This window comes from Rhodosalinus sp. (genome assembly GCF_046542825.1).
Classification (GTDB): domain Bacteria; phylum Pseudomonadota; class Alphaproteobacteria; order Rhodobacterales; family Rhodobacteraceae; genus Rhodosalinus.
In genome coordinates, this window is record NZ_JBKHAQ010000003.1 from 1 (window position 1) to 56,198 (window position 56,198).

Sequence of the window (56,198 nt, forward strand, 5' to 3'; positions counted from 1 at the left end):
GCCGCGCCGCTAGAGGCCCCTTCCGCTCGGGCGCGAATGGGCGTAGCGGGCGGGACAGGAGGTGCGGCGCATGACGGAGAATTTCAGGGGCATCCTCCTGATGGTGGGCGCGATGGCGGCCTTTGCCATCGAGGACATGTTCATCAAGTGGATGGGCGCGACGGTCCCGCCGGGGCAGATCCTGATGATGCTGGGCCTGGGGGGCGCTGTGGGCTTCGCCCTGATCGCGCGGATCAGGGGCGAGACGCTGATTTCGCGCGTGTTCTTCTCGCGCGCCGTGGTGATCCGCAACATCGGCGAGTTGACCGGCACCTTCGGCTTCATCACCGCCATCGTGCTGACGCCGCTGTCCTCGGCCTCGGCGATCCTGCAGGCGATGCCGCTTGCCGTGACCCTTGGCGCGGCGCTCTTCTTCCGCGAGCCGGTGGGCTGGCGTCGGTGGAGCGCGATCGGCGCGGGCTTTCTGGGTGTGCTCATGGTGATCCGGCCGGGCGGCGCGGGGTTCGAGCCCGCATCGCTCTTCGCGCTTCTGGGGGTCGCGGGGCTTGCCACGCGCGATCTGGCCACGCGGGCGGTGCCGCACAGCACCTCGTCGGTGGTGCTCTCGGCCTGGGGCTTCTCGATGCTGATCCCGACGGGCGGCGCGCTCTTGCTGCTGACGGGGGGCGCGACAATGCCGCCGGCGGGTGTGTTCGGCCTGCTGGCGGGCGCGGTCGTCCTTGGAATCGCGGGCTATTACGCGATCACGCAGGCGATGCGCATGGGCGAGGTCGCGGTCATCACGCCCTTTCGTTACACGCGGATCGTCTTTGCCCTGATCATCGGGGTGACGGTCTTCGGTGAGCGGCCCGATGGCTGGACGCTTGGCGGCGCCGCGCTGATCATCGCCTCGGGGCTCTACACGCTCTGGCGCGAGGCGCGGCTGGGCCGGCGGCGTGCCGCACTGGCCGCAGGCCCGGTCAGCCCCGGACAGGTGCCGCCGCTGCGGGCAGAGGACAGCGCCTCCCGCATCCCGTGAGCGCAAACATCGCAACCGGCCCTTCCTGTCCCGGCAGCGCGCGGCTATGAGGCGCGCGACAACGGCCAGGGGGCACGGGATACCGCCATGACCACCATCATCGACATCCACGCGCGAGAGATCCTCGACAGCCGCGGCAACCCCACCGTCGAGGTGGACGTGACGCTGGAGGACGGCACGCTGGGCCGCGCCGCGGTGCCCTCGGGCGCCTCGACCGGCGCACACGAGGCGGTGGAGCGGCGCGACGGCGACGCGGGCCGCTACCTGGGCCGCGGCGTGCTGGAGGCGGTCGCGGCCGTCAACGGCGAGATCGCGGAGGAGCTGATCGGCCTCGACGCCACCGAACAGGTCGAGATCGACGAGGCGATGATCGAACTCGACGGCACGCCCAACAAGGCGCGCCTCGGCGCCAACGCGATCCTGGGCGTCAGCCTTGCCGTCGCGAAGGCGGCGGCAGAGGCCTCGGCCCTGCCGCTCTTCCGCTATGTGGGCGGCGCGCAGGCGCGTGTCCTGCCGGTGCCGATGATGAACATCGTCAACGGCGGCGAACACGCCGACAACCCGATCGACGTGCAGGAATTCATGATCATGCCCGTCGCGGCCGAGACGCTGCGCGAGGGCGTGCGCATGGGCGCCGAGGTCTTCCACACGCTGAAGAAGGAGCTGTCTGCCGCCGGCCTCGCCACGGGCGTGGGCGACGAGGGCGGCTTCGCGCCCGACCTCAGCTCCACCAGACACGCACTTGATTTCATTCTGAAATCCATCGAGACGGCCGGATACCGCCCGGGCGAGGACATCTGGCTGGCGCTTGACTGCGCCTCGACGGAATACTTCAGGAACGGTGCCTACGTCCTTGAAGGTGAAGGAAAGACCCTGTCACCTGCCGAGAATGTCGAGTGGCTCTCGGGCCTTTGCGCCGACTACCCGATCCTGTCGATCGAGGACGGCTGCGCCGAGGACGACTGGGAGGGCTGGAGGCTGCTGACCGAGGCGCTGGGGGCAACGGTCCAGCTTGTGGGAGACGATCTTTTCGTGACCAACCCTGCCCGGCTGGCCATGGGGATCGAGCGCGGCTGCGGCAACTCGATGCTGGTGAAGGTCAACCAGATCGGCACGCTGACCGAAACGCTGGCGGCGGTCGAGATGGCGCATCGCGCCGGCCTGACCAACGTGATGTCGCACCGCTCGGGCGAGACCGAGGACGCCACCATCGCCGATCTCGCCGTGGCCACGAACTGCGGGCAGATCAAGACCGGCTCGCTTGCCCGCTCCGACCGGCTGGCGAAATACAACCAGCTGATCCGCATAGAGGAAATGCTGGGCACCGCCGCCCGCTACGCCGGGCGGGACGTGCTGCGGGGCCGGGGGACGGCGTGACACCGGCCCCGCCTGATCGAAAAAGACCCCCGCGAACATCGCGCGGGGGTCTTCATGTCCTGGCCTTCCCGCGCCGCCCTTACGGGCAGGGCGCGCGGTAATAGGTGCCGTCGCCGCGGGCGTAGGCACACATGCCGGTATCCTGGTTCTGAGCCACGACAGTGCCGGCTGCCGCGCCGGCGAGCCCCGAAATCAGGCGCCAGTCGTCATCCGCTTCCAGGATATCGGCCGCGATCAGGCCGGCCGCCGCGCCGCCGGCGGCCCCCGCCACCGTGCGCTGCTGTGTGGTCAGGTTCTCGCAGGCGCCAAGCAGCATCACCAGCGCACCGAGCATCGCCATGATCCGAAGTCGCATTCGGAAATCTCCTCGTTCCGGGAACTGGCCCACGTCTTATACCCGACGTGAACCTTGCGCGATGATTGAACGCATGGCAAGGGGCCGCGTTCCGCCACGTCCTCCCGCCGCGCCCCCGCGATCGGCAAGGATCCGCGCGACCTGCACGTCGCCGCCTGTGCGTCCGGCGCCTCGATCAGCGCACCGCCCCCGGCCGGTCGGGCGGCCCGCGTGTCGCGCCATCCGCGGCGGTCGTCGCCGCGGCGCCGGGCACGGGCGGCGAGGCGTGCCGCGATGCAGTCGGTCCCCGCAGGCCTTGCCAAGCTGGTCCGCCGTGACCGGATCGACTAACCTGCGTCGCAACCCGGCCCCTGTCAGCCAGTGGTGAGGCCCCGCATGACGCCCGACACAGACCCGGACCGCCTCGTCGCGCTGCTGGACCTTTCCCCGCACCCGGAGGGCGGCTGGTATCGCCAGACGTGGGAAGCCGAGGCAAAGGATGGCGGGCGACCCGCCGGGACCTGCATCTGGTTCCTGCTCAAGCCGGGCGAGCGCAGCCACTGGCATCGCGTGGACGCGGCCGAGATCTGGCATTTCTACGCCGGCACGCCGGTTACCCTGTCCATCGCCCCTGATGCAGACGGGCCGGCGACCGACCATCGCCTGGGCCCCGATCTGCTGGCAGGCGAACGCCCGCAGTTGCTGGTGCCCGCGGGGCACTGGCAGGCCGCGGTCGCCGGGGACGGCTGGGCGCTGATGGGCTGCACCGTCTCGCCCGGCTTCCGCTTCGAGGGGTTCGAACTGGCCGCGCCGGGCTTCGACATCCCGCGGGGGTGAGGGTCAGGCGCGGCCCAGTCCCTCGAGCACGGCCCGCGCGGCGCGCAGGCCCGGCGGTGGCCCGTCCCGTCCCAGCCGCTCCATCGTCAGAGCCATCGCCGCGCGCTGCGGCGCGGGGTCGTCCAGCACCGCGCCGAGCGCTGTGGCGATCGGGCCGGGACGGCAGGCCTTGCCGATGAACTCCGGCACGACGCGCGTTTCAGAGACAAGGTTGACCAGTGTCACCGTGTCCACCCGCAGCATCCGCCCGATGATCTGGTGCGAGAGCCACCCCATGTCGTAGCCGATCACCATCGGCGTGTCCGCGGCGGCGAGTTCGAGCGAGACGGTGCCGGAGGCGGCGAGCGCCGCGTCGGCGGCGGCGAAGGCTGCGCGCTTCTGCGCCGGATGATCCGCCGCCCGAGGGTCGAGGAACACCGGATCGCCCGGCCAGTCGCGTATCGCGCCGGCGACCGTCTCTGCCACCGCACCGGCAGCCGGCACGACCACCCGCAGGCCGGGACGCGCCTGCGCGAGCTTTGCCAGTGCCGCGCCGAACACCGGCGCGAGGCGCGCGACCTCGCTGCCGCGTGAGCCCGGCAGTGCAAGCACCAGGGGCCCTTGCCCGACCTCATGCGCCGACCGGAACGCCTCCGCCTCCGCAGCGCTGGCAACGGGCTGGCTCACGACCGGGTGGCCCACGAAGTCGCAGCGCATGCCGGCCGCCTCCATGAAGGGCGGCTCGAAGGGCAGCAGCGCCAGCACCTGGTCGACATGCGCGGCCATCCTCTCGGCGCGCTTGGGCCGCCACGCCCAGACCGTCGGCGCCACGTAATGAACCACGCGGATGTCCGACCGCGCCTTGACCAGCTTCGCTACCCTCAGGCTGAACTCCGGCAGGTCGATGGTGACCAGCACGTCGGGCTTGGCGGCGATCACGGCCTCTGCCGTCTCGGCGATCCTGCGCTTGAGCGGCCGGTAGCGCGACAGGATCTCGACGATTCCCATGATCGAGATCTCCTCGATCGGGAAGAGGCTTTGGAGTCCCGCGGCCGTCATCTCGGGTCCGCCGAGTCCCGCGAAGCGCACGCCCGGCGCGAGTTCGCGCAGCCCGGCCATCAGCGCCGCGCCCAGCCGGTCGCCCGAGGGCTCACCCGCGGTGACGAAGACCTGCATCAGTCGCGGATCCAGAGGAAGAGACCCGCCCGGTCGAGCGCCGCGACGGTCTTCGCCCGCTCCAGCACCATCACGCCCCCCGCTTCGATCACGATGCCGGCAAGCCCCGCGCGCGCCACGCTTTCCACCGTGCCGGGGCCGATCGCGGGAAGATCCGCGCGCTGGTCCTGTCCGGGCTTCGGCGCCTTGTACAAGATGCCGGCGCGCGGGCGGTCCGGGCTGCCATCCTGCCCCGACAGCCAGTCCGCCGCACCGCCCAGAACATCGCCCATCATGTCGGCCGCCCAGCCGAAGGGCTCGCCTGCCGGGCGCAGCGGCGCGGTCCCGCGCGGGGGGGCGAGGCGGGCGAGCATCGCGTCGGTGCCGTCCGGCCCCTCGCGCGCCAGAACGCTGTCGCCCCGGATCGCGCAGGCCTGTCCAAGGTCCGCTGCGCCCAGTTCGGCGACCACGCGCGCGCCCAGATCCGCCTCTGCCGCGGTCTCGGGGCCGGGGCGGGCCATCGTGGGCAGGCCCGCAGGCGGCAGGAGGTCGGTCGCGGCCTGATGCGCGCCCACGACCTCGAACCCTTCTTCCTCGAGCAGGGCGATAAGGACGCGCAGCGCGCCGTCGTCGCCCTTCTGCAGCGCCTCGCGCATCCGCGGCACCAGCGGCATGGTCGCGTCGTCCAGCGCCGCAAGATCGATCTGCGGCCTGCGCACCGCACCGCAGATGCAGACCTGCGTGACGCCCCGCGCGTGCAGCGTGGTAAAGAGCCCGCCCAGCGTTTCCAGCCGAAAGGTGATTTCGGGCTCCAGCCCCGCCGGCGGATGCCCGCGCACCGCGCAGACCAGGGGCTTGCGCGGCTGCGCCGCGGCCACGGCGGCCGGCAGGCTTCCCTCTCCTGCGATGAGCGCCAGCATCGCGCTCAGCCCGGCGTCAGGAAGGACCGGTCGCTGCCGGCCAGGACGAAATCCGCGATCTCGCGGACGTAAGGGCTCTGCGTCTCCTCGCGCAGCCGGCGGGCGCGGTCCTGAAAGGCGCCCTCGCCCTGCGCCAGCATCTGGAAGGCGGCGCGCAGCGCGGTGATGTCCTCGCGCGGAACGCCGCGCCGCTTGAGCCCCACAAGGTTCAGTCCGTCGAGCACGCCGCGCGGCGCCTGCACGAGGCCATAGGGGATCACGTCGTTCGTGACCATCGTCACCGCGCCAATGATCGCGCCGCGCCCGATGCGCACCCACTGGTGCACACCCGACAGGCCGCCCACGATCACGTCGTCCTCGATGATGCAGTGCCCGGCGAGGGCCGCGTTGTTCACAAGGATCACGCGGTCGCCGATCTGCACGTCATGCGCGACATGCGCCCCCGCCATGAAGAGACCGTCGTCGCCCACCCGCGTCACGCCGCCGCCCCCTTCGGTCCCGCAGTTCATGGTCACATGCTCGCGGATGCGGTTGCGCGCGCCGATCTCGAGCCGGGTCTTCTCGCCCCGATATTTCAGGTCCTGGGGAATCTCGCCGATCACGGCGAAGGGAAAGATCTCGGTCCCCTCGCCGATCCGCGTGCTGCCGGTGACGACCACATGGCTTCTGAGCAAGACGCCGGCGCCCAGTTCGACCTCTGCCCCGACATGGCAGAAGGGACCGATCACGCAGCCCTCGCCCAGATGCGCGCCCTCTTCGACCAGGGCGGTGGGATGGACGCTTGCGCTCACGCAGCGGGCTCCGCGGACAGGTCCATCATCGCGCTGAACTCCGTCTCGGCCGCGATCTCGCCGCCGACGGCCGCGGTCCCGGCGAACTTCCATACCTTGCCGCCGGGCTTGCCGCGCAGCGTCTCCAGCCGCATCTCGAGCACGTCGCCCGGCACGACCTTGCGGCGGAACCTGGCCTTGTCGATGCCCATGAAGTAGATCAGCATGCCGCGGTCCTCGAGTTCCATGGCCGTGCCGACCATCACCGCCGCGGTCTGCGCCATGGCCTCGACGATTGTGACGCCCGGCATGATCGGATGGCCCGGGAAATGCCCCTGGAAATGCGGCTCGTTCATCGTGACGTTCTTGATGCCCGTCGCGCTGCGGGTGCCGTCGATCTCCACCACCCTGTCCACCAGCAGAAAGGGGTAGCGGTGCGGCAGGATGCGCTGGATGCGCTGGATGTCGGCGGCAAGAAGCTTGGTCATGCGGGCGCTCCGGCGATGGTCGCGCCGTGCTAGCAAGCCGCGCCCGACGGGGCAAGCCGGTCAGCGCATCCCGCCGTCCGGCGCCATGCCCGGTGCCGCGGGCAACTCGGGCGCTCGTGGCGTGGGCATGTTCGGCACCGCGTCTTCCGCGGGCGGCACGTCTTCGGGCTCCGGTATCTCCGGCGCGATGGTGGCATCGAGCCGCTCGATCGCGATGTCGGTGATGTCGATCACCTCGAGGCTCATGAAGACGCTGCGCTGCTCGACGATCACCGCCGCGCCCGCCTCGACCATGACCCTTTGAAGCACTGGCTGCGCCGCCTCGAAAAACGTCCGCCGGGCCGCTTCGCCACGCCGACCCAGGGCGCGCGCCTTCGCGTCCTGTTCGCGCCGGATGCGCATCACGCGCTCGTCGAAGGCATCCGCCGCCGCCCGGAAGGCCTCGGGGTCCATCTCGGCGCGGCGCTCCGTGAGTGCGCGCTCTTCCTCGACGAGTTCGGCCTCGATGCGGCGGTTCTCGGCGGCAAGCTCGGCCCCATCGGCGTCGATCTCCCGCGCCACTCTCTGCCCGTAGGCGGAGTCCGCAAAGAGCCGCTCGGAGTCGACCGTCAGGACCGGCGACTGAAGCATGCCGGTGACGAATGGCCCCTCTCCGGTCGCCGGCTGCGCGTGCGCCGGACCGGCCAGCGCAGCGGCAGACACGACGATGGGGGCAAGCCAGCGGGCGATGAGACCGCGGAACGCCACGCCGTCGCTCAGAACCGGGTCGACAGGGTCAGATCGAAGGCCTGCGTCTCGTCATGCCGGCGTTTCGCGATCGGCTCGGAGAAGTTGAACCGCAAGGGCCCGACCGGCGTGTCCCAGAAGATCGAGAGCCCCACCGTCTGACGCACGGAGAAGTCATCGTAGATCACGTCGTCATTGGTCTGGTCGAGATCCCAAACCGAGCCGATGTCGTAGAAGACGCCGCCACGGATGTTGTATTCCTCGGGCAGGCCCAGCGGAAATTCCGCCTCGAACCGCGCCACCGCATACATGTTCCCGCCCAGAGCCTCGTCGACCCCGGTTGCCGGGTCGCGTTCGCGCGGTCCGATCCCGTCGAGCGTGAAGCCACGCATCCGGGCGGGTCCGAGGAAATAACGGTCCGTGACGCGGCTGCCGCCCGTGGTGTAGTTCAGCATTCCGCCCTCGAACTCGGCGCGCAGGATCACCTCTTCGTTCAGGACGCGCGTCCGGGCGAGCGCGCGGGTCGTGGTTTCGATGAAGGTGTTGTCCCCGCCGACGCCGCCGAAGTTCTGGCCGAACTCCAGCAGGACACCGGCATTGGGATCGAGACCCGTGCGGCGCGTGTCGTAACTGAAGGTGTAGCCCACCGAACTGTCCCACAGCTCCCCGCGCGCCGCTTCGTCCTCGATGATGGCGCCCGCGTCGTCGGCCAGGTCCGACAGGTCGCTGATCTCTGCAGTGTAGCGCAGGCTCAGGCGGCTGTTGTCGGTGACCGGGAAGTTGATCGAGGGCCGGAAACGGCCAATCGCCGTGTCGTAGCTGGCGAGGAAGCGCTCGGTTTCCCGGAACGACAGCGCAAGATCGAAGGTCAGGTCGCGATCCAGCAGAGCGGGCTCGGTGAAGCGCAGGCTGTAGACCCGGTTGTCCAGCCCGCTGGACACCTCGAGCCCCAGACGCTGACCGCGGCCAAGAAAGTTGCGCTCCTCGAACCGGATCAGCGCACCGAACCCGCCGGAAGTCGAATAGGTGCCGCCGAAGGTCAGGCTGCCGGTGGGCTGCTCCTCGACATCGACGTCGACGATCACCTGCTCGGGGCTCGAGCCTTCGCGCGCCTCGACCTCGGCATCCGCGAACAGGCCCAGTGCGCGGATACGTTCGGCGCTTTCGCGGATTTCGCGCGGGTTGAACGGGTCACCCTCCGCGATGCGGAACTGCCGCCGGATGACGCGGTCAAGCGTGGAGGTGTTGCCCTCGATGTCGATTCGCTCGACGAAGATGCGCGGTCCGCGCACCAGCCGATACTCGATGTCGAGTGTCAGCTCGCGGTCGTTCCGGGTGACCTCTGGCTCGACACGGACGAAATCGAGGCCCTGCTCGATCGCCAGCCGCTCGAGCCGCGCAATGTCGTTGTCGATGCGCGAGGGCGAATATGTCTGCCCCGGCCGCGTGCGGATCGCGTTCCGGAAGAGCGGCAGGTTCACCTCGGGCAGGTCGCTGTCAACGCTCAGCCGGCCGAAGGCAAAGCGCTGGCCCTCCTGCACGTTGAAGGTGACGAAATAGCCGTCGCGTTCCTGCGCCAGTTCGGCGTTGACCGAGGTCGTGCGGAAATCCACGTAGCCGCGGGACAGGTAGAAGTCGCGCAGAAGCTGCTTGTCGAACTCGATGCGGTCGGCGACCAGCGTGTCGGACTGGATGAAGGCGCGCAGGATGCCCGCCTGCTTCGTTTCCAGCACGCGGCGCAGCCGACGGTCCGAGAAGGCCTTGTTGCCGACGAAACCGATGCGCTCGATCTCGACGAGATCGCCCTCGAAGATCTCGAACACAAGGTCCACGCGATTGTCGCTGCGCTCGATCACGCGCGGCGTGACGCGGGCCGCGAGACGCCCCTGCGCCTCGTAGGCTTCCACGATTGTCGCAACGTCCGCTTCGGCCTGTGAGGGATTGAAGATGCGTCGCGGCTGCGACCCCACCAGTTCGGCCAGCGCCTCGTCGTCGATGCGCCTGTTGCCCTCGAAGGCGATGCGGTTGACCGTGGGGTATTCCGCCACCCGGATCACCAGCCGCGATCCCTGCGGCACGATCTCCACCGTCTCGAAGAGCCCGCTGTCGAGGATCCGGCCATAGGCCGCGTTCAGCTCTCCGGCGCTGACGGTCTCGCCGCGTGCGATCCCCGCATAGCTCAGGATGGTGCCCGGCTGAACGCGCTCCGCGCCTTCGACGGAGACCGAGGTGAAGCGATAGCTCTGCGCGTCGGCAGCTGCGGTCCAGAGGACCGACAGGATCGCCACCACGATCGCAATCGTTCCGACGGACCGAGACCCGATCCGTCCATGCCCCGGCGCGAGGCCGTCCCCCGATCCCTTGTGCATTGCAGCAACCCGTTCCGACATCCCTCGGAAATCGTGGTATCGGGTGGCGGTATGCTTGTCAAAGCCGTGCGTCGCATGTGCGACGCGGTCCGCGATCCTAAAGCAGGGCCAGGAAGGCTCCGAGGCTCAGGCCCAGAAGGATGGCAGCAGGGTAGATCAGCCAGTCCCAGTTCGGCAGGACGACCAGCCAAAGGCCTGGCTTGCTCGGAACGGTCTGGGTGCCTTGCATGACGTCACGCGGTCCTTCGCCCGGTCGATAGATGACCGTACCGAAGGATTGCGGCAGGATTTTGGCGTTCAGCGCAACATCAGAGGTCCCCGGTCAGGGGCAGAAGAGGTCGTTGGTCAGCGCGAAGACCATGAGGCCCAGGATCAAGGCAAGCCCCGCGCCCATCAGGACCTGAAGCGCGCGGTCCGATGGCGGCCGCCCGGATACCGCCTCGTAGGCATGGAACACCAGGTGCCCGCCATCGAGAATCGGGATCGGGAACAGGTTGAGCAGCCCCACCGCCGTCGACAGCACCGCGATGAACCAGATGAAGCTCATCGCGCCCTGGCTCGCCATCGCGCCCGATGTCTCGGCGATACCGATGGGACCCGACAGGTTGCAGGAGCTGATCGCGCCCGTGATCATGTGCCAGAGGCCCGAAAGCGAGCCCTGGATCACCGTGAAGACCTGAGCGACACCACCCCAGACGGCCTGGAACGGTCCCACCATCTGTGTCGCGGGCTCGAAGACCATCCCGCCGATGATGCCGATGCGCCAGTGGGTCTCGAACCCGCCCCCAGCCTGCGGCTCGTCCGTGCGCTTGGGCTGAAGGGTGAGATCCAGTGTCTCGCCGTCGCGCCACACCGAGAGCGCGAGGGCAGCCCCGTCGGAGGCTTCGACGAACTCCCGCAGCTCGTCGAAGGCCGCGATCTGCTGACCGTTGACGGAGGTGATGACATCGCCCCGCCGCAGGCCGGCGTCCAGCGCGGCGGACTGCGGCATCACCTGCGTCACGATCGGCGGATAGGGATAGGGGCCGGTCACCTCGACCCTGCGCCCGTCGCGCTCGACGAGATAGGGCAGTTCGGGCTGGCGCGGCAGCGCCTCGGAAAAACGCTCGAAGGCATCCGCCTGATCGAAGCCGGGCGGCGCGGTGCCGGCGATCTGCAGGATGCGGTCGCCCTCCTGCAACTCGTTGACGGCCGGGACAGGCCGCAGGTCGCCCACCGCCAGCGGCTCGGCCACTTCGCCGCGGGCGAAGATCACGGCGGCGAAGACCAGCACGGACAGAACGAAGTTGAACATCGGCCCGGCGGCCACCGTCAGCGACCGCGCCCAGAGCGGCGCGCCCGCCATGGTGTGCCGCCGCTCTTCGGGCGACATGTGCGCCAGCTGCTCCGGATCGGTGCTGCTGGCGGCATCGGCATCGCCCTTGAACTTGACGTAGCCGCCAAGCGGCAGTGCGGCGATCTGCCACTGCGTGCCGCGCCTGTCCATGCGCGACCAGATCACCGGGCCGAACCCCAGCGAGAACACGTCGGCCTCGATCCCGGTCCAGCGCCCGACGATGTAGTGGCCGTATTCGTGGATGGCCACGATCACCGACAGGGCCACGATGAAGGCGATAATGGTCCAGACGAACCCGCCAAACTGCGGGACAAGGCTCAGCGCGTCCAAGGTGGGCTCCTCAGGCTGCTCGTTCGGAAATGATGTTTCGCGCGGTCGCGCGGGCAAGGGCATCCAATGCCGAAACGTTATCTAGGGTGAAAGCGGCATCAATGCGACCCGGCTCTGACGAAAGCCGGGTGAGCGTCTCCTCGACCACCTCGGCCATCTTCAGGAATCCGATACGCCCGGCGATGAAGCCGTCGAGCGCCGTTTCCTTCGCGGCGTTGAAGGCGGCACCGCAGAGCCCGCCGCGCGCCATCACCTCGCGCGCAAGCCGAAGCGCGGGGTAACGGCGGTCGTCCGGCGCGCGGAAGGTCAGCTGCCCCACCTGCGCCAGGTCCAGCCGCTCGACCGGCAGCGCGCGCCGCTCCGGCCAGTTCAGCGCATAGCCGATCGCATGGCGCATGTCCGGCGGCCCGACATGCGCCATCAGCGCTCCGTCGGCGAATCCCACCAGCGCGTGGACGATGGATTCAGGGTGCACCAGCACCTCGATCCGCGCGGGGTCTATCCCGAAGAATTCACGGGTTTCGATGACTTCCAGCGCCTTGTTGAACATCGATGCGCTGTCGATCGTGATGCGCTGGCCCATCGCCCAGTTGGGATGGGTCGAGGCCTCGGCCAGCGTGGCCTGCGCCAGCCGCTCCAGCGGCCAGTCGCGGAAGGCGCCGCCGCTTGCGGTGATGACGATGCGTTCCACCGCCGCGCGGTCCTCGCCCACGAGGCCCTGAAAGATGGCGCTGTGCTCGCTGTCCACCGGCAGGACCGTGGCACCGTGCCTGCGCGCGGTCTCCATCACCAAGGGGCCGGCGCAGACCATGCTTTCCTTGTTGGCCAGCGCCAGCGTCGCGCCCTGTTCCAGCGCCGCGAGGCCCGGGGCAAGGCCCGCGGCGCCCACGATGGCCGACATCACCCAGTCCGCGGGGCGCGCGGCGGCCTCGATCAGCGCGCCCTGCCCGGCCGCTGCCTCCACGCCCGAGCCTTCGAGCGCGGCGCGCAGGTCGTCCAGGCACTCCTCATGCGCCGTCACGGCCACCTGCGCGCGGACCCGGCGCGCATCTGCGGCCAGCTGCGCCACGTTTCGCCCGCCGGTCAGCGCCACGACCTCGAAGTCATCTTCCCCAGCACGATGGATCAGATCGAGCGTGTTCTGCCCGATCGAGCCCGTGGCGCCCAGGATCGAGACCCGCTTCACGAGGGAACCCCCGGCGGAAAGGCCACGACCTGTTCCGCGATCAGCACGAAGACCGAGGCCCCAAGCATTCCGTCGAAGCGGTCCAGAAGCCCGCCGTGCCCGGGCAGCAGCGACGAACTGTCCTTCACCCCGACATGCCGCTTGATCGCGCTTTCGGCGATGTCGCCCATCTGCGCGGCCAGCGCCACCGCGATGGACACAGCGATCAGCCCGGTGCCGGCGCCGGTCAGGCCGGCAAAGCCGGTGCCCACGGCGGCGCCGCCCAGCCAGCCGGCCACCGTGCCGGACCACGTCTTCTTCGGGCTCACGCGCGGCCAGAACTTCGGCCCGCCGATCATCCGGCCGGCGAAATAGCCCATCACGTCACTCGCCACGACTACGGCCACCAGCCACAGCATCCAGGTCACGCCAAAATCGTCGCGCAGCGCCATCATGCCGAACCCGGCCAGCAGCACCAGGACCGTGTAGCCCATGTAGAGCGCACGCTCCCGCGCGATCAGCCCGAAGCCCAGGATCGCGGGCGCGATCAGCAGCGGCAGCGCAAGACCCGGCGGCAGGTAGATCGCCACCATCGCCGCCCCGCCCGTCAGAAGCCCGAGCCCGATCTGCCCGCGCCAGCCCGGCATCAGCATGCCGACCAGTTCCCAGACCATGAGGCCGCAGATCAACGCGACCAGCGCGTGAAAGACGTGCCCCCCCGCCCAGATGCCCCCGGCCCCGATCGCCACCAAGGCCGCGCCCGTGCCCAGCCGCACGGTCAGGTCGTCCCACCTGGCGCCTGTCGCCATGGGCCTACCGCGCGACCGCGCCGCCCGCCGCCGCCACCTTCACCCCGCCGAAGCGCCGGTCGCGCCGCGCGTAGCTTGCCAGCAGACGGCCGAACTCGGCACGGGTGAAATCGGGCCACAGCGTATCGACGAATTCATATTCCGCATAGGCCGACTGCCACAGCAGGAAATTGGAGATTCGGGCCTCGCCGCTGGTGCGGATCACGAGATCCGGGTCCGGCAGCACGCAGGTGTCGAGGTAACGCGGCAGCGTCTCCTCGTTCACGTCCTCGGGGCGCAGGTGCCCGCGCGCGACATCCTCGGCCAGCCGCCTGGTCGCCCGCGCCACCTCGTCCCGGCCCCCGTAGTTGAGCGCAACGGTAAGATGGGTGGTCTGGCACTGTTGCGTCAGCGCCTCGAGCTCGTCCATCAGTCCGACGAGCTTCGCGTCGAGGCGCACGCGGTCGCCGATGAACCGCACCCGCACGTCGTTGGCAAGCAGCGCCCGCGCCTCGCGCCGGATATAGCCGCGAAACAGGCTCATCAGGCCCGCGACCTCGGCCTGCGTCCGTTTCCAGTTCTCCGTCGAGAAGGCGAAAACGGTCAGATAGTCGACCCCGTAGTCCGGGCAGGCCTCGACGATCTCGCGCACGCGCCTGGCGCCCGCGTGATGCCCGAAGATTCGCGGGCGGCCACGCATCGTCGCCCAGCGGCCGTTGCCGTCCATGATGATCGCCACATGACGCGGGCCGCGCGTTGCGGCGCTCTGGGCGGGGGGAACCGGCATCCCCCTCACACCTGCATGATTTCGGACTGCTTGGATTCGAGCGCCTGATCCACAGCCTTGATGTAGCGGTCCGTAAGCTCCTGCACCTCGTCTTCGTAGAGCTTCTGCTCGTCCTCGGACATGCCCTGCGCCTTGGCCTTCTTGATCTGGTCCATGCCGTCGCGGCGCACGTTGCGGATCGCGACGCGCGCGCTTTCGGCATACTGCGCGGCGACCTTGCCCAGCTCGCGGCGCCGTTCCTCGTTCAGTTCCGGGATCGGCAGCATGATGATCGTGCCGTTGAGCTGGGGGTTTATCCCGAGCCCGCTTTCGCGGATCGCCTTCTCGACCTTGCCGACCAGGCTCTTGTCCCAGACGTTGATGGTGATCATCCGCGGCTCGGGCACGTTTACCGTGCCCACCTGGTTGATCGGTGTCTTCGTGCCGTATGCCTCGACCATGACCGGCTCGAGCATCGAGGCCGAGGCGCGGCCGGTGCGCAGGCTGTTCATCTCGGTCTTGAGCGATGCCATCGCGCCCTGCATGCGCCGCTCAAGGTCGTCGGTGTCGATCTCGATCTCGTCGTCCGCCATCGCTCTGCTCTTTTTCCTCGGGCGCTTTCGCCTTTGCGCCAGTCTATCGTCAGCCGTGCACCATTGTATAGGTGCCTTCCCCGGCAAGAATGCCCCGGAAGCCGCCCGGCTCGTCCAGCGAGAAGACGATGATCGGCAGGTTGTTGTCCCGCGCCAGCGCGATCGCCGAGGCGTCCATCACCTTCAGGTGGTCGGCCAGCACCTGGTCATAGGTGATCCGGTCGTAGCGCGTGGCCTCCGGATTCGTCATCGGGTCGGAATCGTAGACGCCATCCACTTTCGTTCCCTTGAAGATCGCCTCGCAGGCCATCTCGTTGGCGCGCAGCGTGGCCGCCGTGTCAGTGGTGAAATAGGGATTGCCGGTGCCTGCCGCGAAGATGCAGACGCGCTTCTTCTCCAGATGCCGCACAGCGCGGCGACGGATGTAGGGCTCGCAGATCTGGTCCATCGGGATCGCGCTGATGACGCGGGTGAAGACGCCCAGGCTTTCCAGCGCGGACTGCACGGCAAGCGCGTTCATCACCGTGGCCAGCATCCCCATGTAGTCGGCGGTGGTGCGCTCCATCCCCTGCGCCGCGCCCTGCAACCCGCGAAAGACGTTGCCGCCGCCGATCACCATGCAGATCTCCACGCCCAACTCGTGGACCGAGGCGACCTCGCGCGCGATGCGGGCCACGGTGGGCGGGTGCAGCCCGTAGGCCTGCGGTCCCATCAACGCCTCGCCCGAGAGCTTGAGCATCACGCGCCGGTAGGTGGTCTTGGGGGGCTGGGATGCCATGTTGCGCGCGCTCCGGGGCAGGTCTAGGGTCGCGCGCAAAATGTCCGAAAAGCCGGGCGGGTTCAATGCGCCCGCGCCGGACCGTTTGCGCCAGCCGAATGACCGCCCCCAAATCATTGGAACTGAACGATATCCCCCGTGACCTCCCGGTGCTGATCGCCGGCCCGACGGCAAGCGGCAAGTCGGCGCTGGCGCTCCGGATCGCCGAGGCGCAGGGCGGCGTGATCGTCAACGCCGACGCGGTGCAGGTCTACGGCTGCTGGCGCGCGCTCAGCGCGCGGCCCACTCCGGCAGAGGAAGCCCGCGCGCCTCACGCGCTCTACGGCTTTCTGCCGGCGGAAGAGGAGTATTCCGTGGGCCAATGGCTGCGCGACGTCGCGCCGCTGCTTGCAGACGGCCGGCGCCCGATCGTGACCGGGGGCACCGGGCTGTATTTTTCGGCGCTGACCGAGGGGCTTGCAGAAATTCCGCCGATCCCCAAGAGCGTGCGCGCGGAAGCGAACGCACGGCTCGCGGAGGGCGGGTTGCCCGCGCTGCTGGCCGAGCTGGACGCCGAGACCGCGGCGCGCATCGACCGCGCCAATCCCGCGCGGGTGAGCCGTGCCTGGGAAGTGTTGCGCGCGACCGGGCGCGGCCTTGCGCGATGGCAGGACGAGACCGGCCCGCCCCTGCTGCCGCTCGGCCGGACCCTGCCGATCGTCGTCGCCGCGCCGCGAGAGTGGCTGGCAGACCGGATCGAGGCCCGCTTCGATGCCATGCTCGGGCACGGCGCGCTTGACGAGGTGCGCGCGCTGCTGCCCCGCTGGCGCGCGGACCTGCCGGCCGCCAAGGCGATCGGCGCGCCGGAACTGGCGGCGCATCTGCGCGGAGAGCTGTCGCTCGAGGCGGCCCGCGCCGACGCGATCGCCGCGACCCGCCGTTTCGCGAAGCGTCAGCGCACATGGTTCCGCGCGAGAATGGGCGCATGGCACACGGTGGACGCGCGCACCGCCTGATCCGCCCGCGCCGCAGGCGACGGGCCGCCGAGCACGCGTTCCGACGCGCCGTTCTCCCCGGCCACGGGTTGGCAAACGGGGGGTCGAGGTGCGATGCAGACAGGGAGACTCGAAGGGAATCGTCCGCGCCATGAGCTTCATCCGATCGCTCACGGATCAGCGCGCCGCAGCGCGCTGCGTCACGCTATCGCAGCTTGCGCCGCAGGGTGCCTGGCAACTCTCGCTGCTGCACGACCGTCCGCAGCACCTGCTGATCTGGACCACCAGGGGACAGGGCCGGGTGACGATCGAGGGGCTGCGACGCGGCGTGTCGGTGCACAACGCGCTTTTCGTTCCGGCGGGTACCCTTTTCGCCTACGAGATCGGCGCGCAGGGCTTCGGGCTGGCGCTGGAAATTCCCACATGGCTGCCGCTTGGGCTTCCGGGTTCGCCCCATCACCTGCGCCTGCGCGACAACCGGGCGCAGGCCGAGATCACCGGAATCCTCGAGGCGATGCAACGCGAACAGAGCCGCGCGCAGCCGCTGATGGCCGAGGCTCAGGCGGCCCAGGCCGCGCTGGCCTCCGTCTGGCTCCGGCGCCAGATCCAGTTGCAGCCCGCCGAGGCGCGCCGGCAGACCGCGGCCGAGACGATGGTGCAGGACTTCTGCCGCCGCGTCGTCACGGGCTTCCGGTCCGGGCAGCTGCCGGGCGACTTTGCGGACGAGCTGGGCGTGCCGATGCGCGAGCTCGACCGTGTGTGCCGCGACTGCGCGGGGCGCAGCGCCGACGAGATCCTGACCGAACGCGTCGTCCACGAGGCGCGGATGATGCTCGCGCGGCCCGGGCTTGGCCCGGCCGACGCGGCCGAGCGGCTGGGCTTTGCCAGCACGGACTATTTCGAGCGCTACCTCGCCCACCACGGGGGAGGCGCGTCCGCGGCGCCAAGGCGCAGGGCGGCCGGCGCCTGAGCCCGACGGGTCTGGACAAAGCCGGACATGTCGTTTTTTCTCTCTGCCCATGTCGCTTTTGTAACGGCCTTCGCCGAAAGCAATCATTGACGGACGCAATCAAAGCGTGCCGAATGGTAAGGTATCGCCGTCCAGCGGCCACCGAACGTCTGCCGGCGCCGCCGGCGGAACGTCACGAACGTAACAAGGGGAGAGACCGATGACCCACCCGACGATCAACGGAAAGCCCGTGCATCCGGCCGCCCGGATGTATGCGCGCGAGTTCCGTGAGGGCAAGCTGAGCCGTCGCGAATTCCTCGCGCGCACGACGAGCCTCGGGGTGACGGCGGCGGGTGCCTACGCGCTTGGCGGCCTCGCGATGCCCGGCGCCGCAAAGGCACAGGAGGCGCGCGACGGCGGCACCCTGCGGTTCCAGATGGACGTGCGCGCGCTCAAGGATCCGCGCACGGCGGACTGGTCGGAGATCGCCAACGTCTATCGCTGCTGGCTCGACTATCTGGTGGAATACCAGGCGGACGGCTCGTTCCGGCCCATGCTGCTGGAAAGCTGGGAGATCAACGAGGACGCGACGGAATACGTCCTCAAGGTCCGCGAGGGCGTGACCTGGAACAACGGCGATGCCTTCACGGCCGAGGACGTGGCGCACAACATCCGCCGCTGGTGCGAGCGCGACGTCGAGGCCAACTCGATGGCCGCGCGCATGGCCTCGCTCATCGATGAAGAGACCGGGCAGGCCCGCGAAGACGCGATCGAGGTGACCGGCGAATACGAGATCGTCCTGCGCCCCTCGGTGCCCGACATCACGCTGATCGCGGGGTTCGCGGACTATCCGGGCGCGATCGTGCATCCCTCCTACAACGGCGAGGATCCGGCCGAGGTGCCGATCGGCACCGGCCCCTTCCTGCCCGAGAGCCACGAGGTCGGCATCCGCTCGGTGCTGGTGCGCAACCCCGATCACACGTGGTGGGGCACCGACGTCTACGGCGGCCCGTATCTCGACCGGCTGGAATTCGTCGACTTCGGAACCGACCCGGCCTCCTGGATCTCGGCGGCGGAAGCCGAAGAGGTGGACGTGCTCTACGAGTCGGTGGGCGAGTTCATCGAGATCCTCGACGCCATCGGCTGGACAAAGTCCGAGGCCGTGACCGCCAACACCATCACCATCCGCCCGAACCAGGAGGCGGAAGTGGATGGCGAGAAGCCCTACGCCGACGCCCGCGTGCGTCGTGCGCTGGCGATGGCGGTGGACAACGCCGTCTGTCTCGAACTGGGCTACGCAGGGCTCGGCACCGTCGCGGCCAACCATCATGTCTGCCCGATCCACCCCGAGTATGCCGACATCGGCCCGGCGCCGCACGATCCCGCGGGCGCGGTTGCGCTGATGGAAGAGGCCGGGATGGCCGATTTCGAGCACGAGCTGATCTCGATCGACGACGACTGGCGCAAGAACACCACCGATGCGGTGGCGGCCCAGCTGCGCGACGCGGGCATCAACGTGCGCCGGACGGTGCTGCCCGGCTCGACCTTCTGGAACGACTGGGCGCAGTATCCCTTCAGCTCGACGAACTGGAACATGCGCCCGCTGGGGGTGCAGGTGCTGGCGCTGGCCTATCGCACGGGCGAGGCCTGGAACGAGACGGCCTATGCCAACCCCGAGTTCGACTCGAAGCTGGCAGAGGCGCTGTCCATCGCCGATGCGGACAAGCGCCGCGAGGTGATGGCCGAGATCGAGCAGATGCTGCGCGACGACGGCGTGATCATCCAGCCCTACTGGCGCTCGATCTACCGCCACTACACCGACGAGGTGGTGGGCGCGGAGATGCACCCGACCTTCGAGGTCCACTCCTACCAGCTCGGCTTCAAGGCCTGAGAGGCGGACGGGGCGCGGTCCGGCCGCGCCCCGTCCCGATGCAAGAATAACCGGAAGCGGACGGGGCGCGACAAGAGCCCGTCGCCGACTGACCGACAGGGGCGCGCATGGGATTGTTCTTTCTGAGGCGGCTGGGGGTGATGCTCCTCACCGCGCTCTGCCTGACCTTCATCGTCTTCTTCCTGACGAACCTCTATCCAAATCTCGAGAAGCTCGCGAAGGCGCAGGGCAACATGCGGATGACCGACGCCGAGGTCACCCAGTGGCTCGGCAATCGCGGCTATCTCGAGCCCGTGCCGCTGAAATACGCGCAATGGCTGGGCGTGGCGCCGGGCTGGACGCAAGAGGTCACCTCGGGCGGCGAGACGCGGATCCGCGGCCGCTGCATCGACGGCGACGTCGCGCCCGAGATCGCGGCAGAGGCGCCGCGCTTCTGCGGCGTTCTGCAGGGCGACTGGGGCTACTCCACCGTGTTCCGCGAGAACGTCTCTGACATCATCGCCACCCGGCTGGGTCTGACGGGCTACCTGATGCTGTGGGTCATGCTGCTGATGGTGCCCACTGCGCTTCTGGTGGGCGTGCTGGCGGGGATGCGCGAGGGCTCGCGCACCGACCGGACGCTGTCGACCTTCGCGATCACCACGACGGCGACGCCGGAATACGTCTCGGGCGTGATCCTGATCGCGGTCTTCGCCTCCTCTGCCGTGGGCCTGCGGTGGTTCAAGGGCACCGCGACGGCGGCGATGGACAACCCGACCTTCGAGAACTTCTTCCTGCCGGTGCTGACCATCGCGCTTTACGGCATGGGCTACATCGCCCGGATGACCCGCGCCTCGATGGCCGAGGTGATGACCGCGCAATACATCCGCACCGCGCGGCTCAAGGGCGTGAGCTTTCCCAACATCGTGATGAAGCACGCGCTCAGGAACGCGCTGATCGCGCCCTTCACGGTGATCATGCTGCAGTTCCCCTGGCTGCTGAACGGCGTCGTGATCGTGGAGACGCTGTTCAACTACAAGGGCTTTGGCTGGACGCTGGTGCAGGCGGCGGGCAACAACGACATCGAGCTGCTGCTCGCGGTTTCGGTGGTGTCGGTGATCGTGGTGCTGGTCACGCAGCTGATCTCGGACATCGGCTACGTCTATCTCAACCCGCGCATCAGCGTCACCTGAGCAGGAGGGCAGGATCATGGAACCCTTGACCTGGACCGGCGCCCTCGGCCCCGTCCTGACGCCGCTGATGATGGCCGCGGTGGCGGTCTTCCTGCTGGCGCTCGTCGCCAACCTGGGACTGTCGTTCGCCGGATCGAAATCCGGCGAGATCGCCTACGAGAACGGGCAGGCGGTGCTGGTCAGCCGCTCGCCGCTCGACTACGCGACGATGGCGATGAAATACGCGGTGCTGCTCTTTCTCGCCTGCTGTCTTGCCTACATCGTCGCCGGCATGGTGATCCCCGACGCGCAGACCAAGGGGATCATCGCCACCCTCGCCGGGCGGCTCACGCCGGTCTGGATCGCGCTCGTCGTGACCTTCGCGCTGTCGATCCGGTTCAAGCGGCGGCTCGGCCTCTACGGCAAGCTCTTCGACAGCATGATCGGCATGATCGGCTTCGGCATCGTGATGTTCTGGGTCTTCGCCGCGGTCTTCGGCGGACCGCTCGACATGATCGTCACGCATGACCCGCTCAACCAGATCTCCGGCATGAAGAACGAGATTCCCGGCAGCCCGGTGCAGGACGCCGCCGAGCGCGGCATCTACCCCTATTACCTGCTGGGCGGCGACAACCTGGCGCGCGACGTCTTCTCGCGCATGATCGAGGGCGGCTGGGAGGTGATGAAGATCGCCCCCTTCGCCACGCTCTTCGCCTTCATGGTGGGCATCACGCTGGGCCTGCCGGCGGGCTTCTACGGCGGTCGGCTGGACACCTTCCTGTCCTTCCTTGCCAACCTCATCCTCGCCTTCCCGGTGATCCTGCTCTTCTACCTGCTGGTCACGCCCGAGATCGTGGCGACCGGCATCCCCGTCTACATGGCGGCGGTGCTGTTCCTCTTCCCGATCATCTTCGTCACCGTGCTGGTGAATTCGCGCTACCACACGCAGCCGGCGATCCGAACGCCGGTGCTGGCGGTGATCCTGGTGGTGCTGGGCTGGCTCTACCTGTCGCTCGTCCACCAGCAGGGCTCGAGGATCGACTTCCTGGGGCCGCTCGCCTTCCTCGATCTCTTCGACATCCCCGGCGGCATCCTGGTGGTCTTCGTGGCGGTGATGTTCGTCAACTCGCCCACGGTGTTCCGCATCGTCCGGGGCCTGACGATGGACATCAAGACGCGCGACTACGTCGCCGCCGCGCAGACCCGCGGCGAGGGCGTTTGGTACATCATGCTGTGGGAGATCCTGCCCAACGCGCGCGGGCCGCTGATCGTCGATTTCTGCCTGCGGATCGGCTACACCACGATCCTGCTGGGCACGCTGGGCTTCTTCGGCCTGGGCCTGCCGCCGGAATCCCCCGACTGGGGCTCGACGATCAACGAGGGGCGCAAGCTCCTGTCGATCTACCTGCACCCCGCCCTGCCGCCGGCGCTGTCGCTCCTGAGCCTCGTGCTGGGGCTCAACCTGCTGGCCGACGGGCTGAGGGAGGAATCCCTGCGCGACTGATCCCGGCGCCGCTTGGCGTGCCCTTCGGCCGCGTCTCGCGAAGCGCGACCGGAGGGAGCGATGAGCGCGCCGCAACACCACGACGCTCCGACAAGGGAGAGGCACATGGCGAAATGGGACTATGACGGCCCGATTCTGGAGATCGACCGACTCTCGATCTCCTTCTTCACCCGGCTGCGCGAGATCCCGGCCGTGATGGACTTTTCCGTGACGGTGCAGCCGGGCGAGGCCGTGGGCCTCGTGGGCGAATCGGGCTGCGGCAAGTCCACCGTGGCGCTTGGCGTGATGCAGGACCTGGGCGTGAACGGAAAGGTTGTCGGTGGCTCGATCACCTACAAGGGCCGCGACCTGAGCGCGATGACCGACGACGAGCTGCGCGACATCCGCGGTCACGAGATCGCGATGATCTACCAGGAACCGATGGCCAGCCTGAACCCGGCGATGAAGATCGGCAGGCAGCTGATCGAGGTGCCGATGATCCACGAGGGCATCTCGGAAAAGGAAGCGTGGGCCCGCGCGCTCGAGACGGTCGCCGACGTGAAGCTGCCCGACCCCGAGCGCATCATGAAGAGCTATCCGCACCAGCTGTCGGGCGGCCAGCAGCAGCGCATCGTCATCGCGATGGCGCTGATGTCGAAACCCTCGCTGCTCATTCTCGACGAGCCCACAACCGCGCTCGACGTGACGGTCGAGGCGGCCGTCGTGGACCTGGTGAAGGACCTCGGGCGCAAATACGGCACCTCGATGCTCTTCATCAGCCACAACCTCGGGCTCGTGCTCGAAACCTGCGACCGCATCTGCGTGATGTATTCCGGCGAGGCGGTCGAGCGCGGCGACATCGAAACCGTGTTCAACAAGATGCGCCACCCCTACACGCAGGCGCTCTTCCGCTCGATCCCGCTGCCGGGCGCGAACAAGAACGAGCGTCCCCTCAAGGCCATTCCCGGCAACTTCCCCCTGCCCCACGAGCGGCCGCCGGGCTGCAACTTCGGCCCGCGCTGCGACTATTTCGAGGCCGGGCGCTGCGATCAGGGCCACATCTGGATGGAAAACGTGGACGAGGCGGGCACGCATGAGTCCCGCTGCCTGCGCTGGCGCGAGATCGACTGGGACAAGCCGCTGATCGCGGAGGAGCACAAGGAGAAGGCCGAGATCGGCCAGACCGTGCTGAAGATGGACAAGCTGAAGAAATACTACGAGGTGGCGGCCAACGCGCTCTTCGGCGGCGGCGAAAAGCGCGTCGTGAAGGCCAACGAGACGCTGAGCTTCGAAGCGCGGGAATCGGAGACGCTTGCCATCGTGGGGGAATCGGGCTGCGGCAAGTCGACCTTCGCCAAGGTGCTGATGGGCCTCGAGACCGCGACCGACGGGCAGATCCTGCTCGACAACCGCAACATCGAGAAGATCGGGATCGAGGACAGGGATACCCAGACCGTCGCCGACATCCAGATGGTCTTCCAGAACCCCTTCGACACGCTAAACCCGTCGATGACCGTTGGCCGGCAGATCATGCGCGCGCTCGAGGTCTTCAAGTTCGGCAACTCCGAGGCAGAGCGCCGCGAGAAGATGCTGGGACTCCTCGACCTCGTGAAGCTGCCGCGCGAATTCGCCGACCGGATGCCGCGCCAGCTTTCCGGCGGACAGAAGCAGCGCGTGGGCATCGCCCGCGCCTTCGCCGGCGGCGCGCGGATCGTGGTGGCGGACGAGCCGGTCTCGGCGCTGGACGTCAGCGTTCAGGCCGCGGTCACCGATCTTCTGATGGAGATCCAGCGCGAGCAGAAGACGACGCTGCTGTTCATCAGCCACGACCTGTCGATCGTGCGGTACCTCTCGGACCGGGTCATGGTGATGTATCTGGGCCATGTGGTCGAGATCGGCTCGACGGACCAGGTCTTCGCCCCGCCCTATCACCCCTATACCGAGGCGCTGCTCTCTGCCGTGCCCATCGCCGACACCCATGTCGAGAAGAAGCGCATCGTGCTCGAGGGCGAGATTCCCTCCGCGATGAACCCGCCGCCCGGCTGCCCCTTCCAGACGCGCTGCCGCTGGAAGGCGAAGGTGCCCGGCAACAAGTGCGAGACCGAGGTGCCGCCGATGGTGACGCTCGGCACCGGCCACCAGGTGAAATGCCACCTCTCGGCCGCGGAGTTCGAGAGCATGGAGCCGGTGATCAAGGTCGCCGCGGAGTAGCGCAGCACGGGCGGGTCCAAGGCGCTTGCAAGCGCCTTTCCCGCGTCGGGATGCAGCCCCGGCGCGCGACTGCCGCAGCCCGCGCAGAAGGGCCTTGCAAGGCCCTTCACGGCCTCCGGCTCAGCGTTCGGCGCGCGATGCGGCCGTCAACGGCCGAGAATCACCCGCACGTAATTCTGCGTCTCGTCGTAGGGCGGCACCCCGCCGTGCTTGCGCACCGCCTCCGGCCCGGCGTTGTAGGCGGCAAGCGCCAGCCGCCAGTCGCGAAAGGCGCGATACTGTTCGGCAAGGTAGCGTGCGCCCCCGTCCAGGTTCTGGTGGGGGTCGTCGGGATCGATGCCCAGCATGCCTGCCGTCACCGGCATCAGCTGCGCAAGTCCCCGCGCCCCCTTGTGCGACACCGCGCGCGGGTTCCAGTTCGATTCCTGCTGCACCAGCCGCAGGAAGAGGTTCTCCGGGATGCCGTGCCGGCGTGCCGCCTCCTTGGCCACCGCCAGCCACTCGCCGCGATAGCGCCCCTCGAAGGCGGGCGCGTTGCCCCATTTCGTGGGAACTTCGGCCTGCGGCGGTTGCAGGCGGACCGAGTTGCGGTATTGCTGCGCCGCGCGGTTATCGAGCACGGATGTCTGCGACCGGAAGAGATGTGCCCGGTTTTTCGACGACAGAACGTCGGCCGGCGCGGAGACCGGCAGAACGAGCGCGACCGCGGCCAGCGTGGCGAGAAGTCCCTTCATCCGTCCCGTTCCTGTCCCGCCGCGAGTATAGCCGCACAACTGCGCTCAGGCCAGCCAAGCTTTTTTGGCTTTCCTTAACCATGCCGCGGTGATGTAACGGGGCGCAACGAACGACGGAGGAACGCATGGCAGGCTCGGTGAACAAGGTCATCCTGATCGGCAATCTGGGCCGCGACCCGGAGGTGCGCACGTTTCAGGACGGCGGCAAACTCTGCAACCTGCGGATCGCAACCAGCGAAACCTGGAAGGACCGGAACACCGGCGAACGGCGGGAGCGGACCGAGTGGCATAGCATCGTGCTGCGTGGAGAGGGTCTGGTCCGGGTGGCCGAACAATACCTGCGCAAGGGTTCCAAGGTCTACATCGAAGGTCAGCTTCAGACCCGGAAATGGCAGGACCAGTCCGGGCAGGACCGATATTCCACCGAAGTCGTCGTAAGCGGTCCCAACAGCACCCTGACCATGCTCGACAGCCGCGGGGGCGGCGGCGGCGACGACCACGCCGGCGGGGGCGGAGGCTACGGCGGCGGCCGCTCCGGCCCGCCCGACGACGGCGGCTTCGGAGGGGGCGGCGGCGGCTCGCGCGACTACGACGACGAGATCCCGTTCTAGACGCCCCACCAAGACCGCCGACGCCCAGCGCCCCGCCCTGCCCCGCACCGCAGGTTCAGCGGTCGCCCCTCGGCCGCGGCCGGTCACCCCTTCGCGAGGCGCACCGCTTCGGCCGCAGGGGCCCGCCGAACGACACGCGCGGGTCGTCCGTCATTCTTCCTGGATGGAGATCCACGCGGGGGTGAGCGCGCCGGGCGCGCGACGGGCGGCAGACAGCCCCCCTTGCGGCGGACCGACCCGGCGCGAGACACGATCCCTGCGCGCCCTTTCCCTTGCCCTCCGCACCCCCTAGATCACGGGCATGACATGGTCCTTCTCCATCGGCCGGCTCTTCGGGTCGGAGCTTCGGGTACATGCCACCTTCTTCCTGCTCCTGCTGTGGGTGGGGCTGGTTGCCTTCCTCGATGGCGGCTGGCCTGCCGCCGTCGAGAACCTGATCTTCGTCGCGGCGCTCTTCGCCTGCGTCGTGGCGCATGAATTCGGCCACGCGCTGACCGCGCGGCGCTACGGGATCAGGACGCCCGATATCACGCTGCTGCCCATCGGCGGGCTCGCGCGGCTCGAATCGATGCCCGAGAAGCCGGGGCAGGAAATCCTCGTGGCGCTCGCGGGGCCGGCGGTGAACATCGTGATATGGGCCGCGCTGGTGCTGATCCTGGGCGCGCAGACCTGGTCCGCCTCGCTGGAGAACGTGGCCGACCCGGAGACGAGCTTTCTTGCCCGGCTGGCGGCTGTGAACCTCTTCCTCGCCGTCTTCAACCTGCTTCCGGCCTTCCCGATGGATGGCGGGCGGGTGTTCCGCGCCGCGCTGTCGCTGATCACCGACCGCGTCCGCGCGACGCAGATCGCCGCGGCCGGCGGGCAGGTCCTTGCCTTCGCGCTGGGGCTTCTGGGGCTCGTCGGCGGCAACCCCGTTCTGCTGCTGATCGCCTTCTTCGTCTTCATCGCGGCGGGGGCGGAATCGAACGATGTGGCGATGCGCGAGGTGGCGCGCCGGATGCGCGCCCGCGACGCGATGATCACCACCTTCGACAGTCTCGGGCCCGACGACACCGTAGGCGCGGCCGGTCAGGCGCTGATCCGCACGACGCAGGGCGAGTTCCCCGTGCTCGACGCGCAGGGGCGCCTGCTGGGCCTGCTCACGCGCAACGACATCTTCCGCGAAAGCGCCGAGGGCCACGCCAGCCGCCGCGTGGCAGAAGTGATGGCCACCGACATCCCCTCGGTCGGCCTGGCCACCGGGCTCGAGTCGGTCTTCGACGCGATGTACCGGCAGAACGCGCCCGCCGTCGCCGTGGTGCGCGAGGGCGGATACCTGATCGGCTACATCACCCGCGAGAACCTGGGCGAGCTGATGGTGCTGCAGGGCCGGCGCGGGCGCTAGCGCGCCGCCAGCGCGTCGTCGAGCACCGCGCGCAGCGGCGCCTCCGGCACCTCGTCGGCGACGAAGGCCTGCCCGATCCCGCGCGCGAGGATGAAGCGCAGACGCCCGTCCAAAACCTTCTTGTCCTGTGCCATGAGCGCGATCAGGCCCTGCGTGGCGGGCAGCGGGCCGGGGATGTCGGCCAGATCGGTCACCATGCCCATGTCGCGGAAATGCGCGCGCACGCGCGACGGCTCTTCCTGCGCGCAGAGCCCCAGCCGCGCGGAAAGCTCGAAGGCCAGCGCGCAGCCGGCCGAGACGCCCTCGCCGTGCAGCAACCGGTCGGAGTAGCCGGTCGCGGCCTCCAGCGCGTGGCCGAAGGTGTGGCCCAGGTTCAGCAGCGCGCGCTCGCCCTGCTCGGTCTCGTCGCGCGCCACGATGGCGGCCTTCATCGCGCAGGAGCGGCGCACCGCCTCGATCCGCGCGGCCAGGTCGCCGCCGGCGATCGCCGCGCCATGCTCTTCCAGCCACTCGAAGAAATCCGCGTCGCCCAGCAGACCGTATTTCGCCACCTCGGCGTAGCCCGCCAGCAGGTCGCGCCGCGGCAGCGTCTCCAGCGCCGCGATGTCGGCCAGCACCAGCGAGGGCTGGTGGAAGGCGCCGATCAGGTTCTTGCCCTGCGGGCTGTTGATCCCGGTCTTGCCGCCCACAGAGCTGTCGACCTGCGCAAGCAGCGTTGTGGGCAGCTGCACGAAGCGCACGCCGCGGCGCAGGATCGCGGCGGCGAAACCAACCAGGTCGCCGATCACCCCGCCGCCCAGGGCAAGGACCAGATCGCGGCGCTCCACCCGTTCGGCCAGCAGCCACTCGACCACCTCGCGCAGCCGGTCCCAGCTCTTGGTGATCTCGCCGGGCGGCAGGTCGAGCCGCCGCGCGGCGATGCCTTCCGCCGCAAGCCCCGCCTCCAGCGTGGCCCAGTGGCGCGCGGCAACCGCCCTGTCGGCCACGACCCAGACCCGCGGGCGCGCCAGCAGCGGCGCGATCTCGGCGCCGGCGCGCGCCAGCAGCCCCGCGCCGATGCGGATGTCGTAGCCGCGCGCGCCCAGTTCGACCCTCAGCGTCTCGATCGTCATCGCGCCTCCAGCACGTCGGGCCGGGACAGCAGCGCCTCGACCACCCGGCCCGTGGTTTCCTCGATGGCGCAGTCGGGGCCGGCCTCGACCATCAGATCGGCCCGCGCATAGGCCGGCTCGCGCTCGGCCAGCAGACGGGCGAGCGTGGCTTGCGGGTCGGCGGTCTGCAAGAGCGGCCTCGTGTCCTTGTTGCGCACGCGCGCCCACAGCGTGCCGGCATCGACCTTGAGCCAGACTGCCGCGCCCCTGTCACGGATGGCGGCCCGGTTTTCCGCCGACATGAACACGCCGCCGCCGGTGGACAGGATGCAGGGGCGGTCGGCCAGCAGCCTGCGCAGCACCTGCGCTTCCTTCGCGCGAAAGAAGGCCTCGCCGTCGCGGGCGAAGATCTCGGCCACGGTCATGTTGGCCGCCGCCTCGATCTCGGCGTCCGAGTCGAGGAAGGGAACGCCGAGGCGCTGCGCCACAGCGCGGCCCACGGCCGTCTTGCCCGCCCCCATCATGCCCACCATCGCCACGGTCTTCTTCAGATGCCAGCCCATCGTCCACAGGTCGACCGTCTGCCGCCAAAAAAGTCAATCTCCCCGCGTGAATGGCGTGAACTCGGGCCGAAGGCCATATATAACCGAAGTCAAAAGAGGCGGACGGGCAGAGCGGGCGATGTGGCGGATCATCAGATGGCTGTTCTATCTCGCGGTGCTGGGGGCGATCGCGCTGGTGGTCTATGCTTATGTCGGCCCGTTTTTCGGCGCCGATTTCTCGGCCCCGACAGAGGAGGTCCGCACGCCGGTGGAGATCGATGTGGAATAGGCGCAGCGCGCTCGGCGCGGCGGCTCTGACCGTCGCGCTCCTGCCCGCAGCAGTGCCCGCCCAGCAGGACGGCGCCCCGCTGTCGGCGATCGACTGGCTGGAGCTTCAGGCGCGGGCGCCCGTCCCCGATCGGCCGGGTCCGGCGGAGCCGCCTGTGGCCAAGACGGCCGTCGTGCCCGAGGTCAGCGTGCAGCCGCTGGCCGAGACGCCGTCGCCCGACGCGGTGGGCCTGCTGTCGCCCGCGGTCACCGGATTTCCCCAGAGCCTGTGGCGGGAAAGCCGCACCGCAGAGCTCGCGCGCCTGATCGCCTCGCAACGGGTCGAGGGGCAACCGGCGATGCAGGGCCTGCTTTATTCGCTTCTTCTGGCAGAGGCGCTGCCGCCGCGCGATGCCGGGCCGCAGGCGACGCTCCTGCTGGCGCGGCTCGACAAGCTGGCCGACCTGGGTGCCGTGGAGCCCGCAGAGGCGCTGGCGGCCCGCGCCGGCCCCGCAACGCCCGCGATCTTCGCCCGCTGGTTCGAGATGTCGCTGCTGCTGGGCGACAGCACGGAGCCCTGCGCGGCGCTGCGCGCGCAGATGGCGCTGTCGCCCGACTATGCGCCGCGCGTCTTCTGCCTTGCCCGCCGCGGCGACTGGGCGGCGGCGACCATTGTGCTCGACGCCGCGCGCGCGCTCGGCACGCTGAAAGAGCCGATGGGCGATCTGCTGGCGCGCTTCCTCGACCCCGAAATGGGCGAAGGCCCCGAGCTTGCCCCCTCGCGCGCGCCCTCGGCGCTGGAGGTGCGGCTGCGCGAGGCGATCGGCGCCCCCCTGCCCCCCTCGGCCCTGCCACGGCGTTTCGCGGTCATGGCCCTGGATGGTGACCTTGGCTGGCGCGCGCAAATCGCTGCCGCCGAGCGGCTGGCGCGCCTCGGGGCGATCTCGGAAAACCGGCTCCTGGGCATCTACACGGACCGCGCGCCTGCGGCCTCGGGCGGGGTCTGGGACCGCGTGGCAGCGGTGCAGCGCCTCGATGCCGCGATCGGGGCGGGCGACGCCGAAGCCGCTGCTGCGGCACTGACCGAGGCCTGGCCGCTGCTGGGCGATGCCGGCCTGCGCGTGCCCTTCGCGCGAATCTACGGCGCACAACTCGCGGAGCTTCGCCTGTCGGGCAACGCCGGAAACATCGCGCTGGAAGCCGCCCTGCTTTCGCCGGACTACGAAACCCTTGCGCGAGACATCGACGCGGGCAGTCCGCGCGCCCGGTTCCTGGTGAGGCTCGCCGCGGGCACGCCCGGCCGTGCGCCTGCCCCTGATGCCCGCGCCGCAGCGATTGCCGAGGGGTTCGAGGCCGCGCCGCCCCCTGAACTCGCCGCCATGATCGAGGGCGACAGGCTGGGCGAGGCCATCCTGCGCGCGATGCTGCTTTATACCTCCGGCCGCGCGGGCGACCTGCCCGATCTTGCGGCGGCGATGGCCACCTTCCGCGCCGTGGGGCTTGAGGACACCGCCCGCCGCGCGGGCCTCATGGCGATGCTGCTGGGTCCGGGGCAATGAGCGACGCGCGCTGGATCTCGGCGTTCCTGGAGGCGCAGGCGGCAGAGGCTGGCGCGGCCGAGAACACGCGCCTGGCCTACGGCCGCGACCTTATGGCGTTTTGCGACTGGCTGGGGGCGCGCGGCGCCTCGCTCGCCACTGCCGGACGGACGGAGATCGAGGGGTGGCTGGCAGAGGCCGCGGACGCGGGCCTTGCCGCCTCGACCCGCGCGCGGCGGCTGTCCTCGGTGCGGCAGCTCTATCGCTTCGCATTTTCCGAAGGCTGGCGCGCGGACGATCCCGCCGCCCCCCTGCGCGGCCCCGGCAAGCGACAGACGCTGCCCAGGACGCTGAGCCGGGCGCAGGTCGATGCGCTGCTCGCCGCGGCCGAGACGCACGGCCGGACGGACCGTGACCGCGCGCGCACCCGCTGCCTGTTCCAACTGCTCTACGCCACGGGGATGCGGGTGAGCGAACTGGTGGCTTTGCCCGTCGCGGCCGCGCGGGGCGATCCGCGCATGCTTCTGATCAGGGGCAAGGGCGGGCGCGAGCGGATGGTCCCACTGTCGCCGCCGGCGCGCGCGGCGCTGGCCGTTTGGCTGACGCTGCGCGACGCGGCAGAGGACAAGGCCGCGACAGAGACGCGCCGCGGGCCCTCGCGCTTTCTGTTCCCGTCCACGGGCAAGGCCGGGCACCTGACGCGCCACCGCTTCTGGGGCATCGTGAAGGAGCTGGCGCCGGCCGCGGGCATCGACCCCGCGCAGGTCTCGCCGCACACGCTGCGGCACGCCTTCGCAACCCATCTGCTGGAGGGCGGCGCGGACCTGCGCGCGATCCAGACGCTGCTGGGCCACGCCGACCTGTCGACCACCGAGATCTACACCCATGTGCTGCAAGAGCGGCTGCGCGCGCTGGTGCTCACCCATCACCCGCTCGCGCGCGAGGCTTGAACCGCGCCGCCGCGCATCCCATAACCCTTTCATTTCGGCAAACCCACGGACCCTTTCATGGACCCCTCTCAGACCGCGATCGACGGCGCCCTCTGGCTGACCGGCGGGGCGATCCTTCTGCTGCTCGTCATGTCGGCCTTCTTCTCCGGCTCCGAAACCGCGCTCACTGCCTCGTCGCGGGGCAAGCTGCGCTCGCAGGCGGACAAGGGATCGAAGGGCGCGGAAATCGCGCTGCAAATCACCGAGGACAACGAGCGGCTGATCGGCTCCGTGCTGCTTGGCAACAACCTGGTCAACATCCTGGCCGCCTCGCTCGCCACGGCGCTCTTCACCCAGATCTTCGGCGAATCGGGCGTGGCGCTGGCCACGCTGGTGATGACGGTGCTGGTGCTGGTCTTCGCCGAGGTGCTGCCCAAGACCTATGCCATCACCAATGCCGAGGCCGCGGCATCGCTCGTGGCGCCTGTGATCCGGGTGGTGGTGCGGGTCTTTGCGCCGGTGGTCTCGGCCGTCCGGCTCTTCGTGCGGGGCGTGCTGCGGCTTTTCGGGGTGAAGACCGACCCCGACAGCCACATCCTGGCGGTGCGCGAGGAAATCATGGGCGCGCTGCAGCTGGGCCATGCCGAGGGCGCCGTCGAGAAGGAGGACCGCGACCGCATCCTGGGCGCGCTCGACCTGTCCGATCGCACGGTCGAGGAGATCATGCTGCACCGGTCGGGGATCGAGATGCTGGACGCCGGCTCCGAGCCGGCCGAGATCCTGCGCCAGTGCCTCGAGAGCAGCCATACCCGTCTGCCGGTCTTCCGGGACGATCCCGAGAACATCGTCGGCGTGATCCATGCCAAGGACCTGCTGCGCGCGCTTTATCGCCGGATGGAAGCGGCGGAAAAGGAGATGACGCTCGCCGAGGTGCTGGCGGAGTTCGGCCTCTCCGAGGTGGCGATGGAGCCCTATTTCATCCCCGACACCACCACGCTCGACGAGCAGATGCGCCAGTTCCTGCGCCGCCGGACCCATTTCGCGCTGGTGGTGGACGAATACGGCTCGCTCGAGGGGCTGATCACGCTGGAGGACATCCTCGAGGAGATCGTGGGCGAGATCACCGACGAGTTCGACCCTGCCGCCGACCACCCGGTCCGCAAGTCCGACGACGGCAACTATCTCGTCGACGGTGCGATGACGATCCGCGACCTCAACCGCGCCACCGACTGGACGCTGCCCGACGAGGAGGCCAACACCGTCGCCGGCCTTGTCATCCACGAGGCGCAGACGATCCCGACGGTGGGACAGGTGTTCTCCTTCCACGGCTTCCGCTTCGAGGTGGCGGGCCGCAAGGACAACCGCATCACCCGCCTGAAGATCAGGCCGCTCTGAGGCGGTGGCGAAACCGCTTTCCGCTTGATCGGCAGGGGCAAAGCGGCGAGACAGTCCCGGCGCGGGGCAAGAGGGCACGCAATGGCGCTTCCGGTGCGCGAACAGGTCACCTACTGGGGGATCGCGACGGCGGTATTTCTCGTCGTGCTCTGGTATCTGGGCGATGTCCTTCTGCCCTTCGTGCTGGGCGGCGCGATCGCCTATTTCCTCGACCCCGTCGCAGACCGGCTGGAGCGCGCGGGACTCACCCGGGGCGCGGCCACAGGGCTGATCGCGATCGTCGCGGTGGTGATCTTCGTCGTGCTGGCGCTGCTGGTGATCCCGACGCTGATCCGCCAGACCGCCGAGCTGATCGAGACGGCGCCTGAGCTCTTTGCGCAACTGCGCGATTTTCTCGTCACGCGCTTTCCCGACATCGTCGTGCCCGACAGCCAGATCCGCCAGACCATGGACGAGATCGGGCAGACGGTGCAGTCGCGGGGCGCAGAGCTGCTCAACACCGTGCTCACCTCGTTGGGCTCGTTCATCAACGTGGTGCTTCTGTTCGTGATCGTGCCCGTCGTCGCCGTCTATCTTCTGCTCGACTGGGACCGCATGGTGGCCGAGATCGACAGGCTGCTGCCGCGCGACCACGCGCCCACGATCCGCAAGCTGGCAGGCGAGATCGACGCCTCGATGTCGGGCTTCCTGCGCGGCATGGGCACCGTCTGCGTGATCCTGGGCACCTATTACGCCGTCGCGCTGATGGCGGTGGGGCTGAATTTCGGGCTGGTGGTGGGCTTCGTCGCGGGCATCCTGACCTTCATTCCCTATGTAGGCGCCATCGTCGGCGGGGTGCTGGCGATCGGGCTCGCGCTCTTCCAGTTCTGGGGCGACTGGCTGTGGATCGTTCTGGTGGCCGCGATCTTCCAGGTCGGCCAGCTGGTCGAGGGCAACGTGCTGACGCCGCGGCTTGTGGGGGATTCGGTGGGCCTGCATCCCGTGTGGCTCTTGCTGGCGCTCTCGGTCTTCGGCTCGCTCTTCGGCTTCGTGGGCCTGCTGGTCGCCGTGCCGGTGGCCGCCGCGCTGGGGGTGATCGCACGCTTCGTGGTCCGGCAATACCGCGCGAGCCGCCTCTACCGCGGGCTCGAGGCGCTCGACGACGAGAAGTGACAGCGGTGAGCGCCCGCCAGCTCAGTCTCGACCTCCCGGTGCGGCCGGCGCTGGGCCGCGAGGATTTCTTCGTGTCCGAGGCGAATGCGGCGGCGCTGGCCACCATCGAGGGCTGGCAGGGCTGGCCGGGCCGCAAGCTTGTGCTGACGGGGCCGGAGGGCGCGGGAAAGACACATCTTGCGCATGTCTGGGCGGCGCTGTCGGGCGCGCGGATCGTGCCCGCCGGCGCGCTCGGCGCCGCAGACATCCCCACGCTTGCCGCCGCCCCCGTCGCGGTCGAGGACGCGGACCGCATCGCCGGCGACCGCGCGGCGGAATCTGCGCTGTTTCACCTGCACAACCTGGTGCTCGCAGAGGGCGGCGCGCTGCTGGTGACCGCGCGGGACGCGCCCGGCCGCTGGGGCCTCGTGCTGCCCGATCTCGAAAGCCGGCTGCAGGCGGCAGCCCTCGCGCGGCTGGCGCCGCCCGACGACGGGCTGCTCGTCGCGCTGCTGGCCAAGCTCTTCGCGGACCGGCAGCTTTCGCCCGGCCCGGCCGTGCTGACCTATGTCGCGCGGCGCATCGACCGATCCTTTGCCGGGGCGGCAGAGGCGGTCGAGCGGCTGGACCGCGCCGCGCTGGAGCAGAAGCGCCCGCTGACCCGCGCGCTCGCGGCAGAGGTCCTGACGCAGGACTGATCCGCCGCGCCTTGCGGGACACCCCCGGGATGCCGGATAGTCGCGGCCACGGGGCCCGTCACGCGGGCGTCACACACAATGTCCACAGGAGCGCCATGAGCATCGCGGATTTCCTCGAAAGCCCCCTGCCTGATCCGGCCGACCCGCCCGCGGAGGGCATCTGCGGCCCCGGGCGCTTCTTCAACCGCGAACTCAGCTGGCTTGGCTTCAACTGGCGCGTCCTGGAAGAGGCCGAGAACCGCGGCGTGCCGCTGCTGGAGCGGCTGCGCTTCCTGTCGATCTCGGCCACCAATCTCGACGAGTTCTATACCGTGCGCGTCGCCGGCCTGCGCGAACTGGCCAAGGCGGGCAACACCACGCCCGCCGCCGACGGCCTGACGCCCGCCGAACAGCTCAAGCTGATCGACGAGGACGCGCGCCGCCTGATGCAGCGCCAGCAGGCGGTCTATGCCGGACTGCGCAGCCAGATGGAGGCCGAAGGCATCGTGATCGCGGAGCGCGAAGCCCTCACCGCGGAAGACCGCGCGCACCTGGGCCAGGTCTATCTCGACCGCGTGTTCCCGGTGCTCTCGCCGCTCGCCATCGACCCGGCGCATCCCTTTCCCTTCATCCCCAACACCGGCTTCAGCCTCGCGCTGCAACTGGAGCGGCGCAAGGACGGCTGGCCGCTGCAGGCGCTGCTGCCGATCCCGCACCAGATCGACCGCTTCGTGCCGCTGCCGGGCGACGCGGGACAGGCGCGCTTCCTGCCGCTGGAAGAGCTTTTGCTGCTGCATCTCGACAGCCTCTTTCCGGGCTATCGGGTCGCCGGGCACTGCGCCTTCCGCGTGCTGCGCGACAGCGATCTGGAGGTCGAGGAAGAGGCCGAGGATCTGGTGCGCGAGTTCGAGGTCGCGCTCAAGCGCCGCCGCCGGGGCGAAGTGGTGCGCATGAAGATCTCCGCCGGGGCGCCCGCGGCGCTGAAGGAGGTCATCATGCGCGAGCTCGAGGTGATCCCCGAGGAGGTGATCGAGATCGAGGGCGTCATCGGCCTTGCCGACCTCAAGGAACTGGTGCTCGACAGCCGTCCCGACCTGCTCTGGCCCTCCTTCACGCCGCGGGTGCCCGAGCGGGTGCAGGACCACGACGGCGACATGTTCGCGGCGATCCGGCAGAAGGACATGCTGCTGCACCACCCCTACGAGACCTTCGACATGGTGGTGCGCTTCCTGCAGCAGGCCGCCGCCGACCCCGACGTGGTGGCGATCAAGCAGACGCTCTACCGCACCTCGCGCAACTCGCCCATCGTGCAGGCGCTGTGCGAGGCAGCCGAGGACGGCAAGTCTGTCACCGCGCTGGTCGAACTCAAGGCGCGCTTCGACGAGGCCGCCAACATCCGGCAGAGCCGGATGCTGGAGCGCGCGGGCGCGCATGTGGTCTATGGCTTCATCGACTGGAAGACGCATGCCAAGATCAGCACGGTGGTCCGGCGCGAGGGCGACAAGCTGGTGACCTACACCCACTACGGGACCGGCAACTACCACCCGATCACCGCCAGGATCTACACCGACCTCAGCTTCTTCACCTGCGACACGGCGCTGGGGCGCGATGCGACCAAGGTCTTCAACTATCTCTCGGGCTACGCCCTGCCCGAGGGGCTGGAGAACCTCGCCATCTCGCCGCACACGCTCAAGCCCCGGATGCTGGAGATGATCGCGAAGGAGGCCCGGCACGCGCAGGCCGGGCGCCCCGCCGCCATCTGGCTCAAGATGAACTCGCTGATCGAGCCCGACATGATCGACGCGCTCTACGAAGCGAGCCGCGCGGGCGTGAAGATCGACTGCGTGATCCGTGGCATCTGCGGCCTGAGGCCCGGAATCAGGGGGCTGTCGGAAAACATTCGCGTGAAATCCATCATCGGACGGTTCCTGGAGCACTCCCGGATCATCTGCTTCGGCAACGGCTCCGGCCTGCCCTCGAAGAAGGCGAAGGTCTACATCTCGTCCGCAGACTGGATGGGCCGCAACCTCAATCGCCGGATCGAGACGCTGGTGGACATCCGCAACCCGACCGTGAAGGCGCAGATCGTCGATCAGATCATGGCGGCGAACCTCGCCGACACCGCGCAAAGCTGGGTGATGCGGCCCGACGGCAGCTTTTTCCGCGCGCCGCTGGGCGACGGCGAGAGCGGATTCAGCTGCCACCGCTTCTTCATGGAGAACCCCTCGCTCTCCGGCCGGGGTTCGGCGGGCGCAGCCGACGTGCCGCAACTGACGCACGCATCCGATTGACCCCGCCCGCGCCCCGTCGCATGGTCTGCGCCGAGGCGTAGACTGGCGGGACGTGATGGACGGCTTGGAGCCTTACGAGCCGGGCGACTGGGGGCCTTTCGGGCGGCCGCTCTTCCGGGACGCGCAGGCGCGCGCCCTGTCGCGCGTGGGCGTTGTGGACGTGGGGTCGAACTCTGTCCGGCTCGTCGTCTTCGACGGCGCGGCGCGCAGCCCGGCCTATTTCTACAACGAAAAGGTCATGTGCGCCCTCGGCGCGGGCCTTGGCGAGACCGGGCGCCTCAATCCCGAGGGGCGCGCCCGCGCACTCCGCGCGCTCGCGCGTTTCGCCCTGCTGGCCAGGGGAATGGGCGCATCGCCGCTCACCGTCGTCGCCACGGCGGCGGTGCGCGACGCGGCCGACGGGCCGGAGTTCTGCGACGAGGTCGAGCGAGAGACCGGGCTGAAGCTGTGGATCGTGGACGGCCGCGAGGAGGCGCGGCTGTCGGCGCAGGGCGTGCTGCTGGGCTGGCCGGGCTCCTACGGGCTTGTCTGCGATATCGGCGGCGCCTCGATGGAACTGGCCGAGATCGCCGAGGGCCGCGTGGGCAGGCGCCTGTCGTCGGAACTGGGGCCGCTCAAGCTTGCCGATCTGCCGGGCGGGCGGAAGGGCCGGCGGGGACACATCCAGAAGGTGATGGACCGGCTGGCGCGCGAGATGGGGCCGCAGCACAACCGCCTGTTCCTGGTGGGCGGCTCCTGGCGGGCCATCGCTCGGATCGACATGCACCGCCGCGGCTATCCGCTGCATGTGCTGCACGAATACCGGATGAGCAAGAAGTCGGTCTCGGAAACGGTGAAATACATCGAGAAATCCGACCTCGACGCGCTGCGCGCCTCATGCGGGGTCTCGTCCTCGCGGATCGGCCTCGTGCCGCTGGCGGCAGAGGTGCTCTACCGGCTGGTGCGCACCTTCCAGCCAAAGGACATTGCCCTGTCCAGCTACGGCATCCGCGAGGGCCTGCTCTACGAGCAGATGCCGCAGGAGCTGCGCGACCGCGATCCGCTGATCGAGGCCTGCCTGTTTTCCGAGGCCAAGGACGCGCGCCTGCCGGGCTTCGGCCGCAAGCTCTACGATTTCGTGCTGCCGCTCTTCCGCAACGTCCCCGAGGCGCGGCTCAGGATCATCCAGGCCGCCTGTCTGCTGCACGACGTGAGCTGGCGCGCGCATCCCGACTACCGCGCCGAGATCTGCTTCGACAACGCCACGCGCGCCAACCTGGGCGGGCTCAAGCACGCCGAACGCATCTACCTTGGCCTGGCGCTGCTGCACCGCTACCGCAACAAGCGCGAAGGCACCCCCTTCGAGCCGCTGTTCTCGCTGCTGCCCGAGGCCGACCGCGCCGAGGCCGAGGTGCTGGGCAAGGCGATGCGCTTCGGCGCGATGCTCTGGATGTCCGACAATGGCCGCCCGGGCGAGCTGCGCTGGTTCCCCAAGAAGAAGCTGCTGGAACTGCGCCTGAGCCGCGCCGCAGCCCCCCTCTTCGGCGAGGTGGCCGAGGCGCGATTCGACGCGCTCTGCGCGGCCTTGGGTGCGGAGCGCGCGGTGCGCATCCTCTGAGCGCACGCAGCGTCGTCAGGCGCTGTCACCCCCGGCGGCCGAGCGGCCTGTCAGAGCGAGGTCCGACAGGAGAGAGCAGCGCCCCTTTCGCCACGCAAGCGACACGCGCCTCAGCCGATCTCGGACAGCCGCGCCAGCGCGGCGGCGATCCGCGCGCGCTCGTCTCGGCGCGCGGCCAGGTTCTCGCGCGCCTCCTCCACCACCTCTTCGGGGGCGTTCGCGGCGAAGTCCGGGTTCGACAGCCGACCCGAAAGCCCGGCGATTTCCTTGTCGAGCTTCGCCTGCGTCTTTTCCAGGCGCGCCTTCTCCTCGTCCACGTCGATCAGCCCCTCGAGCGGCAGGCCGAGCGTCGTGCCCTCCAGCGCCACGGTCGCTGTCCCGCGGGGAAAGGCTGTCACCTCCTCCAGGCTCTCGATCCGCGCCAACCGCCTGATCAGCGCCGCGTTCCGCTCCCAGGCGCGGCGGCCCGGCGCGTCCATCTCGGTCACCAGCACCGGAACATAGACGCCCGCCGGCACATGCATCTGCGCGCGCACGCTGCGCACCTCCTCGATCACCGCGATGACCCAGCGCATCTCGGCGTCGGCCTCTTCATCGGCCAGATCCGCCGCGCGATAGCCCGGCCAGTCGGCATGGATCAGCATGGTCGAGCGCTCCGCCAGCACGTCCCAGAGCTCTTCGGTGATGAAGGGCATGAAGGGGTGCAGCAGGATCAGGCACTGGTCGATCACCCATCCCATGACGCGCTGCGTCTCGGCGCGCAGCGCCGCGTCCTCACCCTGCAGGAGCGGCTTGGAGAACTCGACATACCAGTCGCAGACCCGGTGCCAGGTGAAGGCATAGAGCGCGGCGGCCGCGTCGTTGAAGCGGAAGGCGCCGAGTGCGGCGTCCACCTCCTCGCGCACGCGAGCCGTCTCGCCCAGGATCCAGCGATTGACGGGCGCCGTGGCCTCCGGCACGCCGGCCTGCCCGCAGACCGCGCCGTTCATCTCGGCGAAGCGCGCGGCGTTCCACAGCTTGGTGCCGAAGTTGCGGTAGCCCGCGATGCGATCCTTCGAGAGCTTGATGTCGCGGCCCATCGCGGCGAGCACCGCGAGCGTGAAGCGCACCGCGTCCGCGCCATACTCGTCGATCAGGTCAAGCGGATCGAGCACGTTGCCAAGCGACTTCGACATCTTCTTGCCCTGCGCATCGCGAACAAGCGCGTGGACATAGACGGTGTCGAAGGGCCGCTGGCCGACGATGGCGTATTGCATCATCATCATCCGCGCGACCCAGAAGAAGATGATGTCGAAGCCGGTGATCAGCACGCTGGTCGGGAAGTAGCGCCGCAACTCGGGCGTGTCCTCCGGCCAGCCCAGCGTCCCGATCGGCCACAGGCCGGACGAGAACCAGGTGTCCAGCACGTCAGGGTCCTGCCACACGGGATAGACCAGCTGCGTCGGGTCCTGGCTGACCGAATATTCGGCAAGGCTCTCGGCGATCAGATGCAGCGCCGCCTCGCGGTCGGCCACCTCGACCACGCGGGCATGGTCGAGCGGCGTGGGCAGCCCGGCCAGCACATCGTTGAACTTTACGCGCACGGCTTCGAAGTCGTGCGCTGCATGGTGGCGCTCCTCGCCCTTCAGGAGATGCTGGTGCGACAGCAGCCGCCCCACCTCGACCGGGTCCAGCGCGCCGTCGCCCTCGTCGTCCACGAAGCCCTCGCGCGCCAGGTCGAAGCCGTACCAGACCGGGATGCGGTGCCCCCACCACAGCTGGCGAGAGACGCACCAGGGCTCGATGTTCTCCAGCCAGTGGAAATAGACCTTGCGGTCGGCTTCGGGCAGGATGGTGGTCTCGCCCGTCCGCACCGCCTCGATGGCCGGCCCCACGATCTGTGCCGCATCCACGAACCACTGGTCCGTCAGCATCGGCTCGATCACCACCTTCGAACGGTCGCCATAGGGCGCCATGATCGTCTTCTTCTCGACGAGAGGCACCTCGTTGCCCTCGTCGTCGGTGGTCATGACCGCCAGGCCCTCCTCGGTGATCGCCTCCACCACGCGGGCGCGCGCCTCGAAGCGGTCGAGCCCGCGCAGCTCGTCGGGCACCAGGTTGATCGCGTCGATCTCCGCCTCCGACAGCTCCAGCCCCGCGACGATCTCCTGCGCGCGCATCGCCGCCTCGGCGTAAGGCTCGCCGTCGTCGCGCATCCGCGCGGCGGTGTCCATCAGCCGGTAGCAGGGGATGCCGTTGCGCTTGGCCACGCCATAGTCGTTGAAATCATGCGCGCCGGTGATCTTCACCGCGCCCGAGCCGAAGTCCGGGTCGGGGTAGTCGTCCGTGATGATCGGGATCAGGCGGCGATGCTCCCGCGGCCCCACCGGGATCTCGCAGAGCTTGCCGACGATGGGCGCATAGCGCGCGTCCGACGGGTGCACCGCCACCGCGCCGTCGCCCAGCATGGTTTCGGGCCGCGTCGTGGCGATAGAGATGTAGTCGCGCTCTTCCTCCAGCACGACGTTACCGTCCGCGTCGCGCTCGATGTAGGTGTAGGTCTCGCCGTTGGCGAGCGGATACTTGAAGTGCCACATGAACCCCTCGACCTCGGTGTTCTCCACCTCGAGGTCGGAAATCGCGGTCTCGAAATGCGGGTCCCAGTTCACCAGCCGCTTGCCGCGGTAGATCACGCCCTTGTCGTAGAGGTCGAGAAACACCCGGATCACCGCGTCGTGAAAGTTCTGCCCGCCCGGCGCGCCCTCGGGGTCGCCCGGCGCGCCGGCCATGGTGAAGGCCTCGCGTTCCCAGTCGCAGGAGGCGCCCAGCCGCTCCAGCTGGCTGCGGATGTTCCCGCGCGAACGGCGCTTCTGCTCCCAGACGAGCTTCAGGAAGTCCTCGCGGTCCATGTCCGTGCGCCGGCGGCCCGATTGCGCCAGCTCGCGCTCGACCACCATCTGGGTGGCGATCCCGGCGTGGTCGGTGCCCGGCTGCCACAGCGTGTCGAAGCCGCGCATCCGGTGCCAGCGGATCAGGATGTCCTGCAGCGTGTTGTTGAAGGCATGGCCCATGTGCAGGCTGCCGGTCACGTTGGGCGGCGGGATCACGATGGAAAAGCTCTCCGCGCCCGGCCGCGCGCCCGCGCCCGCGGCGAAGGCGCGCGCGCCCGTCCACTCGGCATAGATCCGCGGTTCCGCCTCGGCGGCGTCGAAACTCTTCGGAAGCGTCATCCCGGCAATCCCTCGGTGGTCTCGGTCGGGGCATTCGCGCACCCCGCATGGGCCCGTCCCTTACCCGACCCCATGGCGAAGGAAAAGCCGCGCGTCTCCTCTGGCCAACGCGCACACAAGGACCGGCTTCCCGGATCGCAACATCCTGCGGAGGTCTCGGCGAACAGGGCGTGTGCGGGCGCTTCCGCGGGCGGAGCGGCGTTTTTGGTGCGGGGCCTGGGCGGTCCTCTCCGTGGGGGCCGCTGCGGCGTTCTGGGAGGTGGTCTCCGCGCGGTGGCGCTCAGGCCAGCACAGCAGCTCGCCGGGAAGCGGGCGCGCGGCGATCACATGCTCTCTGGCCTTTCCCCGCGCGGACCCCTATCTGGACGGCAACACCGACACGAAAGACCCCCCGCATGGATATTCGCAACATCGCGATCATCGCGCATGTCGATCATGGCAAGACCACGCTGGTCGACGCGCTTCTGCGCCAGTCCGGCGCGTTTCGCGAGAATCAGGCCGTGGCCGAGCGCGCGCTTGACTCCAACGACCTCGAGCGCGAGCGCGGGATCACGATCCTTGCCAAGGCCACGAGCGTGGAATGGCACGGCACGCGCATCAACATCGTCGACACCCCCGGCCACGCCGATTTCGGCGGCGAGGTGGAACGCATCCTGAGCATGGTCGACGGCGTCGTGCTGCTTGTGGATGCCGCGGAAGGGCCGATGCCGCAGACCAAGTTCGTCACCTCCAAGGCGCTGGCGCTGGGGCTGCGGCCCATCGTGGTGCTCAACAAGGTGGACAAGCCCGATGCCGAGCCCGACCGTGCTCTGGACGAGGTCTTCGACCTTTTCGCGGCGCTGGGGGCGGACGACGACCAGCTCGATTTCCCGCATCTCTATGCCTCCGGTCGCGCCGGCTGGGCCGATGCGGAGCCTGACGGGCCGCGCGCGGACCTTGCCGCGCTCTTCCGGCTGATCGTCAACCATGTGCCGAAGCCCCGCCAGCAGGCGCGTGCGGACGAGGATTTCCGCATGCTGGCCACGACGCTTTCGGCCGATCCCTACCTTGGCCGTATCCTGACGGGGCGGGTCGAGTCCGGGCGGCTGAAGGCCGGCGCCACGGTGCAGGCGATCAGCCGCCTGGGCCAGAAGATCGAGCAGTTCCGCGTGAGCAAGATCATGGCTTTCCGGGGCCTTGCCCAGACCGAGATCGACGAGGCCGTGGCCGGCGACATCGTGACGCTTGCCGGCATGGCGAAGGCCACGGTGTCGGACACGATCTGCGCGCTGGCGGTGGACGAGCCCCTGCCCGCGCAGCCGATCGATCCGCCCACGATCTCGGTCACCTTCGGGATCAACGACAGCCCGCTGGCGGGCCGCGACGGCAAGAAGGTGCAGAGCCGGGTGATCCGCGACCGCCTGATGAAGGAGGCGGAATCGAACGTGGCGATCCGGGTGACGGACGCGCCGGGCGGCGAGGCCTTCGAGGTGGCAGGCCGCGGCGAACTGCAGATGGGCGTGCTGATCGAGAACATGCGCCGCGAGGGCTTCGAGCTGTCGATCTCGCGCCCCCGCGTGCTCTTGCGCGAGGAAGATGGCCAGACGCTGGAGCCCGTCGAGGAGGTCACCATCGACGTGGACGACGACCACGCCGGCGCGGTGATCGAGAAGCTGACCGGCCCGCGCAAGGGCGACCTGGCAGAGATGCGGCCCGCCGGCGCTGGCAAGACACGGATCGTGGCGCATGTGCCGTCGCGGGGCCTGATCGGATACCACGGCGAATTCCTGACCGACACGCGCGGCACCGGCGTGCTCAACCGCGTCTTTCACGGCTGGGCGCCGCACAAGGGGCCGATCCCGGGGCGACGCGCGGGCGTGCTGATCTCGATGGAGGACGGCGAGGCGGTGGCCTATGCGCTGTGGAACCTGGAAGAGCGCGGGCGGCTCTTCATCGGCCCGCAGGAGAAGATCTACCAGGGGATGATCATCGGCGAGCATTCCCGCGAGAACGACCTGGAAGTGAACCCGCTGAAGGGCAAGAAGCTGACCAACGTCCGCGCCAGCGGGTCGGACGACGCGGTGCGCCTCACGCCCGCCACGCGGCTGACGCTGGAGGAAGCGATCGCCTATATCGACGACGACGAACTGGTGGAGGTGACGCCGAACGCGATCCGGCTGCGCAAGCGCCACCTCGACCCGCACGAGCGCAAGCGGGCGGCGAAGGCGGCAGTCTAGGCAGCGCTCCTCCGCCCTGACGGGCCTCGTCGCTGGGGGCGCGCGGCCGGTCGAGAGCGTGATCCGCTGCAGAGACGCGCCCGCCAGGGCGCGGCCTATTCCGCGGTCTCGACGATCACCAGTTCGCGTTCGGCCGCACCCTTCGCGTGGGCCAGCGCCGCCTGGTAGGAGTCGGAGCGGTAGCAGGCCTCTGCCGCCGCGACCGACGGGAAGCGGACCACCACGTTGCGCGGCCGGTCCGGCCCTTCGAGTTGCACGTAGCGCCCGCCGCGCGCCAGCACCTCGCCGCCGTGCGCCTTGAGCGCCTCGGTCGCGAGCGCGGCGTATTTACCATAGGTCTCTTCGTCGGTCACCTTGACATGGGCGATCCAGAGTGCCGGCATCCCCTCCTCCCTCAACTGACTTCCGCGTCTGCCTGCGCGATGACCGCCTCCGCGGCGCGGATCGCGGCCTCGGCGTTCTCGGGGGCCTTGCCGCCGCCCTGCGCCATGTCCGCGCGGCCGCCGCCGCCCTTGCCGCCCAGCTCGTGCACCGCGGCGCGCACGATCTCGACCGCCGAGAGGCGCGCGGTCAGATCGTCGGTCACGCCCGCCGCCACGGCTGCCTTGCCGTCGGAATCGGCGATGAGCAGCACCGCCCCCGAGCCCAGCCGCGTCTTCATCTCGTCGATCAGCGGCGGCAGGTCCTTGCCGGTCACGCCGCCGACCACCTGTGCAAGGAAGCGCACGCCGCCCACCTCGCGCGCCTGAGGCTCGGTGCTTTGCCCGCCGCCCGCCATGGCGAGTTCCCGACGCAGCCGCGCCACCTCGTTCGTCAGTTCCCGGAGCCGCGCCTGATCGGCCCGGATGCGCGCGGGAAGTTCCTCTGGCTGGGTGCGCAGTTCGGTGGCCGCCTCGGCCACCAGCTTGCGCAGACGGGCCACATGGGCGCGCGCCGCCTCGCCGGTCAGCGCCTCGACCCGGCGGACGCCTGCGGCACTGGCGCTGTCGCCAAGCAGCACGAACTCCCCGATCTCGCCGGTGCGCGCGACATGGGTGCCGCCGCACAACTCGATCGAATAGGTATCGCCCTGCGGGCCGCGGCCCGATCCGGGCTGACGCCCCATCGAGACCACGCGCACCTCGTCGCCGTATTTCTCGCCGAAGAGCGCCTGCGCCCCCATCGCGCGGGCCTCGTCGGGCGTCATGATGCGGGTCTCGACCGGCGCGTTGGCGCGGATGAAGGCATTGACCTCTCCCTCGACGCGCTCGATCTCGTCCGCCGTCAGTGCCTTGGCATGGCTGAAGTCGAAGCGCAGCCTGTCGGGCGCGTTGAGGCTGCCGCGCTGGGCGACATGCGGCCCGAGCGCCTCGCGCAGCGCCTCGTGCAGCAGGTGCGTGGCCGAGTGGTTGGCGCGAATCGCGCTGCGGCGGGCGTGGTCCACCGCGAGCTTGGCGGGTTGGGCGGGCTCCAGCACGCCCTCCTCGACCTCGGCGAAATGGATGTGGACGCCCGCCACCTTCTTCGTGTCCGTGACGCGCGCGAGCGCGCCCTCGGTGCGGATCGTGCCGGTATCGCCCACCTGGCCGCCTGCTTCGGCGTAGAAGGGCGACTGGTTCAGGACGATCTGGCCCGTCTGGCCCGGATGCAACTGTGCCACCTCGCGGCCGTCCTGCACGAGCGCCAGGATCTGGCCCTCCGCGGTCTCGGTGTCGTACCCGAGAAAGTCGGTCGCCCCGTGCCGGTCGGCGAGGTCGAACCAGATGGCGGCATCCGCGGCCTCGCCCGACCCGGCCCAGGCGGCGCGCGCCTTGGCCTTCTGCTCGGCCATCGCGGCGTCGAAGCCCTCGGTCTCGACGCTGCGGCCGCGTTCGCGCAAGGCATCCTGTGTCAGGTCCAGCGGAAAGCCGTAGGTGTCGTAGAGCCTGAAGGCCGCGCGGCCGGGCAGCGGCGCGTCCTCCGGCAGCGATTCGAGCTCCTCGTCGAGCAGCCGCAGCCCGCGGTCGAGCGTCTGGCGGAAGCGCGTCTCCTCCAGCTTCAGCGTCTCCTCGATCAGCGGCTGCGCGCGCGGGAGTTCGGGATAGGCCGCGCCCATCTCGGCCACGAGGGCCGGGACCAGCCGGTGCATCAGGGGCGCGTCGATGCCCAGCTGGTGGGCATGGCGCATGGCACGTCGCATGATCCGGCGCAGAACATAGCCGCGCCCGTCGTTCGACGGCATCACCCCGTCGGCGATCAGGAAGGAGGTGGAGCGCAGATGGTCCGCGATCACGCGGTGATGGGTCCGGCCCGGCCCGTCGGGTTCGGTGTTCGAGGCTTCGGCGCTCGCTTCGATCAGCCGGCGCATCAGGTCCGTGGCGTAGTTGTCGTTCGTCCCCTGCAGGAGTGCCGCGACCCGCTCGATTCCCATGCCGGTGTCGATCGACTGAGCCGAGAGTTCGCGGCGGCTGCCGTCCTCGAACTGCTCGTACTGCATGAAGACCAGGTTCCAGATCTCGACGAAGCGGTCGCCGTCTTCCTCGGGCGTGCCCGGCGGTCCGCCCCAGTACCGCTCGCCGTGGTCGAAGAAGATCTCGGAGCAGGGGCCGCAGGGACCCGTCGGCCCCATCATCCAGAAGTTGTCGTCGGTCGCGATGCGCAGGATGCGCTCGTCCGGCAGGCCGGCCACCTTCTTCCAGAGGTCTGCCGCCGCGTCGTCGGTGTGAAAGACGGTGACCAGCAGCCGGTCCTTCGGGATGTCCAGTTCCCTTGTGATCAGCTCCCACGCAAGCGGGATCGCCGTCTCCTTGAAGTAGTCGCCGAAGCTGAAATTGCCCAGCATCTCGAAGAAGGTGTGATGCCGCGCCGTATAGCCGACGTTGTCGAGATCGTTGTGCTTGCCACCGGCGCGCACGCATTTCTGCGACGTCGCCGCGCGGGTGTAGTCGCGATGCTCGACCCCGGTGAAGAGGTTCTTGAACTGCACCATGCCCGAGTTGGTGAACATCAGCGTCGGGTCGTTGCGCGGCACCAGCGGGCTCGAAGGCACGACCTCGTGCCCGTTGCGGGCGAAGAAGTCGAGAAACGTCTTTCGGATATCGCTCAGGCTCGTCATCGGGCGGTGCTTCTCTCGCGGCGGGATGGGCAGGCAAGGGTGCGCCGCACCCCTGCATGCGGCGCGCGCCTTGCACATGTAGCCGGGCGCGCCGGGGCTGTCCATGCCCCGGCGCTCCGCCGGCTCGCCCCGGGGCGTTCAGCCCTCCATGACGTCCGCGTCGTCGCCTGACACGTCGAAGTCCAGCCCGTGCGCCGCGCGGATCTTGTCCTCGATCTCGCGCGCGATCGCCGGGTTCTCCTTCAGGAACGTCTTGGCGTTCTCCCGGCCCTGGCCGATGCGCTCGTCGCCGTAGCTGTACCAGCTGCCGGATTTCGCGACGACGCCCGCCTTCACGCCGAGGTCGATGAGTTCGCCGGTCTTCGAGATGCCCTCGCCGTACATGATGTCGAACTCGACTTCCTTGAACGGCGGCGCGACCTTGTTCTTGACCACCTTCACGCGGGTCAGGTTGCCCACCACCTCGTCGCGGTCCTTGACCGCACCGATCCTGCGGATGTCGAGGCGCACGGAGGAATAGAACTTCAGTGCGTTGCCTCCGGTCGTCGTTTCGGGGCTGCCGAACATCACGCCGATCTTCATCCGGATCTGGTTGATGAAGATCACCATGCAGTTCGACCGCGAGATCGAGCCGGTCAGCTTCCGCATCGCCTGGCTCATCAGGCGGGCCTGAACGCCGACGCTGGAATCGCCCATGTCGCCTTCGAGTTCGCTCTTCGGTGTCAGAGCGGCGACCGAATCGACGACGACCATGCTGACCGCGCCCGAGCGCACCAGAGTGTCGGTAATCTCGAGCGCCTGTTCGCCGGCGTCTGGCTGGCTGATCAGCAGTTCGTCCAGATCGACGCCCAGCTTCCTGGCGTAAAGGGGGTCGAGCGCATGCTCGGCGTCCACGAAGGCACAGACGCCGCCCTTCTTCTGCTCCTCCGCGATGCAGTGCAGCGTGAGCGTGGTCTTGCCCGAGCTTTCGGGGCCGTAGATCTCGATGATCCGCCCCTTCGGCAGCCCGCCGATGCCCAGCGCGATGTCGAGGCCCAGCGAGCCGGTCGAGGTGGCCTCGATATCCTTGACCGGGTTCTCGCCGCCCAGTTTCATGATCGAGCCCTTGCCGAACTGCCGCTCGATCTGCGCCAATGCGCTGTCCAGCGCCTTCTGCTTGTCTGCGCTCTTCTTGCTGTCCATGGAGAGGAGATCTGCTGATGCCATGAGGTTCCGGCCCTTTCTTGCACACCGCGCGGGGCGCGGCAACGCTGCCTTTTCGTTCCTTGTATGTTCTCGTAGCACATTGAGGGCAAAACGCGAACATTTCAAGTGTGGTGTCGATGCGCCCGACTTTCGCGCAACAAGGTTAACGGTTAGTTTGCAACTGTCGACGTCAGGGAGAGGCCATGCTGTTCTTCGCCAGGGAAAGGCTCGTGCTGCTTTCGGTGCCCAAGACCGGCACGACCGCCTGGCAGAGCGCGCTGGGACCTCATGCCAGCATGGTCGTGCGCGACCCGCCCGAACTCAAGCACGCGCCCGTCTATCGCTACAATCGCTTCTTCCGGCCGATGTTCGAGAAATTCTGCGATGGCCCGGTCGAGGTGGTGGCGGTGGTGCGCGAGCCGGTGAGTTGGCTGGGAAGCTGGTACCGCTTCCGCAGCCGGCCCTTCCTGCAGGGCCGGCCGACCTCGACCGAGGGAATCGACTTCGACGCCTTCGTGCGCGGCTATCTCGCGCAGCCGCAGCCCGCCTTCGCGGACGTCGGCAGCCAGGCCGCCTTTCTGGCCCCGCGGCCGAACGGCGCGCGGGTGCACCGGGTGTTTCGTTACGAGTCGCCGACCGCGCTTGCAGACTTTCTCGAGGCGCGCCTGGGACGCCGCGTCACGCCCGCGCAGGAGAACGTGTCGCCGGCCGCGCCGCTCGACCTCTCGCCCGAGACGGAGCGGACGCTGCGCGCGGCGCACGCTGCGGATTTCACCCTCTGGGAGGCGGCCGAAGGCTGACGCGAAGCCGCAGCGTCCGTCCGGCGCGCGGTTTTGCGGTCGCGGGGGCCGGGCGATCAGTGCAGCAGCTGGCGCTGAACCGTTTGAGTCAACTCTTCGAGCGAGAATGGCTTGGGCAGGAACACGGCCTGCGGGATCCGGATCCGGTCCGGCTCGAAACTGTCCTGCGCATAGCCCGAGACGAAGACGACCCGCGCCGTGGGATATGCCTTGAGCGCCTCGCGCACCCATGTCGGGCCATCCATCCCGGGCATCACAACATCCGTCACGAAGATGTCCACCGGCACTTCGCTGTCGCGCAGCATCTCGAGCGCCTCTTCCGCCGTGCGCGCTTCGAGGACCGTGTGCCCCGACAGGCGCAGCGCGCGAGACGCGAAGGCCCGCACCGGCGTCTCGTCCTCGACCAGCAGGATGACGCCATCGCGCGAGGTCTCCGCCGCGTCCGGCTCGGGCGCGGGCGGGGGCGCGGGCGGTTCGGGAACCGCCGCCTCGCCCGGCAACGGAAGATAGATCGAGAAGCTGCTGCCGGCGCCGGGCACACTGTCGACGAAGATGAAGCCACCCGACTGCTTGACGATCCCGTAGACGGTCGACAGGCCAAGCCCCGTGCCTTCGCCGACGCGCTTGGTGGTGAAGAAGGGTTCGAACACCTTGTCGAGCCGGTCGGGCGGGATGCCCTCTCCGGTATCGGACACCTGTACCAGCGCGTAGTCGCCTGCGGGCACCTCGGCACGCCCGCGCTTCAGCGGCTCGGTCAGCGCAAGGCGCTCCGTCCTGATCCGGATCTCGCCGCCCTCGGGCATCGCATCGCGCGCATTGACGACGAGGTTCATCATCACCTGCTCGAGCTGACGCTTGTCGAGCCGCAGCCGCGGAAGCTGCGCGTCGTGGGAAAAGCCGAGCGTCACCCGCTCGCCCACCAGCCGGTTCAGCAGGTGGGTTATGTCGGCCAGCGTTTCGCGCAGGTCCAGCAGTTCGAGGCTCAGCGTCTGCTTGCGGGAGAAGGCCAGCAATTGCGTGACCAGCGCCGCTGCACGGTTGGCGTTCTGGCTGATCTGGATCAGGTCGGCATAGTCCGGATCGCCTTCGTCGCGGCGCCGCAACAGCAGGTCGCAATGCCCCGAGATTGCCGTCAGCAGATTGTTGAAGTCATGCGCGATGCCGCCGGCGAGCTGGCCGATGGCCTGCATCTTCTGGCTCTGCACGAACTGGCTTTCCAGGGACTTGAGTTCCGTGGCGTCGTTGAGCACCGCCAACAGGACGGGCGCGCCGTCCTCCTCGAGCCGCGACAGCGTGACCTGGACGAAGACCTCTTCCTCGCGCCGGCGCAGGCGCAGGAACTCCGAGCGGTTCGCGCCCTGTCCGCGCAGCGCCTCGTCCAGCCAGACCGAGAGTGGTCGGCCAAGGCCTTCGGTCAGCTCCGCAAGGCTGGTCCGTTCGCTGCGCTCCAGCCGCAACAGCCGTCGCGCGCAGCCGTTGGCCATCAGCACGCTGCCGTCCGGCGCGAGCCGCATCAGCGCCACCGGCAGCCGCTCGATGTCACCCTCCGCCGGCGCGGGCGCGGCGTCATCGGGCGCCGGGAAGAGATAGATCTCGTCACGCCCGCCGCCCGCCTTGACGCGCGCCACGAGGCAGCCCACCGGACCGTTTGCACCGTGCACGCGTGCGACGGCGCCCGAGACGGGCGGGGCGTCGAAGACGGCATCGAGGGTCTTGACGCGTCCGCCCATCAACCGCCGTGCCGGGTCGTTCATGAACAGAATCGTGCCGCCGCGTCCGACGGTCAGGCGCGGCACGCCATGTGCCTCGGCCCCGCCGATCGCGGCGGCGCGGTCTGCGAAAGGCTCGATCCGCCAGAGCAATGCGCGGCGTCCGATCTGCTGCGCGGTCACCCGCAGGTGCCCCTTGCGCGTCACCACGTCCTCGCGCGCGGTGCCGGAGGCGATCGCGCGATCCTGCAGGCGGCCGATCACGGCGGCGGGATTGGCGAGCGTGCTGCGCAGCGCCGCGCCAAGCGTCTCGTGACCCCCGGCGCCGAACAGCCGCTCGGCCGCGTCGTTGTGCAGCCGCAGGGCGCCGGCCTCGTCGGTGATCAGGCAGGGCACCGCGTCGTTGGCCACGAACTCCGAAATCGCGCCCAGCGCGCGGTTGCGGCGCCATCTGGCCAGCGTGTCGCCGCCGCGCAGCAGGACGGCGACGGCGATCAGCGTGGCGCCGGCGGCATATGCGCCCGCAGAGATCACGTCCGAGGGCGCGATGACCCCGAGCGCCAGGAGGAGCACACCGAGCACCGGCAGCACCCACAGCCGCTGCGCCATCGACCAGGCCGTCCGAGAGACCGTACCGGGGTTGAGGGCCAAATAGGACACCGTGCCGCCCTTCCATCGATTCGTATGAGCGGCAGTAGGGCGTGATAGCCCTTAAGCCGCGCTTAATGGACCCACACCCCACGGTTGAGAATACGATTCAAAATTCGCGCGTCAATAATGCAAGATAGAAGCCGTCGCCATCGGAGCCGGGACGCCAGCGCCTTTCGGAGGTCTTGCGCCAGCCCGACGCGCGGGAGAGAAAGGCGCCGATGCGCGCCTCGTCCTCGGCCCGCAGCAGCGAACAGGTGGCATAGGCCAGCGTGCCGCCCGGCCGCAGGAGCATCGCGGCGCGATCGAGGATCGCATCCTGCACCCGTGACAGCTCGGCCAGCATGTCGGGCGTGAGGCGCCATTTCGCGTCCGGGTCGCGCCGCCACGCCCCGCTGCCCGAACAGGGCACGTCGCAAAGCACAAGATCGTAGGGCGCTTCCGCCTCCGGCTTCGCCACCAGCCGGACCGCGGCACCGGCGCGCAGGGCGCGGGACGGCAGCTCCGCGAGGCGCCGCTGGGCGGCATCATGCGCATCGACAGGCGCGCGGAGCCGCGCCGCCAGCGCCAGGGTCTTGCCACCGCCCCCGGCGCAGAGGTCGAGCACTCGCGCGCCGTCTTGCAGCGGCAGCGCGTCGACGACAGCCTGGCTTGCGGCGTCCTGCAACTCGACCAGCCCGTCGGCGAACGCGCGGCTGCGTGCCACGCGGCGCGCCCCCGCCGTCACCTCGAGCGCCGTCGTTCCGACCGGCACGGGAACGGTCTCGATTCCCTCTGCCGCAAGCGCGCTGGCCGCAGCCTCGCGGTCGCCCTTGAGAAGATTGGCGCGCAGATGCACCGGGGCCCGGTGGCGCAAGGCGAGGGCCGCCGCCTCCGCCTCGGCGCCCAGGCTTTCGCGGAAAGCCGGCCAGAGCCAGTCGGGCAGGTCCAGCGCCTCGGTGCCCGCAGGCGGCCGGCCCGCCGTACGCTCGGCCGCCGAAAGCGGGGCGGGCGCATGGCGGTCGCCGGTGAAACAGTCCTCGGGGTCCTCGTTTCGCGCGCGCAACCGGCCCAGCATCAGGCCGCGGCCGCTCTCGGCCCCGCCCAGCGCGGCGTAGCTGCGCCGCCGGCGCAACGCGTCGAAGACCAGGTCGCGCACCGCGGCGCGGTCGCCCGAGCCCGCATAGCGCGCCCGACGCCCCCAGGCGGTCAGCACCGGCTCGGCCCGCGCGCCGGCCAGCACGGCGTCGAGCGCCTCGATCGCGGCCTGAATCCGCGCCGCCGGCGTCACCGGCGACCCTGTCCCGGCGCCGGGGTGCGTCGCATCCTGACCATCCGTGCCGCGTGCCCATCCACTTGCATCGACGCCTGCATGTCAGAGACGGCCCGGCGCGCCAAGACCCGGCGCACAGCCGAGCAGCATCTGCGCAAGGTCGCTCGCGGCCGGCTTCGCCGCATCGGGCCGCCAGGCCAGCGCGAGCCCCCGGTGCAGGGTCCTCGGGCAGATCCGGGACCGGAACGAAGGCGACGTTTGAAAACGGCAACGAGCGGGCGTTCTCGGCCACCAGCGCATGGCCGGGGCCGGCCACGACCGGCAGCAGCATGGTCGGCGTCGCGCGCGCCTCCTGCTCGATCCGCGGGTCGAGGCCCTGCGCGTGACAGGCGCCGCGCAGCGCGGCGTGCAGGGCCGAGCCGGCGCTGCGGGGGAAGAAGATCGGCGGCCCGGCGGCAAGCGTGCGCAAGGGCCTCCGTCCCGGGCATCGACGTGCCAGCGACCCGTCCTATCTCCGGCAGCATGGCGGAGACACCTGACCTCCCCTCAGAGAACGTGCATGACTATCCGCGGCCGCCGGTGCTCGAAGCCGTGCCGCAGCGCCTGCTGGTGCGGCTGGGCGGCCGCGTTGCCGCGGACACCACGCAAGGCTTCCGCGTGCTCGAGACGCATCATGCGCCCACCTACTATTTTCCTCCGCGCGACGTTGCCGCGGAGCTGCGCCCGGCGTCCGGACGCAGCCTCTGCGAATGGAAAGGGCAGGCGCGATACTTCGACGTCATCTGCAGCGGTGTGACCGCTTCGCGCGCGGCCTGGTGCTATCCCGACCCCACGCCGCGCTTTCGCCCCATTGCCGGATACCTCGCCTTCTACGCGGGCGCGATGGAGGCCTGTTTCGTCGGCGCGGAGCGCGTGCTGCCGCAGCCCGGATCCTTTTACGGCGGCTGGGTCACGGCGAATCTGCAGGGGGTGGCCAAGGGCGCACCGGGCACCGAACACTGGTAGGGCGGAAAGGCCGGTTGCGGCTTTTCCGATGCGATCGGGCCACGGTGGACTTTGGCTGGCGGCCGCGCAAAGGATGGTGGCAACGGAACGCCTCGCACCGAAACGCCCGGACAGGAGACTGAGGTCTTGCAGCAGCCGCATCGCGTCCCGCCGAATCGCTCGTCGCGCCGGCAAGACGCGCGCCGCATGACCCGGGCCGCACCTTGACGGTCACGCTTGCCGACATCCTTGCGGCCCGCCGGTCGATCCGGGGCGTGGCGGATGCCACGCCGCTCGTCCCATCGCCCTTCATGTCCGCGCATGTCGGCCACGACGTCCTGCTCAAGCTGGAGAACATGCAGCCCATCGGCGCCTTCAAGCTGCGCGGCGCGCTGAATGCCATCGCGCAGTTGCCGGAGGGCACGGCCGGCGTCACCTGCTGTTCGACCGGCAACCACGGCCGCGGCGTGGCCTATGGCGCGCGCGAGCGGGGCCTGCGCGCGGTGGTCTGCATGTCCGGCCTGGTGCCGCAGGCCAAGGTCGACGGCATCCGCGCGCTGGGCGCAGAGGTGCGGATCGTCGGCCGCAGCCAGGACGAGGCGCTGGCAGAAAGCCGGCGGCTGGCCGCGGAACAGGGGCTGGCAGAAATCTCTCCCTTCGACGATCCGGCGGTGATCGCGGGACAGGGCACCATCGGGCTGGAAATGCTCGAGGCGCGGCCCGACATCCGGAGAGTGCTGGTGCCGCTCTCGGGCGGCGGCCTCGCCGCCGGCATCGCCGTCGCGGCGAAGGCGATCGATCCGTCCATCGAGGTCATCGGCATCTCGATGGACCGCGGCGCCGCGATGCATCGCTCGATACGCGCGGGCCGCCCGGTCGAGGTGCAGGAGGTCGAAAGCCTGGCCGATTCGCTGGGCGGCGGGATCGGGATGGAGAACCGCCTGTCCTTCCCGCTCTGCCGCGACCTGCTGGACGACACGCTGCTGGTGACCGAGGAAGAGATCTATCACGCCATGCAGGTGCTCTACTGGGAGGACCGGATCGTGGCGGAGGGCGCCTGCGTCGTGGGCCTTGCGGCCACGTTGGCGGGCAAGCTGCCGCAGGCCCGGGGCCCAATCGCCACGGTCGTCACCGGCCGCAACCTCGACATGGCGCTTTTCACCCGGGTGGTCACCGGACAGGACGTGACCCTGGGCGACCACAGGGTGCGCGGACGCCCCTACGCGCGCAAGGCTTGACCGCTGCGCCGACGTTCGCAATACGTTCCAGGGGTTGAGCGGGGCGTTCCACCTCAGGATGCAGGGGTGACAGGTTTTGACGCCCCGACGAGGGTAAGACCGGACTCGCGCCGCCGATCGGCGCCCTGACACTGCCCGCCGGGAGGACCGCATGACCGCCTTTCGCTTCATCCACAGTTCCGACCTGCACCTGGGCCGACGCTTCGCCAGCCTGCCGGACACGCCCGACGGCAACCTGCGCGGCAGGCTGATGGAGGCGCGGCACGCCGCCATCGGGCGGCTGGCCGCTGCCGCGCGCGACCATGGCGCGGCCCATGTCCTGCTGGCGGGCGACACCTTTGACAGCGCGACACCCTCGGCCGCCGTCGTGCGGCAGGCGCTCGCGGCGATGGGCGAGGCCGAAGGGATCCACTGGTGGCTGCTGCCGGGCAACCACGACAACCTGCGCGAGGCGGAGCCGCTCTGGGACGCGATCCGCCGGGACGCGCCCGCGAACGTGCAGGCGCTGACAGAGGCCGCGCCGGTCGAGTGCGCGCCGGAGGCCACGCTGCTGCCCTGCCCCGTCGAATGGCGCTCGGCCGGGCGCGATCCGACGGAACCGCTGGCCGGGATGCCCAGCGCGCCGGGGGCGCTGCGGCTGGCACTGGCGCATGGCGGCGTGACGGATTTCACCGACAGCGGCGCCAGCGTGCCGCCCGACCGCGACCGCAGCGCACGGCTCGACTACCTGGCGCTCGGTGACTGGCACGGGCGGCTCGAGGTGGGCCCGCGCGTGCATTACCCCGGCAGCCCCGAACAGGACCGCTTCCGCCACGACAGGCGCGGTGTCTGCCTTGCCGTGACGCTGGCCGGCCCCGGTGCGCCCCCCGAGGTCACGGAGGTCGAGACCGGAAGCTTTCTCTGGGCGCGCAAGTCGCTGCGCCTGACACCCGGAGAGGACGCGGCGGCGGCGCTCGGGGCGCTGCTGCCCGCCACGGGCCGGCGCGGGATCCTGCTGACGGTCGAGGCGGGCGGGCGCGCCAGCCTTGCAGAACAGGCCGCGCTTCGGGCCACGGCGCGCCGGGCGGCGCCCGAGTTCGCGCTCTTCCGCCTCGTGACCGACGCGCTCGCCAGCCACTACGAGGCTGCGGACCTCGACGAGATCGACCGCGCGGGCGCCCTGCGCCTCGCCGCCGACCGCCTGCGCGACGAGGCGCTGGACGAGGCGCTCGCACCGGAGCAGCGCGAGATCGCCGCGCAGGCGCTGGCGCGTCTCTACGCCATCGTCAGGGAGGGCCGGACATGAAGCTGCGCAGTATCCGGCTGGAGA

The 56,198-nt window shown here is 69.5% G+C and carries 47 protein-coding genes; 24 read left to right on the plus strand and 23 right to left on the minus strand.

Features of this window, described 5'->3' with window-relative positions:
- Positions 1-70: 70 nt before the first annotated feature.
- Positions 71-1,018: a DMT family transporter gene (locus ACLFOB_RS00880; RefSeq protein WP_410918045.1), complete on the plus strand. Its 948-nt coding sequence runs from the start codon at positions 71-73 to the stop codon at positions 1,016-1,018.
- An 87-nt stretch (positions 1,019-1,105) separates the two neighbouring features.
- Positions 1,106-2,395: a phosphopyruvate hydratase gene (eno, locus tag ACLFOB_RS00885; RefSeq protein WP_410924373.1), complete on the plus strand. Its 1,290-nt coding sequence runs from the start codon at positions 1,106-1,108 to the stop codon at positions 2,393-2,395.
- Positions 2,396-2,474: 79 nt separating this feature from the next.
- Here eno and ACLFOB_RS00890 read toward each other — a convergent pair whose 3' ends face one another.
- Positions 2,475-2,750 (minus strand): glycine zipper 2TM domain-containing protein, encoded by a 276-nt coding sequence (locus tag ACLFOB_RS00890; RefSeq protein WP_410918047.1) that lies wholly within the window; start codon positions 2,748-2,750, stop codon positions 2,475-2,477.
- Between the two features lie 375 nt (positions 2,751-3,125).
- Here ACLFOB_RS00890 and ACLFOB_RS00895 point away from each other — a divergent pair, with 375 nt between their 5' ends.
- A complete protein-coding gene (locus tag ACLFOB_RS00895; RefSeq protein ID WP_410916667.1) occupies positions 3,126-3,566 on the plus strand; it encodes a cupin domain-containing protein in 441 nt (146 codons plus the stop codon).
- A gap of 3 nt (positions 3,567-3,569) precedes the next feature.
- Here the strand turns inward: ACLFOB_RS00895 and lpxB are convergent, their stop codons facing one another.
- From lpxB to pyrH, 13 genes are all read right to left on the minus strand, one after another.
- A complete protein-coding gene (gene lpxB / locus ACLFOB_RS00900) occupies positions 3,570-4,721 on the minus strand; it encodes a lipid-A-disaccharide synthase (protein ID WP_410924375.1) in 1,152 nt (383 codons plus the stop codon).
- Complete coding sequence (locus tag ACLFOB_RS00905; protein ID WP_410916669.1) at positions 4,721-5,620, minus strand: LpxI family protein; 900 nt, start codon at positions 5,618-5,620, stop codon at positions 4,721-4,723. The genes lpxB and ACLFOB_RS00905 overlap by 1 nt, the downstream gene beginning before the upstream one ends.
- Positions 5,621-5,625: 5 nt before the next feature.
- Complete coding sequence (lpxA, locus tag ACLFOB_RS00910; protein WP_410916670.1) at positions 5,626-6,411, minus strand: acyl-ACP--UDP-N-acetylglucosamine O-acyltransferase; 786 nt, start codon at positions 6,409-6,411, stop codon at positions 5,626-5,628.
- Positions 6,408-6,878 (minus strand): 3-hydroxyacyl-ACP dehydratase FabZ, encoded by a 471-nt coding sequence (gene fabZ / locus ACLFOB_RS00915; RefSeq protein ID WP_410916671.1) that lies wholly within the window; start codon positions 6,876-6,878, stop codon positions 6,408-6,410. Before fabZ ends, lpxA begins: the two co-directional genes overlap by 4 nt.
- Positions 6,879-6,938: 60 nt before the next feature.
- Positions 6,939-7,625 (minus strand): OmpH family outer membrane protein, encoded by a 687-nt coding sequence (locus ACLFOB_RS00920; protein WP_410916672.1) that lies wholly within the window; start codon positions 7,623-7,625, stop codon positions 6,939-6,941.
- Positions 7,626-7,633: 8 nt separating this feature from the next.
- On the minus strand, positions 7,634-9,973 hold the full coding sequence (bamA, locus tag ACLFOB_RS00925) for an outer membrane protein assembly factor BamA (protein ID WP_410924377.1): 2,340 nt from the start codon (positions 9,971-9,973) through the stop codon (positions 7,634-7,636).
- 97 nt (positions 9,974-10,070) lie between these two features.
- The gene (locus ACLFOB_RS00930; RefSeq protein ID WP_410924379.1) at positions 10,071-10,202 is read right to left on the minus strand and encodes a hypothetical protein; all 132 of its coding nucleotides are present in this window, start codon (positions 10,200-10,202) and stop codon (positions 10,071-10,073) included.
- Positions 10,203-10,295: 93 nt separating this feature from the next.
- On the minus strand, positions 10,296-11,639 hold the full coding sequence (rseP, locus tag ACLFOB_RS00935) for an RIP metalloprotease RseP (RefSeq protein ID WP_410924381.1): 1,344 nt from the start codon (positions 11,637-11,639) through the stop codon (positions 10,296-10,298).
- Positions 11,640-11,649: 10 nt separating this feature from the next.
- Positions 11,650-12,825, minus strand: coding sequence for a 1-deoxy-D-xylulose-5-phosphate reductoisomerase (gene dxr, locus ACLFOB_RS00940; protein ID WP_410916676.1), 1,176 nt, complete (start codon positions 12,823-12,825; stop codon positions 11,650-11,652).
- Positions 12,822-13,613 (minus strand): phosphatidate cytidylyltransferase, encoded by a 792-nt coding sequence (locus ACLFOB_RS00945; RefSeq protein ID WP_410924382.1) that lies wholly within the window; start codon positions 13,611-13,613, stop codon positions 12,822-12,824. The genes dxr and ACLFOB_RS00945 overlap by 4 nt, the downstream gene beginning before the upstream one ends.
- A 4-nt stretch (positions 13,614-13,617) precedes the next feature.
- Positions 13,618-14,379, minus strand: a complete 762-nt coding sequence (uppS, locus tag ACLFOB_RS00950; protein ID WP_410916678.1) for a polyprenyl diphosphate synthase — start codon at positions 14,377-14,379, stop codon at positions 13,618-13,620.
- A 5-nt stretch (positions 14,380-14,384) separates the two neighbouring features.
- Complete coding sequence (gene frr, locus ACLFOB_RS00955) at positions 14,385-14,951, minus strand: ribosome recycling factor (protein ID WP_410916679.1); 567 nt, start codon at positions 14,949-14,951, stop codon at positions 14,385-14,387.
- A gap of 49 nt (positions 14,952-15,000) precedes the next feature.
- Positions 15,001-15,729: a UMP kinase gene (gene pyrH / locus ACLFOB_RS00960; protein WP_410916680.1), complete on the minus strand. Its 729-nt coding sequence runs from the start codon at positions 15,727-15,729 to the stop codon at positions 15,001-15,003.
- 98 nt (positions 15,730-15,827) lie between these two features.
- Here pyrH and miaA point away from each other — a divergent pair, with 98 nt between their 5' ends.
- The 6 genes from miaA to ACLFOB_RS00990 all read left to right on the plus strand — a co-directional run bounded on the left by miaA (position 15,828) and on the right by ACLFOB_RS00990 (position 24,388).
- Positions 15,828-16,724, plus strand: a complete 897-nt coding sequence (gene miaA, locus ACLFOB_RS00965; RefSeq protein ID WP_410924384.1) for a tRNA (adenosine(37)-N6)-dimethylallyltransferase MiaA — start codon at positions 15,828-15,830, stop codon at positions 16,722-16,724.
- Positions 16,725-16,854: 130 nt separating this feature from the next.
- The gene (locus ACLFOB_RS00970; RefSeq protein ID WP_410924386.1) at positions 16,855-17,673 is read left to right on the plus strand and encodes an AraC family transcriptional regulator; all 819 of its coding nucleotides are present in this window, start codon (positions 16,855-16,857) and stop codon (positions 17,671-17,673) included.
- Between the two features lie 199 nt (positions 17,674-17,872).
- Positions 17,873-19,543: an ABC transporter substrate-binding protein gene (locus ACLFOB_RS00975; protein WP_410924388.1), complete on the plus strand. Its 1,671-nt coding sequence runs from the start codon at positions 17,873-17,875 to the stop codon at positions 19,541-19,543.
- Between the two features lie 107 nt (positions 19,544-19,650).
- Entirely contained in the window at positions 19,651-20,715 is a 1,065-nt protein-coding gene (locus ACLFOB_RS00980) for an ABC transporter permease (protein ID WP_410924390.1), read from the plus strand.
- 16 nt (positions 20,716-20,731) lie between these two features.
- A complete protein-coding gene (locus ACLFOB_RS00985; RefSeq protein WP_410924392.1) occupies positions 20,732-22,198 on the plus strand; it encodes an ABC transporter permease in 1,467 nt (488 codons plus the stop codon).
- A gap of 105 nt (positions 22,199-22,303) precedes the next feature.
- A complete protein-coding gene (locus ACLFOB_RS00990) occupies positions 22,304-24,388 on the plus strand; it encodes a dipeptide ABC transporter ATP-binding protein (RefSeq protein ID WP_410917730.1) in 2,085 nt (694 codons plus the stop codon).
- A gap of 146 nt (positions 24,389-24,534) precedes the next feature.
- Here the strand turns inward: ACLFOB_RS00990 and ACLFOB_RS00995 are convergent, their stop codons facing one another.
- Positions 24,535-25,122, minus strand: coding sequence for a lytic transglycosylase domain-containing protein (locus ACLFOB_RS00995; protein WP_410917729.1), 588 nt, complete (start codon positions 25,120-25,122; stop codon positions 24,535-24,537).
- Between the two features lie 125 nt (positions 25,123-25,247).
- Here ACLFOB_RS00995 and ssb point away from each other — a divergent pair, with 125 nt between their 5' ends.
- Positions 25,248-25,733 carry a single-stranded DNA-binding protein gene (gene ssb / locus ACLFOB_RS01000; protein WP_410917728.1) on the plus strand — a complete coding sequence of 162 codons (486 nt, stop codon included), beginning with the start codon at positions 25,248-25,250 and terminating at the stop codon, positions 25,731-25,733.
- A 301-nt stretch (positions 25,734-26,034) separates the two neighbouring features.
- Entirely contained in the window at positions 26,035-27,117 is a 1,083-nt protein-coding gene (locus ACLFOB_RS01005) for a M50 family metallopeptidase (protein WP_410924394.1), read from the plus strand.
- Here ACLFOB_RS01005 and aroB read toward each other — a convergent pair.
- On the minus strand, positions 27,114-28,229 hold the full coding sequence (aroB, locus tag ACLFOB_RS01010) for a 3-dehydroquinate synthase (RefSeq protein ID WP_410924396.1): 1,116 nt from the start codon (positions 28,227-28,229) through the stop codon (positions 27,114-27,116). The genes ACLFOB_RS01005 and aroB overlap by 4 nt on opposite strands.
- A complete protein-coding gene (locus tag ACLFOB_RS01015; RefSeq protein ID WP_410924398.1) occupies positions 28,226-28,771 on the minus strand; it encodes a shikimate kinase in 546 nt (181 codons plus the stop codon). The genes aroB and ACLFOB_RS01015 overlap by 4 nt, the downstream gene beginning before the upstream one ends.
- 118 nt (positions 28,772-28,889) lie before the next feature.
- On the opposite strand from ACLFOB_RS01015, the gene ACLFOB_RS01020 reads away from it, so the two are divergent.
- The 8 genes from ACLFOB_RS01020 to ACLFOB_RS01055 all read left to right on the plus strand — a co-directional run bounded on the left by ACLFOB_RS01020 (position 28,890) and on the right by ACLFOB_RS01055 (position 38,575).
- The gene (locus tag ACLFOB_RS01020; protein ID WP_410917722.1) at positions 28,890-29,039 is read left to right on the plus strand and encodes a hypothetical protein; all 150 of its coding nucleotides are present in this window, start codon (positions 28,890-28,892) and stop codon (positions 29,037-29,039) included.
- Positions 29,029-30,576 carry a hypothetical protein gene (locus ACLFOB_RS01025; protein ID WP_410917721.1) on the plus strand — a complete coding sequence of 516 codons (1,548 nt, stop codon included), beginning with the start codon at positions 29,029-29,031 and terminating at the stop codon, positions 30,574-30,576. Before ACLFOB_RS01020 ends, ACLFOB_RS01025 begins: the two co-directional genes overlap by 11 nt.
- Entirely contained in the window at positions 30,573-31,505 is a 933-nt protein-coding gene (locus tag ACLFOB_RS01030) for a tyrosine recombinase (protein ID WP_410917720.1), read from the plus strand. The genes ACLFOB_RS01025 and ACLFOB_RS01030 overlap by 4 nt, the downstream gene beginning before the upstream one ends.
- Before the next feature lie 57 nt (positions 31,506-31,562).
- A complete protein-coding gene (locus ACLFOB_RS01035; protein ID WP_410917719.1) occupies positions 31,563-32,879 on the plus strand; it encodes an HlyC/CorC family transporter in 1,317 nt (438 codons plus the stop codon).
- Positions 32,880-32,960: 81 nt separating this feature from the next.
- The gene (locus tag ACLFOB_RS01040; RefSeq protein ID WP_410924400.1) at positions 32,961-34,031 is read left to right on the plus strand and encodes an AI-2E family transporter; all 1,071 of its coding nucleotides are present in this window, start codon (positions 32,961-32,963) and stop codon (positions 34,029-34,031) included.
- Between the two features lie 5 nt (positions 34,032-34,036).
- A complete protein-coding gene (locus ACLFOB_RS01045; RefSeq protein ID WP_410917942.1) occupies positions 34,037-34,708 on the plus strand; it encodes a chromosomal replication initiator DnaA in 672 nt (223 codons plus the stop codon).
- A gap of 95 nt (positions 34,709-34,803) precedes the next feature.
- Positions 34,804-36,978 carry an RNA degradosome polyphosphate kinase gene (locus tag ACLFOB_RS01050; protein WP_410917941.1) on the plus strand — a complete coding sequence of 725 codons (2,175 nt, stop codon included), beginning with the start codon at positions 34,804-34,806 and terminating at the stop codon, positions 36,976-36,978.
- A gap of 55 nt (positions 36,979-37,033) precedes the next feature.
- The gene (locus ACLFOB_RS01055) at positions 37,034-38,575 is read left to right on the plus strand and encodes a Ppx/GppA family phosphatase (RefSeq protein WP_410924402.1); all 1,542 of its coding nucleotides are present in this window, start codon (positions 37,034-37,036) and stop codon (positions 38,573-38,575) included.
- Positions 38,576-38,685: 110 nt separating this feature from the next.
- Here the strand turns inward: ACLFOB_RS01055 and ACLFOB_RS01060 are convergent, their stop codons facing one another.
- Positions 38,686-41,784 carry a valine--tRNA ligase gene (locus ACLFOB_RS01060; protein ID WP_410924404.1) on the minus strand — a complete coding sequence of 1,033 codons (3,099 nt, stop codon included), beginning with the start codon at positions 41,782-41,784 and terminating at the stop codon, positions 38,686-38,688.
- A gap of 395 nt (positions 41,785-42,179) precedes the next feature.
- Between ACLFOB_RS01060 and typA the strand changes: the two genes are divergently transcribed.
- Positions 42,180-44,000: a translational GTPase TypA gene (typA, locus tag ACLFOB_RS01065; protein WP_410924406.1), complete on the plus strand. Its 1,821-nt coding sequence runs from the start codon at positions 42,180-42,182 to the stop codon at positions 43,998-44,000.
- A 95-nt stretch (positions 44,001-44,095) separates the two neighbouring features.
- Here typA and ACLFOB_RS01070 read toward each other — a convergent pair whose 3' ends face one another.
- The 3 genes from ACLFOB_RS01070 to recA all read right to left on the minus strand — a co-directional run bounded on the left by ACLFOB_RS01070 (position 44,096) and on the right by recA (position 48,279).
- Entirely contained in the window at positions 44,096-44,383 is a 288-nt protein-coding gene (locus tag ACLFOB_RS01070) for a DUF1330 domain-containing protein (RefSeq protein ID WP_410916045.1), read from the minus strand.
- An 11-nt stretch (positions 44,384-44,394) separates the two neighbouring features.
- The gene (alaS, locus tag ACLFOB_RS01075) at positions 44,395-47,073 is read right to left on the minus strand and encodes an alanine--tRNA ligase (protein ID WP_410924408.1); all 2,679 of its coding nucleotides are present in this window, start codon (positions 47,071-47,073) and stop codon (positions 44,395-44,397) included.
- A gap of 138 nt (positions 47,074-47,211) precedes the next feature.
- The gene (gene recA / locus ACLFOB_RS01080) at positions 47,212-48,279 is read right to left on the minus strand and encodes a recombinase RecA (RefSeq protein ID WP_410916043.1); all 1,068 of its coding nucleotides are present in this window, start codon (positions 48,277-48,279) and stop codon (positions 47,212-47,214) included.
- Positions 48,280-48,461: 182 nt separating this feature from the next.
- Here recA and ACLFOB_RS01085 point away from each other — a divergent pair, with 182 nt between their 5' ends.
- Positions 48,462-49,058, plus strand: coding sequence for a gamma-glutamyl kinase (locus ACLFOB_RS01085; protein WP_410924410.1), 597 nt, complete (start codon positions 48,462-48,464; stop codon positions 49,056-49,058).
- 56 nt (positions 49,059-49,114) lie between these two features.
- On the opposite strand, the gene ACLFOB_RS01090 is transcribed toward ACLFOB_RS01085, so the two are convergent.
- Positions 49,115-51,376, minus strand: a complete 2,262-nt coding sequence (locus ACLFOB_RS01090; RefSeq protein WP_410924417.1) for an ATP-binding protein — start codon at positions 51,374-51,376, stop codon at positions 49,115-49,117.
- A 148-nt stretch (positions 51,377-51,524) separates the two neighbouring features.
- Positions 51,525-52,685 (minus strand): RsmB/NOP family class I SAM-dependent RNA methyltransferase, encoded by a 1,161-nt coding sequence (locus ACLFOB_RS01095; protein ID WP_410924412.1) that lies wholly within the window; start codon positions 52,683-52,685, stop codon positions 51,525-51,527.
- Between the two features lie 537 nt (positions 52,686-53,222).
- Between ACLFOB_RS01095 and ACLFOB_RS01100 the strand changes: the two genes are divergently transcribed.
- From ACLFOB_RS01100 to ACLFOB_RS01110, 3 genes are all read left to right on the plus strand, one after another.
- Positions 53,223-53,672 (plus strand): DUF427 domain-containing protein, encoded by a 450-nt coding sequence (locus ACLFOB_RS01100; protein ID WP_410916040.1) that lies wholly within the window; start codon positions 53,223-53,225, stop codon positions 53,670-53,672.
- Between the two features lie 203 nt (positions 53,673-53,875).
- Positions 53,876-54,889, plus strand: a complete 1,014-nt coding sequence (gene eutB / locus ACLFOB_RS01105; protein ID WP_410924414.1) for a hydroxyectoine utilization dehydratase EutB — start codon at positions 53,876-53,878, stop codon at positions 54,887-54,889.
- A gap of 151 nt (positions 54,890-55,040) precedes the next feature.
- A complete protein-coding gene (locus tag ACLFOB_RS01110) occupies positions 55,041-56,174 on the plus strand; it encodes a metallophosphoesterase family protein (RefSeq protein WP_410924415.1) in 1,134 nt (377 codons plus the stop codon).
- Positions 56,175-56,198: the final 24 nt, after the last annotated feature.

Coding starts and splice junctions, on each gene's coding strand:
- ACLFOB_RS01035 (WP_410917719.1), top strand. CDS start 31,563: ATGGACCCCTCTCAGACCGCGATCGACGGCGCCCTCTGGCTGACCGGC.
- ACLFOB_RS00905 (WP_410916669.1), bottom strand. CDS start 5,620: ATGCTGGCGCTCATCGCAGGAGAGGGAAGCCTGCCGGCCGCCGTGGCC.
- aroB (WP_410924396.1), bottom strand. CDS start 28,229: ATGACGATCGAGACGCTGAGGGTCGAACTGGGCGCGCGCGGCTACGAC.
- pyrH (WP_410916680.1), bottom strand. CDS start 15,729: ATGGCATCCCAGCCCCCCAAGACCACCTACCGGCGCGTGATGCTCAAG.
- ACLFOB_RS00980 (WP_410924390.1), top strand. CDS start 19,651: ATGGGATTGTTCTTTCTGAGGCGGCTGGGGGTGATGCTCCTCACCGCG.
- typA (WP_410924406.1), top strand. CDS start 42,180: ATGGATATTCGCAACATCGCGATCATCGCGCATGTCGATCATGGCAAG.
- ACLFOB_RS01090 (WP_410924417.1), bottom strand. CDS start 51,376: ATGGCGCAGCGGCTGTGGGTGCTGCCGGTGCTCGGTGTGCTCCTCCTG.
- bamA (WP_410924377.1), bottom strand. CDS start 9,973: ATGCACAAGGGATCGGGGGACGGCCTCGCGCCGGGGCATGGACGGATC.
- frr (WP_410916679.1), bottom strand. CDS start 14,951: ATGGCGGACGACGAGATCGAGATCGACACCGACGACCTTGAGCGGCGC.
- ACLFOB_RS00890 (WP_410918047.1), bottom strand. CDS start 2,750: ATGCGACTTCGGATCATGGCGATGCTCGGTGCGCTGGTGATGCTGCTT.
- ACLFOB_RS01110 (WP_410924415.1), top strand. CDS start 55,041: ATGACCGCCTTTCGCTTCATCCACAGTTCCGACCTGCACCTGGGCCGA.
- recA (WP_410916043.1), bottom strand. CDS start 48,279: ATGGCATCAGCAGATCTCCTCTCCATGGACAGCAAGAAGAGCGCAGAC.
- ACLFOB_RS01050 (WP_410917941.1), top strand. CDS start 34,804: ATGAGCATCGCGGATTTCCTCGAAAGCCCCCTGCCTGATCCGGCCGAC.
- ACLFOB_RS00880 (WP_410918045.1), top strand. CDS start 71: ATGACGGAGAATTTCAGGGGCATCCTCCTGATGGTGGGCGCGATGGCG.
- alaS (WP_410924408.1), bottom strand. CDS start 47,073: ATGACGAGCCTGAGCGATATCCGAAAGACGTTTCTCGACTTCTTCGCC.
- ACLFOB_RS01070 (WP_410916045.1), bottom strand. CDS start 44,383: ATGCCGGCACTCTGGATCGCCCATGTCAAGGTGACCGACGAAGAGACC.
- ssb (WP_410917728.1), top strand. CDS start 25,248: ATGGCAGGCTCGGTGAACAAGGTCATCCTGATCGGCAATCTGGGCCGC.
- fabZ (WP_410916671.1), bottom strand. CDS start 6,878: ATGACCAAGCTTCTTGCCGCCGACATCCAGCGCATCCAGCGCATCCTG.
- ACLFOB_RS00930 (WP_410924379.1), bottom strand. CDS start 10,202: ATGCAAGGCACCCAGACCGTTCCGAGCAAGCCAGGCCTTTGGCTGGTC.
- ACLFOB_RS00975 (WP_410924388.1), top strand. CDS start 17,873: ATGACCCACCCGACGATCAACGGAAAGCCCGTGCATCCGGCCGCCCGG.
- ACLFOB_RS00985 (WP_410924392.1), top strand. CDS start 20,732: ATGGAACCCTTGACCTGGACCGGCGCCCTCGGCCCCGTCCTGACGCCG.
- eno (WP_410924373.1), top strand. CDS start 1,106: ATGACCACCATCATCGACATCCACGCGCGAGAGATCCTCGACAGCCGC.
- ACLFOB_RS00945 (WP_410924382.1), bottom strand. CDS start 13,613: ATGGCGACAGGCGCCAGGTGGGACGACCTGACCGTGCGGCTGGGCACG.
- ACLFOB_RS01030 (WP_410917720.1), top strand. CDS start 30,573: ATGAGCGACGCGCGCTGGATCTCGGCGTTCCTGGAGGCGCAGGCGGCA.
- miaA (WP_410924384.1), top strand. CDS start 15,828: ATGACCGCCCCCAAATCATTGGAACTGAACGATATCCCCCGTGACCTC.
- ACLFOB_RS00990 (WP_410917730.1), top strand. CDS start 22,304: ATGGCGAAATGGGACTATGACGGCCCGATTCTGGAGATCGACCGACTC.
- ACLFOB_RS01055 (WP_410924402.1), top strand. CDS start 37,034: ATGGACGGCTTGGAGCCTTACGAGCCGGGCGACTGGGGGCCTTTCGGG.
- ACLFOB_RS01085 (WP_410924410.1), top strand. CDS start 48,462: ATGCTGTTCTTCGCCAGGGAAAGGCTCGTGCTGCTTTCGGTGCCCAAG.
- ACLFOB_RS01040 (WP_410924400.1), top strand. CDS start 32,961: ATGGCGCTTCCGGTGCGCGAACAGGTCACCTACTGGGGGATCGCGACG.
- ACLFOB_RS01005 (WP_410924394.1), top strand. CDS start 26,035: ATGACATGGTCCTTCTCCATCGGCCGGCTCTTCGGGTCGGAGCTTCGG.
- ACLFOB_RS00995 (WP_410917729.1), bottom strand. CDS start 25,122: ATGAAGGGACTTCTCGCCACGCTGGCCGCGGTCGCGCTCGTTCTGCCG.
- ACLFOB_RS01025 (WP_410917721.1), top strand. CDS start 29,029: ATGTGGAATAGGCGCAGCGCGCTCGGCGCGGCGGCTCTGACCGTCGCG.
- ACLFOB_RS01015 (WP_410924398.1), bottom strand. CDS start 28,771: ATGGGCTGGCATCTGAAGAAGACCGTGGCGATGGTGGGCATGATGGGG.
- ACLFOB_RS00970 (WP_410924386.1), top strand. CDS start 16,855: ATGAGCTTCATCCGATCGCTCACGGATCAGCGCGCCGCAGCGCGCTGC.
- lpxB (WP_410924375.1), bottom strand. CDS start 4,721: ATGCAGGTCTTCGTCACCGCGGGTGAGCCCTCGGGCGACCGGCTGGGC.
- ACLFOB_RS00895 (WP_410916667.1), top strand. CDS start 3,126: ATGACGCCCGACACAGACCCGGACCGCCTCGTCGCGCTGCTGGACCTT.
- ACLFOB_RS01020 (WP_410917722.1), top strand. CDS start 28,890: ATGTGGCGGATCATCAGATGGCTGTTCTATCTCGCGGTGCTGGGGGCG.
- uppS (WP_410916678.1), bottom strand. CDS start 14,379: ATGCCGGTTCCCCCCGCCCAGAGCGCCGCAACGCGCGGCCCGCGTCAT.
- ACLFOB_RS01060 (WP_410924404.1), bottom strand. CDS start 41,784: ATGACGCTTCCGAAGAGTTTCGACGCCGCCGAGGCGGAACCGCGGATC.